Origin of the sequence: Kitasatospora sp. NPDC059462, assembly GCF_042749955.1 — a bacterium.
In the GTDB taxonomy this organism is placed as follows: domain Bacteria; phylum Actinomycetota; class Actinomycetes; order Streptomycetales; family Streptomycetaceae; genus Kitasatospora.
Window position 1 is genome coordinate 15697 of the sequence record NZ_JBHYUU010000026.1, and the last position, 50157, is coordinate 65853.

At 72.3% G+C, this 50157-nt stretch carries 40 protein-coding genes and 4 tRNA genes; 36 read left to right on the forward strand and 8 right to left on the reverse strand.

Going from position 1 to position 50157, the window contains the following annotated elements:
- The first annotated feature begins 144 nt into the window (after positions 1 to 144).
- Complete coding sequence (locus ACFXAM_RS10175; RefSeq protein WP_380289399.1) at positions 145 to 2772, forward strand: ATP-binding protein; 2628 nt, start codon at positions 145 to 147, stop codon at positions 2770 to 2772.
- A complete protein-coding gene (locus tag ACFXAM_RS10180) occupies positions 2769 to 3446 on the forward strand; it encodes a response regulator (protein ID WP_380289401.1) in 678 nt (225 codons plus the stop codon). The genes ACFXAM_RS10175 and ACFXAM_RS10180 overlap by 4 nt, the downstream gene beginning before the upstream one ends.
- Positions 3447 to 3654: 208 nt before the next feature.
- On the opposite strand, the gene ACFXAM_RS10185 is transcribed toward ACFXAM_RS10180, so the two are convergent.
- On the reverse strand, positions 3655 to 4950 hold the full coding sequence (locus tag ACFXAM_RS10185; protein ID WP_380289402.1) for a hydrolase: 1296 nt from the start codon (positions 4948 to 4950) through the stop codon (positions 3655 to 3657).
- A gap of 238 nt (positions 4951 to 5188) precedes the next feature.
- Between ACFXAM_RS10185 and ACFXAM_RS10190 the strand changes: the two genes are divergently transcribed.
- From ACFXAM_RS10190 to ACFXAM_RS10215, 6 genes are all read left to right on the forward strand, one after another.
- A tRNA-Thr gene (locus ACFXAM_RS10190) sits at positions 5189 to 5261 on the forward strand.
- Positions 5262 to 5304: 43 nt separating this feature from the next.
- Positions 5305 to 5377, forward strand: a tRNA-Met gene (locus tag ACFXAM_RS10195).
- 84 nt (positions 5378 to 5461) lie between these two features.
- Positions 5462 to 5626, forward strand: a complete 165-nt coding sequence (gene rpmG, locus ACFXAM_RS10200) for a 50S ribosomal protein L33 (protein WP_006604855.1) — start codon at positions 5462 to 5464, stop codon at positions 5624 to 5626.
- 120 nt (positions 5627 to 5746) lie between these two features.
- Complete coding sequence (locus ACFXAM_RS10205; RefSeq protein ID WP_380289403.1) at positions 5747 to 6208, forward strand: MaoC family dehydratase N-terminal domain-containing protein; 462 nt, start codon at positions 5747 to 5749, stop codon at positions 6206 to 6208.
- 5 nt (positions 6209 to 6213) lie between these two features.
- Positions 6214 to 6636, forward strand: a complete 423-nt coding sequence (locus ACFXAM_RS10210) for a MaoC family dehydratase (protein ID WP_380289455.1) — start codon at positions 6214 to 6216, stop codon at positions 6634 to 6636.
- Positions 6637 to 6689: 53 nt separating this feature from the next.
- Complete coding sequence (locus ACFXAM_RS10215) at positions 6690 to 7736, forward strand: UDP-N-acetylmuramate dehydrogenase (RefSeq protein WP_380289404.1); 1047 nt, start codon at positions 6690 to 6692, stop codon at positions 7734 to 7736.
- Between the two features lie 39 nt (positions 7737 to 7775).
- Here the strand turns inward: ACFXAM_RS10215 and ACFXAM_RS10220 are convergent, their stop codons facing one another.
- Complete coding sequence (locus tag ACFXAM_RS10220) at positions 7776 to 8804, reverse strand: adenosine deaminase (RefSeq protein WP_380289405.1); 1029 nt, start codon at positions 8802 to 8804, stop codon at positions 7776 to 7778.
- Positions 8805 to 8906: 102 nt separating this feature from the next.
- Positions 8907 to 10154, reverse strand: a complete 1248-nt coding sequence (locus ACFXAM_RS10225; RefSeq protein WP_380289406.1) for a pyridoxal phosphate-dependent aminotransferase — start codon at positions 10152 to 10154, stop codon at positions 8907 to 8909.
- Between the two features lie 258 nt (positions 10155 to 10412).
- Between ACFXAM_RS10225 and ACFXAM_RS10230 the strand changes: the two genes are divergently transcribed.
- From ACFXAM_RS10230 to ACFXAM_RS10320, 19 genes are all read left to right on the forward strand, one after another.
- Positions 10413 to 10485 (forward strand) — tRNA-Trp (locus ACFXAM_RS10230).
- Between the two features lie 148 nt (positions 10486 to 10633).
- Positions 10634 to 10966: a preprotein translocase subunit SecE gene (gene secE, locus ACFXAM_RS10235; RefSeq protein ID WP_380289407.1), complete on the forward strand. Its 333-nt coding sequence runs from the start codon at positions 10634 to 10636 to the stop codon at positions 10964 to 10966.
- Positions 10967 to 11176: 210 nt separating this feature from the next.
- Positions 11177 to 12073 (forward strand): transcription termination/antitermination protein NusG, encoded by an 897-nt coding sequence (gene nusG, locus ACFXAM_RS10240; RefSeq protein WP_380289408.1) that lies wholly within the window; start codon positions 11177 to 11179, stop codon positions 12071 to 12073.
- Positions 12074 to 12238: 165 nt separating this feature from the next.
- The gene (rplK, locus tag ACFXAM_RS10245; protein WP_224278191.1) at positions 12239 to 12673 is read left to right on the forward strand and encodes a 50S ribosomal protein L11; all 435 of its coding nucleotides are present in this window, start codon (positions 12239 to 12241) and stop codon (positions 12671 to 12673) included.
- 79 nt (positions 12674 to 12752) lie between these two features.
- Positions 12753 to 13475, forward strand: coding sequence for a 50S ribosomal protein L1 (rplA, locus tag ACFXAM_RS10250; protein ID WP_350542338.1), 723 nt, complete (start codon positions 12753 to 12755; stop codon positions 13473 to 13475).
- A 183-nt stretch (positions 13476 to 13658) separates the two neighbouring features.
- Positions 13659 to 14504 carry a hypothetical protein gene (locus tag ACFXAM_RS10255; protein WP_380289410.1) on the forward strand — a complete coding sequence of 282 codons (846 nt, stop codon included), beginning with the start codon at positions 13659 to 13661 and terminating at the stop codon, positions 14502 to 14504.
- A 134-nt stretch (positions 14505 to 14638) separates the two neighbouring features.
- Positions 14639 to 15508: a hypothetical protein gene (locus ACFXAM_RS10260; RefSeq protein ID WP_380289412.1), complete on the forward strand. Its 870-nt coding sequence runs from the start codon at positions 14639 to 14641 to the stop codon at positions 15506 to 15508.
- 377 nt (positions 15509 to 15885) lie between these two features.
- Positions 15886 to 16449, forward strand: a complete 564-nt coding sequence (rplJ, locus tag ACFXAM_RS10265) for a 50S ribosomal protein L10 (protein WP_380289414.1) — start codon at positions 15886 to 15888, stop codon at positions 16447 to 16449.
- 90 nt (positions 16450 to 16539) lie between these two features.
- On the forward strand, positions 16540 to 16926 hold the full coding sequence (gene rplL, locus ACFXAM_RS10270; RefSeq protein WP_380289416.1) for a 50S ribosomal protein L7/L12: 387 nt from the start codon (positions 16540 to 16542) through the stop codon (positions 16924 to 16926).
- Between the two features lie 727 nt (positions 16927 to 17653).
- The gene (rpoB, locus tag ACFXAM_RS10275) at positions 17654 to 21130 is read left to right on the forward strand and encodes a DNA-directed RNA polymerase subunit beta (RefSeq protein WP_380289418.1); all 3477 of its coding nucleotides are present in this window, start codon (positions 17654 to 17656) and stop codon (positions 21128 to 21130) included.
- A 101-nt stretch (positions 21131 to 21231) separates the two neighbouring features.
- Complete coding sequence (locus ACFXAM_RS10280; RefSeq protein ID WP_380289420.1) at positions 21232 to 25125, forward strand: DNA-directed RNA polymerase subunit beta'; 3894 nt, start codon at positions 21232 to 21234, stop codon at positions 25123 to 25125.
- A 125-nt stretch (positions 25126 to 25250) separates the two neighbouring features.
- Positions 25251 to 25324 (forward strand) — tRNA-Met (locus ACFXAM_RS10285).
- A gap of 139 nt (positions 25325 to 25463) precedes the next feature.
- Positions 25464 to 26204, forward strand: a complete 741-nt coding sequence (locus ACFXAM_RS10290) for an NAD-dependent deacetylase (protein ID WP_380289422.1) — start codon at positions 25464 to 25466, stop codon at positions 26202 to 26204.
- Positions 26205 to 26475: 271 nt separating this feature from the next.
- Positions 26476 to 27900: a methyl-accepting chemotaxis protein gene (locus tag ACFXAM_RS10295; RefSeq protein WP_380289424.1), complete on the forward strand. Its 1425-nt coding sequence runs from the start codon at positions 26476 to 26478 to the stop codon at positions 27898 to 27900.
- Positions 27897 to 28424, forward strand: a complete 528-nt coding sequence (locus tag ACFXAM_RS10300) for a hypothetical protein (protein WP_380289426.1) — start codon at positions 27897 to 27899, stop codon at positions 28422 to 28424. Before ACFXAM_RS10295 ends, ACFXAM_RS10300 begins: the two co-directional genes overlap by 4 nt.
- A 34-nt stretch (positions 28425 to 28458) precedes the next feature.
- Positions 28459 to 29118, forward strand: coding sequence for a VWA domain-containing protein (locus ACFXAM_RS10305; RefSeq protein WP_380289428.1), 660 nt, complete (start codon positions 28459 to 28461; stop codon positions 29116 to 29118).
- Between the two features lie 14 nt (positions 29119 to 29132).
- Positions 29133 to 30410, forward strand: a complete 1278-nt coding sequence (locus ACFXAM_RS10310) for a protein phosphatase 2C domain-containing protein (RefSeq protein WP_380289430.1) — start codon at positions 29133 to 29135, stop codon at positions 30408 to 30410.
- On the forward strand, positions 30407 to 31399 hold the full coding sequence (locus ACFXAM_RS10315) for a hypothetical protein (RefSeq protein WP_380289432.1): 993 nt from the start codon (positions 30407 to 30409) through the stop codon (positions 31397 to 31399). The genes ACFXAM_RS10310 and ACFXAM_RS10315 overlap by 4 nt, the downstream gene beginning before the upstream one ends.
- A 149-nt stretch (positions 31400 to 31548) precedes the next feature.
- Positions 31549 to 32763 (forward strand): cytochrome P450, encoded by a 1215-nt coding sequence (locus ACFXAM_RS10320; protein WP_380289434.1) that lies wholly within the window; start codon positions 31549 to 31551, stop codon positions 32761 to 32763.
- A 30-nt stretch (positions 32764 to 32793) separates the two neighbouring features.
- Here ACFXAM_RS10320 and ACFXAM_RS10325 read toward each other — a convergent pair whose 3' ends face one another.
- Positions 32794 to 33438, reverse strand: a complete 645-nt coding sequence (locus ACFXAM_RS10325; RefSeq protein ID WP_380289436.1) for a hypothetical protein — start codon at positions 33436 to 33438, stop codon at positions 32794 to 32796.
- 162 nt (positions 33439 to 33600) lie between these two features.
- Here ACFXAM_RS10325 and ACFXAM_RS10330 point away from each other — a divergent pair, with 162 nt between their 5' ends.
- A complete protein-coding gene (locus ACFXAM_RS10330; RefSeq protein WP_380289438.1) occupies positions 33601 to 34914 on the forward strand; it encodes a serpin family protein in 1314 nt (437 codons plus the stop codon).
- Positions 34915 to 34923: 9 nt separating this feature from the next.
- On the opposite strand, the gene ACFXAM_RS10335 is transcribed toward ACFXAM_RS10330, so the two are convergent.
- From ACFXAM_RS10335 to ACFXAM_RS10350, 4 genes are all read right to left on the reverse strand, one after another.
- Entirely contained in the window at positions 34924 to 36030 is a 1107-nt protein-coding gene (locus ACFXAM_RS10335) for an ADP-ribosylglycohydrolase family protein (RefSeq protein WP_380289440.1), read from the reverse strand.
- 87 nt (positions 36031 to 36117) lie between these two features.
- Entirely contained in the window at positions 36118 to 37419 is a 1302-nt protein-coding gene (locus ACFXAM_RS10340; RefSeq protein ID WP_380289442.1) for a DUF2786 domain-containing protein, read from the reverse strand.
- 211 nt (positions 37420 to 37630) lie between these two features.
- Positions 37631 to 39286: a transporter gene (locus tag ACFXAM_RS10345; RefSeq protein WP_380289444.1), complete on the reverse strand. Its 1656-nt coding sequence runs from the start codon at positions 39284 to 39286 to the stop codon at positions 37631 to 37633.
- On the reverse strand, positions 39283 to 40047 hold the full coding sequence (locus ACFXAM_RS10350) for an ABC transporter ATP-binding protein (protein WP_380289457.1): 765 nt from the start codon (positions 40045 to 40047) through the stop codon (positions 39283 to 39285). The genes ACFXAM_RS10345 and ACFXAM_RS10350 overlap by 4 nt, the downstream gene beginning before the upstream one ends.
- A 360-nt stretch (positions 40048 to 40407) precedes the next feature.
- On the opposite strand from ACFXAM_RS10350, the gene ACFXAM_RS10355 reads away from it, so the two are divergent.
- The 8 genes from ACFXAM_RS10355 (at position 40408) to ACFXAM_RS10390 (ending at position 50038) form a co-directional block, all read left to right on the forward strand.
- Positions 40408 to 41016 (forward strand): DUF1707 and DUF4190 domain-containing protein, encoded by a 609-nt coding sequence (locus tag ACFXAM_RS10355; protein WP_380289446.1) that lies wholly within the window; start codon positions 40408 to 40410, stop codon positions 41014 to 41016.
- Between the two features lie 422 nt (positions 41017 to 41438).
- Positions 41439 to 41810 (forward strand): 30S ribosomal protein S12, encoded by a 372-nt coding sequence (rpsL, locus tag ACFXAM_RS10360; RefSeq protein WP_014144289.1) that lies wholly within the window; start codon positions 41439 to 41441, stop codon positions 41808 to 41810.
- A gap of 2 nt (positions 41811 to 41812) precedes the next feature.
- Entirely contained in the window at positions 41813 to 42283 is a 471-nt protein-coding gene (gene rpsG / locus ACFXAM_RS10365) for a 30S ribosomal protein S7 (RefSeq protein WP_030055803.1), read from the forward strand.
- A gap of 39 nt (positions 42284 to 42322) precedes the next feature.
- Positions 42323 to 44428: an elongation factor G gene (gene fusA, locus ACFXAM_RS10370; RefSeq protein WP_350542313.1), complete on the forward strand. Its 2106-nt coding sequence runs from the start codon at positions 42323 to 42325 to the stop codon at positions 44426 to 44428.
- 199 nt (positions 44429 to 44627) lie between these two features.
- On the forward strand, positions 44628 to 45821 hold the full coding sequence (gene tuf, locus ACFXAM_RS10375; RefSeq protein WP_030280743.1) for an elongation factor Tu: 1194 nt from the start codon (positions 44628 to 44630) through the stop codon (positions 45819 to 45821).
- Between the two features lie 291 nt (positions 45822 to 46112).
- Positions 46113 to 47126: a glycosyltransferase gene (locus tag ACFXAM_RS10380; protein WP_380289449.1), complete on the forward strand. Its 1014-nt coding sequence runs from the start codon at positions 46113 to 46115 to the stop codon at positions 47124 to 47126.
- A gap of 47 nt (positions 47127 to 47173) precedes the next feature.
- Positions 47174 to 49582, forward strand: a complete 2409-nt coding sequence (locus tag ACFXAM_RS10385; protein ID WP_380289451.1) for a hypothetical protein — start codon at positions 47174 to 47176, stop codon at positions 49580 to 49582.
- 45 nt (positions 49583 to 49627) lie between these two features.
- Positions 49628 to 50038: a GtrA family protein gene (locus tag ACFXAM_RS10390; protein WP_380289453.1), complete on the forward strand. Its 411-nt coding sequence runs from the start codon at positions 49628 to 49630 to the stop codon at positions 50036 to 50038.
- The last annotated feature ends 119 nt before the right edge of the window (positions 50039 to 50157 follow it).

Sequence of the window (50157 nt, forward strand, 5' to 3'; positions counted from 1 at the left end):
CATTCTGGTCGTGGGGCTGTTTATTTCTCACTACGCGCCCCCCGCCGAGGCGGCGCCGCCGGCCGCCGGGGGGGCCCCCCCCCCCGCCCGGCCCGCCCCCCCGTCCGTGTCCCCCTACCGACGCAGAACGAAAGAGCAGCGCCCATGGCCCGCGACCTCACCCCCGGCACCGGCCACCGACGCGGCCGGCTGAGGGTGTACCTCGGCTCCGCCCCCGGTGTCGGCAAGACCTACCGGATGCTGGACGAGGCCCGGCGCAGACGGGACCGCGGCGCGGACCTCGTCGTCGGCTGGATCGAGTGCCACGGCCGCCGGCACACCGAGGCCATGCTCGACGGCCTGGAGGTCCTGCCGCGCGCCCACCGCTCCTACCGGGACACCGACTTCGAGGAGATGGACCTCGACGCCGTGCTGGCCCGCCGGCCCGCCGTCGTCCTGGTCGACGAACTCGCCCACACCAACATCCCCGGCGGCCGCAACGCCAAGCGCTGGCAGGACGTCGAGGAACTGCTGGACGCCGGGATCGACGTCATCACCACCGTCAACGTCCAGCACCTGGAATCCCTGAACGACGTGGTCCGCAAGATCACCGGCATCCCGCAGCGCGAGACCGTCCCGGACGAGGTGGTCCGCCGGGCCGACCAGATCGAACTCGTCGACATGGCCCCCCAGGCGCTGCGCCGCCGGATGGCCCACGGCAACGTCTACCGGGCGGAGAAGGTGGACGCCGCGCTCTCCCACTACTTCCGGGTCGGCAACCTCGCCGCCCTGCGCGAACTCGCCCTGCTCTGGGTCGCCGGGCGGGTCGACGAGGGCCTGCGCGACTACCGGGCCAGCCACGACATCGACCGGGTCTGGGAGACCCGCGAGCGCGTCGTGGTCGCCCTCACCGGCGGCCCCGAGGGCGAGACGCTGATCCGCCGCGCCGCCCGCATCTCGGACCGCACCGCGGGCGGCGACCTGCTCGCCGTCCACGTCACCCGCAGCGACGGCCTGGCCGGCGCCTCCTCCGGCACGCTCGCCCAGCAGCGGCAGCTGGTGGAGACCCTCGGCGGCAGCTACCACGTGGTCGTCGGCGACGACATCCCCACCGCGCTGCTCGCCTTCGCCCGCGCCCACGACGCCACCCAGCTCGTCCTCGGCACCAGCCGGCGCGGCCGCACCGCCCGCTTCCTCACCGGCCCGGGCATCGGCGAGACCACCGTGGACGCCTCCGAGGACATCGACGTCCACATGGTCACCCACGCCTTCACCGGCCGCGGCCGGCTGCCCGCCCTCGGCCGCCGCCACTCCCGGCGGCGCACCGTCGCCGGCTTCCTCGCCGGCCTGGTGGTGCCCTGGCTGCTGACCGCGCTGCTCTCGCAGGCCCACGGGAGCGTCAACCTCACCACCGACGCGCTGATCTTCCAGCTCGGCGTGGTCGCCGTCGCCCTGCTCGGCGGCGCCACCTCCGCGCTGGTGGCCTCGCTGGTCGCCTCGGTGCTGCTCAACTACTTCTTCATCCCGCCCGTCCACGACTTCACCATCGGCGAGACCAACAACATCATCGCCCTGGTGGTCTTCGCCGCCGTCGCGCTGACCGTCTCCACCGTGGTCGACCACGCCGCCCGGCTCACCGCCAGGGCCGCCCGGGCCACCGCCGAGGCCGAGACCCTCTCCACCCTGGCCGGCAGCGTGCTGCGCGGCGCCGACGCGCTGCCCGCCCTGCTGGAGAAGTCCCGCACCGCCTTCGGCATGCGGACCGTCGCCCTGCTGGAGCGCACCGGCGGTGACGTGCTGGCCTCCTGCGCCTCCCCCGACGGCGACGGGGACGGCGACGGCGGCGGTGACGACGGCCGCGACGCCGGCGCGGGCGGCGGGGGAGGCGGGGACGGCCACGGGACCGGACCCGGACAGGCCCTGGCCACCACCGAGGTCCCGGTCGGCGCCGACGCCGTCCTCGTCCTCACCGGCCGCCGGCTGCCCGCCGCCGACCAGCGCGTCCTCACCGCCTTCGCCGCGCACGTCGCCGCCGCCCTGGAACGCGACCGGCTCGCCGTGGTCGCCGCCGAGGTCGAACCGATCAAGGCCGCCGACCGGATGCGCACCGCCCTGCTCGCCGCCGTCAGCCACGACCTGCGCACCCCGCTCGCCGCCGCCCTCGCCTCGGTCGGCTCGCTGCGCAGCCCCGACGTCGAGTTCTCCCCCGAGGACCGCGCCGAACTCCTCGCCACCGCCGACGAATCCCTCGTCAGACTCACCCGGCTGGTGGACAACCTGCTCGACATGAGCCGCCTCCAGGCCGGCGCCCTCACCCTGCACCTCGCCGAGACCCACCTCGACGAGATCCTGCCGCGCGCCCTCGACTCGCTCGCCGACCCCTACGCGCCCGTCCAGCCGCTCGACCTGGAGAGCGCCCCGCCCGTCCTCGCCGACCCGCCGCTGCTGGAGCGGGTGCTCGCCAACGTGATCACCAACGCGCTGCGGCACAACGCCCCCGGCGCGCCCGTGCTGGTCGCCGCCAGCCACCACGCCCAGCGGGTCGAACTGCGGGTGATCGACCGCGGCCCCGGCATCGCCCCCGAGGACCGCGACCGGGTCTTCCTGCCGTTCCAGCGCCTCGGCGACACCGACAACACCCAGGGCGTCGGCCTCGGCCTCGCCCTCTCCCGCGGCCTGGCCGAGGCGATGGGCGGCAGCCTGGAGGTCGAGGACACCCCCGGCGGCGGCACCACCATGCTGCTCACCCTGCCCGCCGCGAAACCGCTGTCCGAGGGGGAGGCCCCCGCATGAGCGAGATCCTGGTCGTCGACGACGAGCCCGCGCTGCTGCGCACCCTGCGGATCAACCTGGGCGCCCGGCAGTACGCCGTGCGCACCGCCGCCACCGGCGGCGAGGCCCTGGACCGCGCCGCGCGCAGCAGCCCCGACGCCGTCCTGCTCGACCTCGGCCTGCCCGACCTGGACGGCATGGAGGTCCTGCGCGGCCTGCGCCGCCGCAGCGCGGTGCCGATCATCGTGCTGTCCGGCCGCTGCGGCGCCGCCGACAAGGTCGACGCGCTGGACGCGGGGGCCGACGACTACCTCACCAAGCCCTTCCTGATGGAGGAACTGCTGGCCCGGCTGAGGGCCGTGCTGCGCCGCCCGCCGTTCGCCGGCCCGGCGGCGCCCGCGCCGGTGATCGGCGACCACACGGTGGACCTCGCCGCCACCACCGTGACCGGTCCCGGCGGGCCGGTGCGGCTCACCCCGACCGAGTGGCGGATCCTCGCCCTGCTGCTGGCCAACCCGGGCCGGCTGGTGCCCGGGCGGCAGATCCTGCGCGAGGTCTGGGGGCCGGCCCAGGAGCGGCGCGGCAACTACCTGCGGGTCTACCTGGCCGGACTGCGCCGCAAGCTGGAGCGCGATCCGGCCCGGCCGCGCCACCTGATCACCGAGCCGGGGATCGGCTACCGCTACGAGCCCTGAGGGTCCCGGGCGTCAACGAGCCGTCAGGAGCGGCCGCCCCGGCGGCAACGGGGCGTCAAGGGCCGCCGGAAGCGCCCGTTCGCGGGCGTAGCGTCAGCGGTGAGGAAGCGGCGTCCCGCTCCGTGTGGGGGATGCCGGGGCGCCGCTCCGCCGCTGCGGCGGCCGAGGGTGGGGGAGGGGCGCGCGGTACCGATGCCGCGCGCCCCGATCACTCGTTCGGCCCGCGTCCGTCCGTGCCGTCCGACTGCCGGGGGAGCGCCAGCGCCACCGTGTCGGCGAACTCGCGCACCGCGCTGGTCCGGCTGACCACCCGTCCGCTGTGCACCACCAGCCGGCTGTGCCCGCCCGCCAGCGCCCCGGCCAGGCTGTCCCCGCGCACCGCCAGCAACTCGGCCGGGAAACCGGCGTCCACCCGCACCGGCGGCAGCCCGAGTGCCAGCCGCGCCTGGTTGGACACCGCGTCGTACGCGCCCTCGACGTCCAGCACGCCGCCCGCCGCCAGCAGGTACGCGGCCTCCAGCGGGTCGGCCCGCCCGACCGGGTTGGCGCCGTCCCGCAGCGATCCGCTGCCGGCCACCAGCGGCACCCGGGCCTTCACCAGCTCGCGCAGCAGTGCCGCCCGCGGCCCGGGGGCCGGGTCGGGCCCCAGCCCCTCCAGCCCCGCGCAGCCGCCGTTCTGCGGCAGGCAGACCACCCGGACCCCGGCATTGGCCAGCACCGTCGAGGCGCCCGGCGCGAGCGAGCCGCAGGGCCCGAGCACCACCCGGGGCCGCAGCGGCGCGAGCGCGCCGGCCAGCCGGGCCAGCCGGCCCGGGTCGGCGGCGGTGGTGTGCAGGTCCACCGGGCAGTCCGCCTCCCGGGCGGCCTCCAGCAGCAGCTGGACGTAGCCCGCCGGGTCCGGGTCCAGTTCGGGGCAGCCGCCGGCCGCGGTGGCGCCGAGCTTGAGCGCCTCCCGCAGCTGGGCCCGGCCGTCCGCCCCGGCCCGGCCGGTGAGCAGCCGGGGCATCGCCACCGCCTGCAGCTCGGCGAGGCCGCGCAGCGCCTGCTGGGCGGTGAGCACCGCCTCCAGCCGGCGCAGTCCGTGCACGTCGCCGATCCGGACGTGGGTGCGCTGGGCGGTCGCGCCGTAGCCGAGCGAGGTCAGCGCGGCCTCGGTGACCCGCCGGGTGAGGTCGGTGGACGTCTCCGGCGGCGGTGCGGGCAGCGCGGCGGAGAAGGCGACGTCGTAGTGCGCGTGGGCCTCGGCCGGGGCCGGCAGCAGCAGGTAGCCGCGCAGGTCGATCCGGGCCCCGGTGGTGACGGTGGGGGCGCCGGGCAGGGCGGGCAGCGGGCCGAGTCCGCCGGCGGTGCCGACCGCCTGGATCCGGTCCCCGCTGATCCGCACGTCCACCACCCGGCCGTCCGCCAGCCTGGCTCCGGTGAGCAGCAGGACGGGTCCGTGCCCGAGCGGGTTGGCGGCCGGTCCGGATCCGGGCTGCGGTCCGTCGGCGGCTGCGCTGTCCATCGCCCGGCTCCTTCTCGCGTCCGGCTCCTGCTGGCGTCAATGAGCGCCGAGCCTACGGGGGGAGGCCCCGGGGTGCCGGGAGGCGGGCAATAGTCGTATCGGGTCGGGCCGCGGCCGCGGGGGCCGGTCGAACGCCCGGCCTTCGATCGACCGGCCGTGCGCGCCGCGGACCTGCGGACTTCGCCGCCGGATACGGATTTCACCTCTGGGCGCGGAACGTGTAATCTCTTCCTCGTTCGCCCCTATAGCTCAGTCGGTAGAGCGTCTCCATGGTAAGGAGAAGGTCTGCGGTTCGATTCCGCATGGGGGCTCTGGTGAGAAGGAGTCGGCTTCGGCCGTGCTCCGGATCACTGTGGCGGTGTAGCTCAGTTGGTAGAGCAAGCGGCTCATAATCGCTGTGTCACCGGTTCAAGTCCGGTCACCGCTACCCCGCGTAGTCGGTCGGGAGATCGCACTCCCGGTCGGCTACTCTTGTCTGTGTTCTCATTCATTGTCCAAGGAAGGCACTCCCGTGGCTGCCACCGACGTCCGCCCGAAGATCACGCTGGCCTGCGTGGAGTGCAAGGAGCGGAACTACATCACCAAGAAGAACCGGCGTAACGACCCGGACCGTCTTGAGATGAAGAAGCACTGCCCCCGCTGCAACTCGCACACCGCGCACCGCGAGACCCGCTGACCCTGTCGCAGGGCGCCGGGCCTGTGTGAATTCAGGTCTACGACTCCGGGCCGCATCCCTCACTGGGTTGCGGCCCGGAGTTTTTTCGTTTGTCCACCGCGTTTCCGAGGAGCTCCGCCGATGGCACTCGACCCCTCCTTCATCGGGCGGACGTATCCGCCCACCGAACCGTACGAGGTCGGCCGCGAGAAGATCCGTGAGTTCGCCGTCGCCGTGGGGGACGCCAACCCCGCGTACACCGACCCCGAGGCGGCCAAGGCGTTCGGTCACCCGGACGTGATCGCCCCGCCGACCTTCCCGATCGTGCTCAGCATGCGGGCCTCCGCCCAGGTCGTCCAGGACCCGGAGCTCGGCCTCGACTACAGCCGGGTGGTGCACGGCGACCAGAAGTTCGCCTACACCCGCCCGGTGCGGGCCGGTGACCGGCTGACCGTCACCGTCACCGTGGACAACATCAAGTCGCTGGCCGGCAACGACGTGCTCACCGTGCGCGGCGAGATCGCGGACGAGTCCGGCGAGCACGTGGTGACGTCCGTCATGACCCTGGTGGCCCGGGCCGCCGACGAGAAGACGGGGGAGTGAGCCCGATGACGGTCCGCTACGACGAGGTGGAGGCCGGCACCGAGCTGCCGGCGCAGTCCTTCCCGGTGACCCGCGCCACCCTGGTGCAGTACGCGGGGGCCTCCGGCGACTTCAACCCGATCCACTGGAACGAGAAGTTCGCCCTGGAGGTCGGCCTGCCCGACGTCATCGCGCACGGCATGTTCACCATGGCCGAGGCGGTCCGGGTGGTGACCGACTGGGTCGGCGACCCGGCCGCGGTGGTCGAGTACGGCGTCCGGTTCACCCGTCCGGTGCCGGTGCCCAACGACGGCGTCGGCTCGGTGATCGAGGTCACCGGCAAGGTCGCCAAGCTGCTCGACGACAACCGGGTCCAGGTGGACCTGGTCGCGACCTACGCGGGCCAGAAGGTGCTCGGCATGTCCCGGGCGGTCGTCCGGCTGGCCTGAGCGCGCCCCGGCCCGGGCGGGGCCGCGGACCCGGCCCCCGTACGCTGGGGGGCGTGCTGGAAGAACTCGACGCCCCCCTCGCCCCGCTGACCACCCTGCGGCTCGGCGGCCCGGCCCGCCGCCTGGTGACCGCGCACACCGACGACGAGGTGATCGCCGCCGTCCGCGCAGCGGACGCGGCGGGGGAGCCGCTGCTGGTGATCGGCGGCGGCTCCAACCTGGTGATCGGCGACGCCGGCTTCCCCGGCACCGTGCTGCGGATCGCCACCACCGGTTTCGACCTGGACGGCACCGCGCTGGAGCTGGCGGCCGGTGAGGTGTGGGCCGACGCGGTGGCCCGCACCGTCGACGCGGGCCTGGCCGGCATCGAGTTCCTGGCCGGCATCCCCGGCTCGGCCGGTGCCACCCCGGTGCAGAACGTCGGCGCGTACGGCCAGGAGGTCGCCCGGACGGTCACCGAGGTGGTCGCCTACGACCGCCGCTCCGGCACGACCGTCACCCTTGGCAACGAGGCCTGCGCCTTCTCCTACCGGCACAGCCGCTTCAAGGCGGAGCCGGACCGCTACGTGGTGCTGCGGGTCCGCTTCGCGCTGGAGGACGCCGGCGGTCTTTCCACCCCGGTCCGCTACGCCGAGGTCGCCAAGCACTTCGGGGTGGCCCAGGACGAACGGGTCGGCCTGCGCGAGGCGCACGACGCGGTGCTCGGCCTGCGGGCCGGCAAGGGCATGGTGCTGGACGCCGCGGACCACGACACCTGGTCGGCCGGCTCCTTCTTCACCAACCCGGTGCTGAGCGCCGAGCAGTACGCCGCCTTCCTGGCGGTGGCCGCCGGCCGCGAGCTGACCGCCCCCGCCTACCCGGCGCCGGACGGGTGCACCAAGACCTCGGCCGCCTGGCTGATCGACAAGGCCGGGTTCGGCAAGGGCTACGGCAGCGGCCCGGCGACCCTCTCCACGAAGCACACCCTGGCGCTCACCAACCGCGGCGCCGCCACCACCGAGGACCTGCTCGCGCTGGCCCGGGAGATCCGGGACGGCGTGCGGGCGGCCTTCGGGGTGGAGCTGGTCAACGAGCCGGTGCTGGTGGGCGTCCGCCTCTAGGCGCGCCGCGGGGCGCGTCCCGGCCCCGTGGCCGGCGGCTCAGGCGGTCAGCCAGGCGTCGATGTCGGCCAGCAGTTCCTTCCGCACGCTCTCGGGCGCGCACGAGCCGCGCACCGACTGGCGGGCCAGCTCGGCCAGCTCCTGGTCGGAGAAGCCCAGCACGTCACGGGTCAGGTCGTACTGGGCGGCGAGCCGGGTGCCGAACAGCAGCGGGTCGTCGGCGCCGAGCGCGAGCGGCACCCCGGCGTCGAACAGCCGTCGCAGCGGGACCTGCTCGGCGTGCTCGTAGACGCCGAGCGAGACGTTGGAGGACGGGCAGACCTCGCAGGTGATCTGACGGTCGGCCAGCCGCTGCATCAGCCGTTCGTCCTCGGCCGCCCGCACGCCGTGGCCGATCCGGCCGGCGCCGAGGTCGTCCAGGCAGTCCCGGACGGACTCCGGGCCGGCCAGCTCGCCGCCGTGCGGGGCGGCCAGCAGCCCGCCCTTGCGGGCGATGTCGAAGGCCCGGTCGAAGTCGCGGGCCAGGCCGCGCCGCTCGTCGTTGGAGAGGCCGAAGCCGACCACGCCCCGGTCGGCGTACCGGACGGCGAGCCGGGCCAGGGTCCGGGCGTCCATCGGGGACTTCATCCGGTTGGCGGCGACCAGGACCCGGATGCCGACCCCGGTGGCCGCGGCGGCGTCGTCCACCGCGTCCAGGATCAGTTCCAGGGCGGGGATCAGACCGCCCAGCCGGGGCGCGTAGGAGGTCGGGTCGACCTGGATCTCCAGCCAGCGGGAACCGTCCCGCCGCTCGTCCTCGGCGGTCTCGCGGACCAGCCGGCGGATGTCGCTCTCGTCGCGCAGGCAGGAGCGCGCGGTGTCGTAGAGGCGCTGGAAGCGGAACCAGCCGCGTTCGTCGGTGGCCCGCAGCTCGGGCGGCTCGCCGGAGCTGAGCGCCTCCGGCAGCCGGACCCCGTGCTTGTCGGCCAGTTCGAGCAGGGTGGCCGGGCGCATCGAGCCGGTGAAGTGCAGGTGCAGGTGGGCCTTCGGGAGGTCCCTGACGTCTCGCGGGTTCAGCAGGCGTTCCATTCACGAATCCTGCCGTATCGGGGGGTGCTACGGGAACCGCCCTCCTCCCGTCCCCCGAAGGGGTGGAAAGAGGGCGGTCCGGTCAACCGTGGCTTGACGACCTCAGTCGCGGGCCTCCGCCAGCAGCTTCTGGATGCGGCCGACGCCCTCGGCGAGGTCGGCGTCGCCCAGCGCGTAGGAGAGCCGCAGGTAGCCGGGGGTGCCGAAGGCCTCGCCGGGGACGACCGCGACCTCGGCCTCGTCCAGGATCAGCGAGGCCAGCTCGGCGGAGGTCTGCGGGCGCTTGCCGCGGATCTCCTTGCCGAGCAGGGCCTTGACGGACGGGTAGACGTAGAACGCGCCCTCGGGCTCGGGGCAGACCACGCCGTCGATCTCGTTGAGCATCTTCACGATGGTGCGGCGGCGCCGGTCGAAGGCGGTGCGCATCTCGTGGACGGCGGAGAGGTCGCCGGAGACGGCGGCCAGGGCGGCGCGCTGGGCGACGTTGGAGACGTTGGAGGTGGCGTGCGACTGCAGGTTGGTCGCGGCCTTGATCACGTCCTTGGGGCCGATCACCCAGCCCACCCGCCAGCCGGTCATCGCGTAGGTCTTGGCGACGCCGTTGACCACGACGGTCTTGTCGGCCAGCTCGGGCAGCAGGGCCGGCAGCGAGGTGAACTCCGCGTCGCCGTAGACCAGGTGCTCGTAGATCTCGTCGGTGAGCACCCACAGGCCGTGCTCCAGCGCCCAGCGGCCGATCGCCTCGGCCTCGGCCCGGGTGTAGACCGCGCCGGTCGGGTTGGACGGCGAGACGAAGAGGACCACCTTGGTGTTCTCGGTGCGGGCGGCCTCCAGCTGCTCGACCGAGACCTTGTAGCCGGTGGTCTCGTCGGTCACGACCTCCACCGGCACGCCGCCGGCCAGCTGGATCGACTCCGGGTAGGTGGTCCAGTACGGCGCCGGGACGATGACCTCGTCGCCCGGGTCGAGGATCGCCGCGAACGCCTCGTAGATCGCCTGCTTGCCGCCGTTGGTCACCAGGACCTGCGAGGCGTCCACCGCGTAGCCGGAGTCGCGCAGCGTCTTGGCCGCGATCGCCTCCTTCAGCTCCGGCAGGCCGCCGGCCGGGGTGTAGCGGTGGTTCTTCGGGTCGCGGCAGGCGTCGACGGCCGTCTCGACGATGTAGTCCGGGGTGGGGAAGTCCGGCTCGCCGGCGCCGAAGCCGATGACCGGACGGCCGGCCGCCTTGAGGGCCTTGGCCTTGGCGTCCACGGCGAGGGTGGCGGACTCGGCGATCGCGCCGATCCGGGCCGAGACGCGGCGGTCGGCGGGGCGGACGGAACTGTCGGGCTGCGGGGTGGAAGCGCTCATGCCTGCATGGTCGCAGACCGCACACGGGCCGGGCATGGCGGTTTCACCATATGTACGGGGCCGTCCACATGGCGGCCCGGCGCGGCCCGGGCCACGACCGGAAAAGAAGAGGTTCGACCAAACGCCCTCCGACCACGTACACTCACTGCTCGACGGCCACCGAACGAACCGGAGCCTCCGCCGCCGTACAGAACCTGTACGGAGATCGACGGAAGATGCGGTAGGTTGGTGGTCGCTACTGGGGCCGCGAGGTTCCGTAGGGCAATAGCTCAATTGGTAGAGCACCGGTCTCCAAAACCGGCGGTTGGGGGTTCAAGTCCCTCTTGCCCTGCTGCTTGATCCGTATTCAGCCCGTTCGCTCCACAGAGCGAGCGGGCTTGATGCGGAGAGGGCGCCGATCAGCACCGTTAGCCGGCCGCTCGTGCCTTTTCGGGGTACGCAGTCGACGCTCGGCAGGACCCGGATTCAGGTGAGGACGAGTGACGGAGACCACGGGCTCCACCGCAACGCCTGAGAGCGGCAACCCCGAGGGGACCGACGGCGCTGCCGAGACCACGCCCGCGGAGGGCGAGTCGCGTCGCAAGCGCTCTGGCGACAAGAAGTCCGGCAAGCGGGCCAAGAAGGGCGCGTTCGCCCGCCTCGCCCTCTTCTACCGGCAGATCATCGCCGAACTGCGCAAGGTCGTCTGGCCGACCCGCAACCAGCTGGTGAGCTACACCACCGTGGTGGTCGTGTTCGTCGTGATCGTGATGGCCTTCGTGTCCGGTCTCGACTACGGCTTCTCCAAGGCAGCCCTCTGGATCTTCGGCTGACGCAGCCGTTCACCTTCGAAACAGCTTCCCCGACCCGGGCCGTTCCTCGGCCCGGGTCGAGCTGTCTGCGTCGGCGGGACGAGGCCGCTACCGTTGACTCGGTACTGTTGAAGTCTCCGAGGCGAACTTCCGGCGACCGCGTGAGCGGAGCGTCGCCGGTCCGTCGCGGAGCGCGCCACCTTCACCATCTCCAGGAAAGAAGCAGCCACCGTGTCTGAGTCCCCCCTGTACGACGCCGACGAGACCGTCCGCGAGGCGGATGTCGCCGCCGAGGACGCGGCCGAGCTGGCTGACGACGTCGAGACCGACGAGCAGCAGATCGTGGACGCCGTCGACGCCGACGAGGACGAGGCCGAGGCGGCCGACGAGGCCGCGGCCGGGGAGTCGGCCGAGGAGGCCGCGCTGCACGTGGAGTCCGACGAGGACGAGACCGAGGGCGAGACCGAGGAGGCGGCCGAGGCCGTCGCCGAGGAGGAGGCCGCCGCCGAGCCGGCCGAGGAGGTCGACCCGGTCGCCAAGTTCCGCGAGGACCTGCGGTTCATGCCGGGCGAGTGGTACGTGATCCACACCTACGCCGGCTACGAGAACCGGGTGAAGCAGAACCTGGAGCAGCGCGCCGTCTCCCTCAACGTCGAGGAGTACATCTTCCAGGCCGAGGTGCCGCAGGAGGAGGTCGTCCAGATCAAGAACGGCGACCGCAAGACCATCCGCCAGAACAAGCTCCCCGGCTACGTCCTGGTGCGCATGGACCTCACCCCCGAGTCCTGGGGCGTCGTGCGCAACACCCCCGGTGTCACCGGCTTCGTCGGCAACGCCTACGACCCGTACCCGCTGACCCTGGACGAGGTCGTCAAGATGCTCGCCCCCGACGTGGAGCGCCAGGCCGCGAAGGAGGCGGGCAAGGCCTCCCCGGTCCGCCCGGTCGAGGTCCAGGTGCTCGACTTCGAGGTCGGCGACTCGGTCACCGTCACCGACGGTCCGTTCGCGACCCTGCAGGCGACCATCAACGAGATCAACCCCGACTCGAAGAAGGTCAAGGGCCTGGTCGAGATCTTCGGCCGGGAGACCCCGGTCGAGCTCTCCTTCGACCAGATCCAGAAGAACTAGTCCCACGGTCTTCGGATTCGGGGCGGGGCCGTGGGCCCCGCCCCGAATCCGTTTTGGTCCAGCGACGCCGAGGCGTTAGCCTGGTCCGATGTGTGTGCTGGCGACCGGGTGTCGCCCCGGTTCGGCGCACACCAGCAATCACCTCTCGGAAGGACCCGGAGAGACATGCCTCCCAAGAAGAAGAAGGTCACGGGGCTTATCAAGCTCCAGATCAACGCCGGTGCGGCCAACCCGGCTCCGCCGGTCGGCCCCGCGCTGGGTCAGCACGGCGTCAACATCATGGAGTTCTGCAAGGCCTACAACGCCGCGACCGAGTCGCAGCGCGGCATGATCGTGCCGGTGGAGATCACGGTCTACGAGGACCGTTCCTTCACCTTCATCACGAAGACGCCGCCGGCCGCGCGCCTCATCCTGAAGGCCGCCGGTATCGAGAAGGGCTCCAGCGAGCCGCACAAGACCAAGGTCGCGAAGCTCACCAGCGCCCAGGTCCGCGAGATCGCCACCACCAAGATGCCCGACCTGAACGCCAACGACCTGGACGCCGCGGAGAAGATCATCGCCGGCACCGCCCGGTCGATGGGCATCACCGTCGAGGGCTGATCACCCCTTCTCGTCCCCCGTGGTAGGGCCTGCGCTGGCCCGTGAATACCACAACTCCCATCACCATTCAGGAGCAGCTATGAAGCGCAGCAAGGCCCTGAAGGCCGCGGACGCCCAGGTCGACCGCGAGCGCCTTTACGCCCCCCTTGAGGCCGTCCGCCTCGCCAAGGCGACCAGCACCAGCAAGTTCGACGGCACCGTCGAGGTCGCCATGCGTCTGGGTGTCGACCCGCGCAAGGCCGACCAGATGGTCCGCAGCACCGTGATCCTCCCGCACGGCACCGGTAAGACCGCTCGGGTCCTGGTCTTCGCGACCGGCGAGCGTGCCGAGGCCGCGCGTGCTGCGGGTGCCGACATCGTCGGTGCCGACGAGCTCATCGACGAGGTCGCCAAGGGCAAGCTGGACTTCGACGCCGTCGTCGCCACCCCGGACCTCATGGGCAAGGTCGGCCGCCTCGGCCGCGTGCTCGGTCCCCGTGGCCTGATGCCGAACCCGAAGACCGGCACCGTCACCCCCGATGTCGCCAAGGCTGTCAACGACATCAAGGGCGGCAAGATCGAGTTCCGCGTCGACAAGCACTCGAACCTCCACTTCATCATCGGTAAGGCCTCCTTCACCGACGAGCAGCTGGTCGAGAACTACGCCGCCGCGCTGGACGAGGTGCTCCGCGCCAAGCCGTCCGCCGCCAAGGGCCGCTACATCAAGAAGACCGCGTTCTCGACCACCATGGGCCCCGGCATCCAGGTGGACCCGAACCGCACCCGCAACCTCCTCGTCGAGGAGGACCCGGCCGCGGTCTGATCGCAGTCGTCGTCCGTACGGCGGGCCCGTACCCCCTTCGCCGGGGGTGCGGGCCCGCCGTCGTTTCCCGATCGATACCCCCGGCGCGGCGAACGGCCGCCCGGTCCGTCGTACGCTCGCCCGGTCCGCCCGCGTGCCCCCGCCCAGGGGGCCGCCGCCGTCCGAACCGCCGGAGAGTGTGCCGTGCCCGCCGTCCGCCCCGCCGCCAAGGGAGCGGCCCTGCTGCTGCTCGCCGCCGGCCTGACCGCGTGCAGTGTGCTCGCCGTGTCCGGCGACCGCACCCCGATCAGCGACCGGCCCACCGTGCGCCCGCCCCGGCAGGTGCTGCTGTCCGCCTCCCAGCGGCTGGACGACGCGGGCGGGGCCCGGGTCCGGGTGGTCCGGGAGGGGCCGGCCGGGCGGCGCGGCGCCGACGGGACGCTCTCCTGGGGCGCCAGCGACTCGGCCGAGCTGACCGTCACCGACGAGCTGGGCACCGGGCGGCTGCACAGTCAGGACGGCGCGCTGGAGCTCGGCTACCCCGGAGCGGCGCCCAGGACGGCGGACCGGTCCAGGGCGGAGTCGCTGGACCCGGCGGCGGCCGGGGCGGCCGGCTGGGCCGGTGGCTGGATCACCGACCTGCTGTCCAACCCGGGCGGGCCGGCGCACACGATGGCGCTGGCCGGCCGGCTCACCCCGCTCGGCGGCGAGGAGCTGAACGGCGGGACGGTCGCGCACTACCGGGGCACCGCGTCGGTGGCGGACTACTTCGGCGCCGACGAGGGGCTGAGCCCGGCGCGGCTGACCGAGGTGCTGGGCTACTACGAGCGGAACGGGGTGGAGACGCTCGACTACGAGTTCTGGGTGGCGCCCGGGGACCGGCTGCTGCGGGTGCGGTCCACCGTCCGCGGCACGACCGGCGCGGTGGTGACCACCACGGACATCACCGAGGGCGCCGAGCCCGCGGCCGAGCCGTCCGCGGAGCCGCCCCCCGCCGCCGAGCCGTCCGGCGCGCCCTCGGCGGTCCCCTCCGCCGCCCGCACGCCGTAGGGGCGGCCGTGCGGCCGAGTGGCGGGGGGTGCCATCGGGCCGGAGGAGGCCGGGTGGCAAGGTGGGCAGGAGCGGACGCCGCGGCTCGTGCGGGCGTCCGGCCGGATCAGTGGCACTTCTTCGGGGAGGCGTGGATGGCGGTGCGGCAGCGGCTGGCGGCGGTGGTCGCCGTCGCGGTGCTGGCGGGCGGGTGCAGCTCGGCCGGCGCCCCGGAGCCGTCCTCCTCGACGAGCGCGCCCGGCTCCCCGACGCCGACGCCCAGCAGCGCCTCGCCGACCTGGCCGGCCAAGCCGACCGACCGCTCCCCGCACGGGGTGCTGCTCTCCGCCCAGCTGGCCATGCAGACCGCCCGCCGGGCCAAGGTGAGCTACCGGCTGGGCGCGGACGCCGGCTCCGGGCCGCTGTTCTGGCAGCCGAAGACCGCGCTCCAGGTCAAACGTTCCACCCCGGCCGCCGCCGAGCAGCTGATCGTGGTGGACACCGTGGCCTACGAGGGCGGCGACGCGGCCACCGCGGCCCGGCTGGGCGGCAAGCACTGGGAGCGGTTCGCCGGGCCGCCGGGGCCGGACGGCCACCGGGAGACCCCGTACGCGGGGCTGATCGACCTGCTCAACCCGGTGGTGGCGCTGGCCGCCGCGACCGCCGACGGGATCACCGTCCAGTACGTCGGCGAGGAGAAGCTGGAGGACTCGGCCGTCGAGCACTACCGGGTGGCCACCGACGCGGCCCGCTACGCGGCGGCGCAGACCCAGCTCACCCCGGCCCGCCGGGAGGGCCTGCGGACCGCGCTGGCGCCCGGCGGCTCGGCCTCGCTCACCCTGGACCTCTGGCTGAACGACAAGGACCAGCTGGTCCGGATGGACCGGACCGGGACGGGGGACAGCGGCCGGCTGGACGACTCGGTGCTCTACACCGAGCCCGGCGGCCCGCTCTCGGCGCAGGCCCCGGCGGAGGCGGACACCGTGGACACCGGCACCCGCAGCGTCTCCCCGCTGGCCCGCTGAGCGCCCCCACACCGCCGCGGGGGCGTCCGGGGGGGGGGAGTGTCCGGGGCGAGCGATTTGCCCCGGGCGGCGGCCTCCGGTTACTGTTGCCGAAGCCAAAGACCGCTGGTTGTCGCCGTGCGCCCGATGGGGAGTGCGCGACCGAAGGACCTGTGCTTCATGCGCAGGCAGCCCGCGCAGGACTGTTTGGAGCTTTGACCTCCGGGTCGCGTGCCCCGCACGTGGATCCGTCGAGTTCACACCGAGCCCCGTGCGCCTGCGCACCGGGGCTCATCTGCTTTTCCGCAGGGGCTTTCCTCCGTCCGGTGGTCCGAGGCGCGAATGGTCGACTCTCGCGGTCGGCCTGACTTCGACATCACGGAAGGAGGCGTAAGCCTATGGCTAGGCCCGACAAGGCTGCTGCCGTCGCCGAGATCACGGAGCTTTTCCGTGGCTCGAACGCGGCCGTGCTGACCGAGTACCGCGGTCTGACGGTGAAGCAGGTCAAGACCCTGCGTCGCTCGCTGGGTGACAACGCCCAGTACGCCGTGGTGAAGAACACGCTGACCAAGATCGCGGCCAATGAGGTCGGGATCACGGAGCTCGACGACCTGTTCGCCGGTCCGACGGCTGTCGCCTTCGTCACCGGTGACCCGGTGGAGTCGGCGAAGGCTCTGCGTGACTTCGCCAAGGAGAACCCCGCTCTCGTCATCAAGGGCGGTGTCCTTGACGGCAAGGCGCTGTCCGCCGACGAGATCAAGAAGCTCGCGGACCTTGAGTCCCGCGAGGTGCTGCTCGCCAAGCTGGCGGGTGCCATGAAGGCCAAGCAGTCCCAGACTGCCGCGCTCTTCCAGGCCCTGCCCTCGAAGCTCGTCCGCACGGTCGAGGCGCTTCGGGAGAAGGTCGAGCAGGGCGGTGCCGGTACGCCGGCTCCCGCCGCCGAGGAGACCGCGGCCGAGTGATCGGCCGAGGCCCTGCCTCGCTGCGGGCCCGTACGCCCGCCAATCCGTACATCCGGCACCACCTGCCGATTTAGTGGAAGGACGCCAATCATGGCGAAGCTGTCCCAGGACGAGCTGCTCGCGCAGTTCGAGGAGCTCACCCTCATCGAGCTGGCCGCGTTCGTGAAGGCCTTCGAGGAGAAGTTCGACGTCACCGCCGCCGCCCCGGCCGCCGCCGTCGTCGTTGCCGGCGGTGCCGGTGGCGCCGAGGCCGCTGCCGAGGAGCAGGACGAGTTCGACGTCATCCTCGAGTCGGCCGGCGACAAGAAGATCCAGGTCATCAAGGAGGTGCGCACCCTGACCTCCCTCGGCCTGAAGGAGGCCAAGGACCTCGTTGACACCGCTGGTGCCAAGGTCCTGGAGAAGGTTGCCAAGGACGTTGCCGAGAAGGCCAAGGCCGCCCTTGAGGGCGCCGGCGCCAAGGTCACCGTCAAGTGACTTCGCCCCGGCCCTAGTGGCCGGGAGGCACTTCTGAGCCCCCTCCGAGGGGGCCCGGGCCGGGCCGATCACCCCTGTGGTGGTCGGCCCGGCCTTTTGCGTTCCCCGGCCCCGCGGGCCGCCCCGTGCGTGGACACACCGGTGTGGCCGAACGCTCACTCGGCACTGTCGGTGCGGGCGGGTATGGTGATCGCTGTCATCGGGTGTGGCTCCGACCACGGCTTCTGTAACGCCGGGGCGGTCCGGCGCGATGAACGGGTCGAGGCCCGCGCCGGAGGCGGGCCCTTGACGAACCCGGCACGGCGCGCGATTCTCAAGGCGCGAGTCGGCCCGGTTGGTCCGCCGCCGGATGCATAACCGGCGGCTCCGGAGGGAAGTGACTCCACGTGAGTCGTGGGCCCGGCGAGTCCGGGCCGGTGCAGTACCCGGCGGGCGTCCGCGCCCGACGGCTACCGGGAGGAGTCTCCGATTCGGTCTCCGAATCAGAGCTGGACAGCAGTGTCGCCTTTGGCTACACTGTCCCTTTGCGCTGCCTGTTAGCTTCTCCGTGACTCGTCGCCCGGAGTTTGCGTTGCCCCGAAGGGGTCTGGCACCACCTCCGCAAAGCGGCTCTGACCTGGGGTTTCGATCCCGGCAGAGGCCAGTGGCGAGGGAGGCGGGACCAAGCCCGTGAAGGCCCGGCTGGTACGCGCGTAGTGAGCTCCGAGCCCTCGGAAGGACCCCCCTCTTGGCCGCGCCGCGCAACGCCTCGAACAATTCCGCCGCATCCACCGCCCCGCTCCGCGTCTCCTTCGCGAAGATCAAGGAGCCCCTCGAGGTCCCGAACCTCCTGGCCCTGCAGACCGAGAGCTTTGACTGGCTGCTCGGCAACGCGGCCTGGAAGACCCGGGTCGAGGAGGCGCTGGAGAACGGTCTGGACGTCCCCACCAAGTCCGGTCTGGAGGAGATCTTCGAGGAGATCTCGCCGATCGAGGACTTCAGTGGGTCGATGTCGCTGACCTTCCGCGACCACCGTTTCGAGCCGCCGAAGAACTCCATTGACGAGTGCAAGGACCGCGACTTCACGTTCGCCGCCCCGCTCTTCGTCACGGCCGAGTTCACCAACAACGAGACCGGTGAGATCAAGTCTCAGACGGTCTTCATGGGCGACTTCCCGCTCATGACCCACAAGGGCACGTTCGTGATCAACGGCACCGAGCGTGTCGTCGTGTCGCAGCTCGTCCGCTCCCCGGGCGTGTACTTCGACTCCACCCTGGACAAGGTCTCCGACAAGGAGATCTACTCCTGCAAGGTCATCCCCTCGCGTGGTGCCTGGCTGGAGATGGAGATCGACAAGCGCGACATGGTCGGCGTGCGCATCGACCGCAAGCGCAAGCAGTCGGTCACCGTGCTGCTCAAGGCCCTCGGCTGGACCAACGAGATGATTCTCGAAGAGTTCGGCGAGTACGAGTCGATGCGCGCCACCCTGGAGAAGGACCACACCCAGGGCCAGGACGACGCGCTGCTGGACATCTACCGCAAGCTGCGTCCGGGCGAGCCGCCGACGCGCGAGGCCGCGCAGACGCTGCTGGAGAACCTGTACTTCAACCCGAAGCGCTACGACCTCGCCAAGGTCGGCCGCTACAAGGTGAACCGCAAGCTCGGCAACGCCGAGTCGCTGGACTCCGGTGTGCTCACCGAGCCCGACATCATCAACGCGATCAAGTACCTGGTCAAGCTGCACGCCGGCGAGGTCGACTGGCGTGACGAGACCGGCCGCGACATCGTGGTCGAGGTCGACGACATCGACCACTTCGGCAACCGCCGCCTGCGCAACGTGGGCGAGCTCATCCAGAACCAGGTCCGTACGGGTCTCGCCCGTATGGAGCGCGTCGTGCGCGAGCGCATGACCACCCAGGACGTCGAGGCGATCACGCCGCAGACCCTGATCAACATCCGGCCGGTCGTCGCCTCCATCAAGGAGTTCTTCGGCACCAGCCAGCTGTCGCAGTTCATGGACCAGACGAACCCGCTGTCGGGCCTGACCCACAAGCGCCGTCTGTCCGCCCTCGGCCCCGGCGGTCTCTCCCGTGAGCGCGCCGGCTTCGAGGTCCGTGACGTGCACCCCTCGCACTACGGCCGCATGTGTCCGATCGAGACCCCCGAAGGCCCGAACATCGGTCTGATCGGCTCGCTGGCCTCGTACGGCCGGGTCAACGCGTTCGGCTTCATCGAGACCCCGTACCGCAAGGTCGTCGACGGCGTGGTCACCGAGCAGGTCGACTACCTGACCGCCGACGAGGAGGACCGCTACGTCATCGCCCAGGCGAACGCCCCGCTGACCGCGGACCTGCACTTCGCCGAGCCCCGCGTCCTGGTCCGCCGCCGTGGTGGCGAGATCGACTACATCCCGGGCACCGAGATCGACTACATGGACGTCTCGCCGCGCCAGATGGTGTCGGTCGCGACCGCCATGATCCCGTTCCTGGAGCACGACGACGCCAACCGCGCGCTCATGGGCTCGAACATGATGCGCCAGGCGGTGCCGCTGCTGAAGAGCGAGGCCCCGCTGGTCGGCACCGGCATGGAGTACCGCTGCGCCGTCGACGCCGCCGACGTCATCACCGCCGAGAAGGCGGGTGTCGTCCAGGAGGTCTCGGCCGACTACGTCACCGTGGCCAACGACGACGGCACGTACACCACGTACCGCGCCGCCAAGTTCACCCGCTCCAACCAGGGCACCGCCTTCAACCAGAAGGTGCTCGTGGACGAGGGCGCCCGGGTCGAGGTCAACCAGGTGCTGGCCGACGGCCCGTGCACCGACGAGGGCGAGATGGCCCTCGGCAAGAACCTGCTCGTGGCGTTCATGTCGTGGGAGGGTCACAACTACGAGGACGCGATCATCCTGTCGCAGCGCCTCGTGCAGGACGACGTCCTCTCCTCGATCCACATCGAGGAGCACGAGGTCGACGCCCGTGACACCAAGCTCGGCCCCGAGGAGATCACCCGGGACATCCCGAACGTCTCCGAGGAGGTCCTCGCCGACCTCGACGAGCGCGGCATCATCCGCATCGGCGCCGACGTCGTCACCGGCGACATCCTGGTCGGCAAGGTCACCCCGAAGGGCGAGACCGAGCTGACCCCGGAGGAGCGCCTGCTCCGCGCGATCTTCGGCGAGAAGGCCCGCGAGGTCCGCGACACCTCGCTGAAGGTCCCGCACGGTGAGTCCGGCAAGGTCATCGGCGTGCGCGTCTTCGACCGCGAAGAGGGCGACGAGCTGCCCCCGGGCGTGAACCAGCTGGTCCGCGTCTACGTGGCCCAGAAGCGCAAGATCACCAACGGTGACAAGCTCGCCGGCCGCCACGGCAACAAGGGCGTCATCTCCAAGATCCTGCCGGTCGAGGACATGCCGTTCCTGGAGGACGGCACCCCGGTCGACATCATCCTCAACCCGCTGGGTGTCCCGTCCCGAATGAACCCGGGACAGGTCCTGGAGATCCACCTCGGGTGGCTCGCCAAGCAGGGCTGGGACGTCTCCGGCCTCGCCGACGAGTGGGCCCAGCGCCTGCAGGCGATCGGCGCCGACACGGTCGAGGGCGGCACCAACCTGGCCACCCCGGTCTTCGACGGCGCCCGCGAGGACGAGATCACCGGCCTGCTGGACAACACCACGCTCACCCGTGACGGTGCGCGCCTGGTGAACTCCACCGGCAAGGCCCGGCTGTTCGACGGCCGCTCCGGCGAGCCGTTCCCGATGCCGGTCTCGGTCGGCTACATGTACATCCTCAAGCTGCACCACCTGGTCGACGACAAGCTGCACGCCCGCTCGACCGGCCCGTACTCGATGATCACCCAGCAGCCGCTCGGTGGTAAGGCGCAGTTCGGTGGTCAGCGCTTCGGTGAGATGGAGGTGTGGGCCCTTGAGGCGTACGGCGCGGCCTACGCGCTGCAGGAGCTGCTCACCATCAAGTCCGACGACGTTCTCGGCCGCGTGAAGGTCTACGAGGCCATCGTCAAGGGCGAGAACATCCCCGAGCCCGGCATTCCCGAGTCCTTCAAGGTCCTCATCAAGGAAATGCAGTCGCTCTGCCTCAACGTGGAGGTGCTGTCCTCGGACGGCCAGTCCATCGAGATGCGGGACTCCGACGAGGACGTGTTCCGCGCCGCCGAGGAGCTCGGCATCGACCTGTCCCGGCGCGAGCCGAGCAGCGTCGAAGAGGTCTGACGGAGGTGGGGCCGGCTGCCCGCTGAGCAGCCGGCCCGCCCCCAGGCCCCCCTCAGACCACACGAACGACTCTCGACTTACGAAAGAGGGCTTGACGACCAGTGCTTGACGTCAACTTCTTCGACGAGCTCCGCATCGGCCTGGCCACCGCCGACGACATCCGCCAGTGGTCGCACGGCGAGGTCAAGAAGCCGGAGACCATCAACTACCGCACCCTGAAGCCCGAAAAGGACGGCCTCTTCTGCGAGAAGATCTTCGGCCCCACCCGGGACTGGGAGTGCTACTGCGGTAAGTACAAGCGCGTCCGCTTCAAGGGCATCATCTGCGAGCGCTGCGGCGTCGAGGTGACCCGCGCCAAGGTGCGTCGTGAGCGGATGGGCCACATCGAGCTGGCCGCCCCGGTCACCCACATCTGGTACTTCAAGGGCGTGCCGTCCCGCCTCGGCTACCTGCTGGACCTGGCGCCGAAGGACCTCGAAAAGGTCATCTACTTCGCCGCCTACATGATCACCTGGGTCGACGACGAGCGCCGCCAGCGCGACCTGCCGTCCCTGGAGGCGCACGTCTCGGTCGAGCGCCAGCAGATCGAGAACCGCCGCGACTCCGACCTCGAAGCCCGCGCCAAGAAGGCCGAGACCGACCTGGCCGAGCTGGAGGCCGAGGGCGCCAAGGCCGACGTGCGCCGCAAGGTGCGCGAGGGCGCCGAGCGCGAGATGAAGCAGCTGCGCGACCGCGCGCAGCGCGAGCTCGACCGCCTCGACGAGGTGTGGGCCCGCTTCAAGAACCTCAAGGTCCAGGACCTTGAGGGCGACGAGCTGCTCTACCGCGAGCTGCGCGACCGCTTCGGCACCTACTTCTCCGGCTCGATGGGCGCGGCGGCCCTCAAGGACCGCCTTGAGACCTTCGACCTGGCGGAGGAGTCCGAGCGCCTGCGCGAGATCATCCGCACCGGCAAGGGCCAGAAGAAGACCCGTGCGCTGAAGCGCCTCAAGGTCGTCTCGGCGTTCCTGCAGACCACCAACAAGCCCAACGGCATGGTGCTGGACTGCGTCCCGGTCATCCCGCCGGACCTGCGTCCGATGGTGCAGCTGGACGGTGGCCGCTTCGCGACCTCCGACCTGAACGACCTGTACCGCCGCGTCATCAACCGCAACAACCGCCTGAAGCGGCTTCTCGACCTCGGCGCGCCCGAGATCATCGTGAACAACGAGAAGCGCATGCTCCAGGAGGCCGTCGACGCGCTGTTCGACAACGGCCGCCGCGGCCGTCCGGTCACCGGCCCGGGCAACCGCCCGCTGAAGTCCCTCAGCGACATGCTGAAGGGCAAGCAGGGTCGTTTCCGCCAGAACCTGCTCGGCAAGCGCGTCGACTACTCGGCCCGTTCGGTCATCGTCGTCGGCCCGCAGCTCAAGCTGCACCAGTGCGGTCTGCCCAAGGCCATGGCGCTGGAGCTCTTCAAGCCGTTCGTGATGAAGCGCCTGGTCGACCTGAACCACGCGCAGAACATCAAGTCGGCCAAGCGCATGGTCGAGCGCGCCCGTCCGGTCGTGTGGGACGTCCTCGAAGAGGTCATCGCCGAGCACCCGGTCCTGCTGAACCGTGCGCCCACCCTGCACCGCCTCGGCATCCAGGCCTTCGAGCCGCAGCTGGTCGAGGGCAAGGCCATCCAGATCCACCCGCTCGTCTGCACCGCGTTCAACGCGGACTTCGACGGTGACCAGATGGCCGTCCACCTGCCGCTCTCCGCGGAGGCGCAGGCCGAGGCCCGCATCCTGATGCTGTCCTCGAACAACATCCTGAAGCCGGCCGACGGCCGCCCCGTCACCATGCCGACCCAGGACATGGTGCTCGGCCTGTTCTTCCTGACCTCGGACCGCGAGAACGTGAAGGGCGCCGGCCGCACCTTCTCGTCGACCGCCGAGGCGATCATGGCCTTCGACGCCCGCGAGCTGGACGTCCAGGCCCCGATCGAGCTGCGCCTGCCCATCGGCACCGTCCCGCCCCGTGGCTGGACCCCGCCGCTGGACGAGGACGGCCAGTCGTCCTGGTTCGAGGGCGAGTCCTTCCGCCTGAAGACCACCCTGGGCCGCGCGCTCTTCAACGAGCTGCTGCCCGAGGACTACCCGTTCGTCGACTACGAGGTGGGCAAGAAGCAGCTCTCCGCGATCGTCAACGACCTGGCCGAGCGCTACCCCAAGGTCACCGTCGCGGCGACCCTGGACAACCTGAAGGCGGCCGGCTTCCACTGGTCGACCCGTTCGGGTGTCACCGTCTCCATCTCGGACGTCATCGTCCCGCCGAGCAAGCCCCAGATCCTTGAGGGCTACGAGGCGAAGGCGGAGAAGGTCCAGAAGCAGTACGAGCGCGGTCTGATCACCAACGACGAGCGCAAGCAGGAGCTCGTCGGCATCTGGACCCAGGCGACCAACGAGGTCGCGGACGCCATGGCCGCGAACTTCCCGAAGACCAACCCGATCTTCATGATGGTCGACTCGGGCGCCCGTGGAAACATGATGCAGATGCGCCAGATCGCCGGTATGCGCGGTCTGGTGTCCAACGCCAAGAACGAGACCATCCCGCGACCCATCAAGGCGTCGTTCCGTGAGGGCCTCACCGTTCTGGAGTACTTCATCTCCACCCACGGTGCCCGTAAGGGTCTGGCGGACACCGCTCTGCGTACCGCCGACTCCGGCTACCTCACCCGTCGTCTGGTCGACGTCTCCCAGGACGTCATCATTCGCGAGGAGGACTGCGGCACCGAGCGCGGCCTGAAGCTGGCCATCGGCACCGTCGGCGCGGACGGCGTCCTGCGCAAGACGGACGACGTCGAGACCAGCGTCTACGCCCGCATGCTCGCCGAGGACATCACCGTCGACGGCAAGCTGCTGGCCACGGCCAACACCGACCTCGGTGACGTCCTGATCGACGAGCTGATCCGCCACGGCATCGCCGAGGTCAAGACCCGCTCGATCCTGACCTGTGAGTCGGCCGTCGGCACCTGCGCCATGTGCTACGGGCGCTCGCTGGCCACCGGCAAGCTGGTCGACATCGGTGAGGCGGTCGGCATCATCGCCGCCCAGTCCATCGGTGAGCCCGGTACCCAGCTGACCATGCGTACCTTCCACACCGGTGGTGTGGCCGGTGACGACATCACCCAGGGTCTGCCGCGTGTCGTCGAGCTCTTCGAGGCCCGTACCCCCAAGGGTGTGGCCCCGATCTCGGAGGCCCAGGGCCGGGTCCGCATCGAGGACACCGAGAAGACCCGCAAGATCGTCGTCACCCCGGACGACGGCACCGACGAGATCGCCTACCCGGTCTCCAAGCGTGTCAAGCTCCTGGTGAGCGAGGGCGAGGCGGTCGAGGTCGGCCAGAAGCTGACCATGGGTGCCACCAACCCGCACGACGTCCTGCGCATCATGGGCCAGCGTGCCGTCCAGGTCCACCTGGTCGCCGAGGTCCAGAAGGTCTACAACTCGCAGGGTGTGTCGATCCACGACAAGCACATCGAGATCATCATCCGGCAGATGCTCCGCCGCGTGACGATCATCGAGTCGGGCGACGCCGAGCTGCTCCCGGGCGAGCTCGTCGAGCGCGGCCGCTTCGAGCAGGAGAACCGTCGCGTGGTCTCCGAGGGCGGTCACCCCGCCTCCGGCCGTCCGCAGCTGATGGGTATCACCAAGGCCTCGCTGGCCACCGAGTCCTGGCTGTCGGCCGCCTCCTTCCAGGAGACGACCCGGGTCCTCACCGACGCGGCGATCCACGCCAAGTCGGACCCGCTGCTGGGCCTCAAGGAGAACGTCATCCTCGGTAAGCTCATCCCGGCCGGTACGGGTCTGCCCCGCTACCGCAACATCCGGGTCGAGCCGACCGAGGAGGCCAAGGCCGCCATGTACTCGGCCGTCGGCTACGACGACTACGACCTGTCGCCCTTCGGCGCCGGCTCCGGCCAGGCGGTCCCGCTGGACGACTACGACTACGGCCCGTACACCGGCTGAGTCCACGGTCCCCGTCCGCAGGGCGGCCACCCCCTCCCGGGGTGGCCGCCCTGCGGCGTTCCCGGGGGGCGGAGGGAAACGGATTAGGGTTCTGGGGCGAAGTCGCGTAAGATCGTGTTCACCGACGCGGGGTGGAGCAGCTCGGTAGCTCGCTGGGCTCATAACCCAGAGGTCGCAGGTTCAAATCCTGTCCCCGCTACTGCATCGAAGGGCCCGGAGGCTTCAAGCCTCCGGGCCCTTCGGGTTTTCCGGGCTCCGGTGGGCGGGGGAGGGCGGGCGGGCGTGGTGGGGCGGATTTTCGGTGGCGGGTGGGCGGGGGGAGCCGTACCGTCCGGGGCATGAACGCGAAGCGGCCGCTGATCGCCGTCCTCACCGGCGCAGGGATCTCCACCGACTCGGGCATTCCCGACTACCGAGGCCCGAACGGGCTCTGGCAGCGCGATCCGGACGCGCAGCGCCTGGTCACCATCGGCCCGTACCTGGACGACCCGGAGGTCCGCCGGCAGGCCTGGCGGATGCGGGCCGGGACGGGGGCGCTCGCCGCCGAGCCGAACGCGGGGCACCGGGCGCTGGTCGGGCTGGAACGTTCCGGGCTGCCGGTGCGGATCCTGACCCAGAACGTCGACGGGCTGCACCAGCGGGCCGGGCAGACGCCCCGCAAGGTGCTCGAACTCCACGGCACCGCGCGGGAGGTGCAGTGCGTGGCGTGCCGGGTGACGGGCCCGATGGAGGAGGCGCTGGAACGGGTGGCGGCGGGCGAGGCGGACCCGGAGTGCCGGGACTGCGGCGGGATCCTGCGGCCGCGCACCGTGATGTTCGGCGAGCAGCTGGACCCGGAGGTGCTGCGGCAGGCGGACGCGATCAGCCGGGCCTGCGAGCTGTTCATCGTGGTCGGCACCAGTCTGCAGGTCTTCCCGGTCGCCGGGCTGCCGTACAACGCGGTGAAGACCGGCTCCCGGCTGATCATCGTGAACGGTGAGCCGACGCCGTTCGACGAGGCGGCGCAGGAGGTCGTCCGGGAGCCGATCTCCACCGCCCTGCCGGCGCTGGTCCGGCGGCTGGTCGCCCGGTACGCCTGACCGCCGTCCCGGGGCGTCCCGGGGCGTCCCGGGGCGTCCCGGGGCGTCCCGGGGTGTTCCGGGGTGTTCCGGGGCGGAGAATTCGGTGACGACCGGGTGACGACGTTCCGAACTGGCCGCTCCCGGTGGCCGGTTCTGCGCTACGCTGCCGCGCGGAGCGGCGTGGCCGGGTTCCGGCCACCCGGGGAGGCCGCCCGGGCGGGCGCGCCCGCGCGCCGCACCGGCCACGGGTGTCCCCTGCTCCGCGGCGGCGCGTACGAAGGAGCCCCTCATGACCTCAGGTCGACTGCTGGACCGCCACGCGATCGGGGGCGAGCTGCGGGCGCTGGCGGACCGGCCCGGGCTGGCGAGCCGTCAGGAGGAGCTCAGGGAGCTGGGGTTGGCGCTCTCCGGTGCCGGCGACCTCGACCGGTGGGCCGAACTCGACCTGGTGCACAGCTTCGTGCGGCCGGAGAGCGTGCGGGCCGCGGTGCGGCCGGGCACCGAGCCGAGGTTCTGGGCCTGGGCCGAAGTCGCCCTCGGCGCCCTGGTGTTCGTCCCGCTGCTGGTCACCTGGGCCGGGCTGATGCAGGCCACCAGCGCCTACCGGGCGCTGATCGGCGCGGACGCCGGGCAGGCCGCCCGGCCGTTCCTCCAGCTCTGGCAGACCGGCTTCGAGGGCCGGCTGTCGGGCTGGGCCACCTTCGGCGACGTCGCCCTGTCCGCGACCCTGTTCATCACGCTGCTGCTGGTGCTCTCCGTCGCGCACGGCGTGCGCCGGGCCGGCACCGTCCGCCGGGAGGCGGCGGCCGAGGCCGAGGCGGAGGACCTGCTGGCGGAGCTGGCGCCGGTGCTCACCCGCGCGCAGCTGGTGCTGAACGAGCGCCGCCGGGCCACCCCGCAGCGCTTCACCGCCGAACTGACCGGCGCCGCCGAGACCCTGGAGCGGCTCGGCCGGCAGGCCGCCGACACCCAGCGGGAGCTGAGCGAGGCGGCGCTGGCCGTCGAGCGCTCGGTCGCCGGGGCCGAGCGGCGGCTCACCGAGGCCGGCGAGGCGGTCGATCCGCTGCGCCGGGCCGTCGACGGCGTCGAGAAGGCGGTCGACGGGGTCGGCAAGGCCGTCGACGGGGTCGGTGTCGCGGTGCGGGACAGCGGCGAGCGGCTCGCCGAGACGGTCCGGGACGGCGCGGCGGCCACCGACGGTCTCGTCCACCGCGGCGGGAAGCAGGCCCTCGACGCGGCCGAGCTGGTCCGGCTGGCCACCGACCGGGTGGGCGCCGAACTCGCCGGGGCGGGGGAGCGGGTGGAGGAGGCGGTGCGCGACCTCGCGGTCGCGCAGCGCGGGTTCACCACCGGCGCGGAGACCGTGGCCGACGTCAACGGGCAGGTGCTGGAACGGCTGGACGGGCTGGCCCGGGAGGTCGCGGTCCTGGCCGACCGGGTCGCGGCGGCGGCCTCGGCGGCCACCGCGGCGGCCGAGCGCCTGGGGACGTCCGCGCCGGGCGGGCCGCCGGGCGCACCGCTGGGCGGACACCGCGACGGGGCGGGCATCGTCATGGTGAAGACGGCGTCCGGCCCCGGCCCGGACGCCGGCGCCGCCCGCTCCCGGGGCACCGGCGCGGCCGCCTCCGGCCCGGCCGTCGAGGACGGCGACCTGACGCTGCTGGAACTCGACGAGGTGCCGGTACCGGGGCAGGGGCAGGGGCCGGGCCGATGAGGGGCCGGTTCCGGACGGCACGGCGGCCGCGGGCCCGGGGCGTGCACCTGGCCGGCTGGCTGTTCGCCGACATGCTGCTCGTGCTCGCCCTGGTCGCGATGGGCGACCAGGGCGACCCGGTGGCCGCCCGGCGGGCCGTCGTCACGCCCACCGCCACCGCCACCGCGGAGACGAGCGCCACCACCGCCGCCACGCCCACCACCACGCCCACCCCGGCCGGGCCGCGCGGCGTCGAGCACGACCCGGTCACCGTCGACGTCTCCGGGGAGGCCTCGGACACGGCCGGGCTGACCGCCCAGATCCGCGCGGCCACCGAGCGGTACGCGGGCCGGCAGGCGGCCGTCGTCCTCACCTTCGGCAGCAACCGCGACCCGGGCGTCGGCCAGGCCTACGCCCACACCGTCAACGGCCTGCTCGCGCAGGCCCGTCCGGAGATGTTCCGGGGCACCACCACCCGGGACTTCATCTCGCTCGCGGACAACCCCCGGCACGCCTCGCTGGAGATCTACTTCTACACCGGCTGACCGACAACGCCCTGCCAATCGAAGGAGAAGAGCAGTGCAGATCCTCCCGTTCTACGCCGTGTGCGACGAATCGGGGTCGATGAGCGCCGACATCGACACCCTCAACAAGGCCCTGTTCGACCTCCACCAGGAGATCAGCACCAACCCGACCATCGCCGACAAGACCCGGTTCGGGCTGATCGGCTTCTCCACCGACGCCCACGAGCTCCAGCCGCTGGTCGACCTGAGCGACCTGGAGGAGCTGCCCGCCCTGGAGGCCTCCGGCCTGACCTCCTTCGGCAACGCCTTCACCCTGCTGCGCCAGGCGATCGAGCGGGACGTGCAGGCACTCAAGGCGGACGGTCACGACGTCTACCGCCCGGTGGTCTTCTTCCTCTCCGACGGCGTGCCGACCGACTCCGACTGGGACCAGCCCTACCAGGACCTGCTGGCCGCCGCCTTCCGGCCGCACATCATCGCCTTCGGCATCGGCCAGGCCGACCGGAGCGTGATCGCGCGGGTCGCCACCTTCAAGGCGTTCATGCAGGACGAGGGGACGGCCAACCCGGCCGTCGCGCTGCGGGAGTTCGCGGCCAGCCTGACCCGTTCGATCGTCCGCTCGGTGAGCGGGGCGACCGAGGCCGGCCAGGGCATGAGCCTCCAGGTCGACGACCAGGTGCCCGGCTTCACCTCCGTCTCGCTCGACAAGCTCTGAGGCCGGGCCGCCGGATGAACGCGTACGACAACCAGCTGCCGGCCGGCCACGCCCAGGAGCCCGGGCCGGAGCACGCGCCGAGCCGCAAGGAGGACCCGATCGACCTCGCGGCCTCCGTGTACGAGCACGGCTGGGGCCCGGAGACGACGGCCCCGGCCCGGGCCGACGCCCCGGCGCAGGCGTCGCGACCGGTGGTTCCCGGGCCGGTGGTCTCCGGGCCGGTGGTGCCGGAGGGGTTCCTGCCGCGCCCGATCGGCCCGGGGCCGTCGGCGGTCCGCGAGCCGCACGGTGCCGACGGCCCGGCCGTCGTGGCGCCCGCCGCCGGGACCGTCACCGCCCCGGTCCCGCCCGCCGGGGCCGCCACCGCCCCCGGCGGGGTCGTGCGGCCGCCCTCGTTCCGGGAGCCCGGCCCGCTGGACCACATCGGCCGCAAGGCCCCCGCCTACCCCGCCGAGCCGACCGACATCCCCGCCGTCCCGGGCGGCGACCTCTTCGGCGCCCTGCTGCCCGACACCGTGGTGGACGGCGGGCGGTTCGGCCCGGTCACCGTCCGCGCCGCCTCCGTGCGCGGCGACGGGCACCGCTACGCGGCCGAGTGCCGCCAGGACGCCGTCCTGGTCGTGCGGACCGGCGAGCTGCTGCTGGTCGCGGTGGCCGACGGCGTCGGCTCCCAGTCGCACTCCCACCACGGCTCGCACGGGATCCTCCGGATGCTCACCCGGCAGGTCGCGCAGAAGGCGGAGACCCTGCTGGCCTTCCTGCGCTCCGGCGCCGAGCTCGACTTCGCCAGCCTGACCAGCCGGCTCATCGCGGAGGCCGCCGACCAGCTCGCCGAGGAGGCCCGCAAGGAGGGCCGCCCGCCGAAGTCCTACTCCACGACCCTGCGGGCCCTGCTGGTGCCGGCCGACCCGGCCGTGCCGTTCCGGGGCTTCGTCTCGGTCGGCGACGGCGGACTGCTGCGCCTGCGCGGGGGCGGCTGGCAGAACCTCGAAGCGGCCGAGGCCGGCGAGGGCGGTGCCCTGATCAGCACCAGGACCGACTGCCTGCCCGAGGCCTACGAGCACGCCCGGGCCCGGCTGATCACCGACACCCGCCCCGGCGACCTGCTGGTGCTCTGCACCGACGGGCTCGCGCTCCCGCTGCTCAAGGAGCCCGAGCTGCAGGGCTGGCTCGGCGAGCGCTGGGGCAGCGCGGTGCCCGGGCTCGCGGAGTTCCTCTGGCAGACCCAGGTCCGGGTGCGCAGCTACGACGACGACCGCTCGGTCGTCTGCCTCTGGGAGGCCGCCCCGTGAGCGTGCCGGACATCGCCACCGCGCTGGCCACGGGCGGGGACGCGGACCTGGCGCTGCTGCCCCTCGGCGACGAGGCCGGCCGGGGCGGCCAGGGCCGGGTGCAGCGCCTCGTCGGCTACCCCGGCCTGCTGTTCAAGCGCTACCTGGAGGCCGGGCGGGTCAACGGCGGGGCGCTGACCGCGCTGGTCGCCCTGCGGCTCGGCCTGCCGCAGGCCGACCGGGAGCGGCTGGACGCCCAGGCGGCCTGGCCGCTCTGCCGGGTGACGGACGGCCCGCGCTGCGTCGGCTTCCTGATGCGGGAGGCCCCGCCGGCGATGACCTGGCAGACGGCGGCCGGCACCCGCAAGCTCACCGAGGCGCAGTACCTGCTCTACCCGGAGAAGTCCGCCACCCAGGGCATCGTCCGCCCGGACGCGGAGCAGCGGACGGCGCTGCTGCTGGAGCTGGTGGGTCTGATCGACCGGCTGCACCGCTGGGGCCTGGTGATCGGGGACCTCTCGCACGCCAATGTGCTCTGGACGGTGCGGCCCGAGCCGGCGGTGCACCTGCTGGACTGCGACGGCATCCGCCGGGTCGGCGCCGCCCCGGTGCTGGAGCAGGCGGACACGCCCAACTGGGCGGACCCGCGCTCCCCGCACGGCAGCGCGGCCTCGGTGGACAGCGACCGCTACAAGGCGGCGTTGCTGATCGGCCGGATCCTGGCGCAGGACCCGTACGTCGCGCCGGGCGCGAGGCTGGAGCCGCTGCCGGGGCTGCTGGTGGACCGGGCGCTGGCGATGGTCCGGCGGGTCTGGGAGCAGGCCGACGGCCCGTACGGGAGCCGGCCGGACCTGACCGCCTGGCTGCTGGCGCTCGGCGGCCGCGGCAGCATTCCGCTCGCGCCGGGTGTCCCCCCGCCGCCACCGCGCCCGGCGCGGCCGGAGGACGAGCGGCTGTTCGACGGCCGGGGACCGGCCCGGGGGAGCATCCGGCTGAAGCGGCCCGGCTGACGGGGGCCGGCCGACCGGGCCTGGCCGACGGGGACCGGCCGACCGGGGCCGGCCGACGGGGACCGGCCGACCGGGAGCGGGGGCCGGACGGAGCGCATGCGTACGATGATCCTTCCGGCTCCCCCCTCATGGCCTGGAGTGATCGACCGATGACGACGACGGCGAAGTTCGACCCCTGGTCGGCGGCGTTCGTGGCCCACCCCTACGACGCGTACGCCACCCTGCGCGAGCAGGCCCCCGTGACGTACTTCGAACCCACCGACCAGTGGCTGGTCTCGCGCTTCGAGGACGTCAGCGCGCTGCTCCGGGACCGCAGGCTCGGCCGCACCTACACCCACCGGTTCAGCCACCAGGAGTTCGGCCGCCCCGAGCCCGATCCGGCGCACGAGCCGTTCCACACCCTCAACGACAACGGCCTGCTCGACCTGGAGGCCCCGGACCACACCCGGATCCGCCGCCTGGTCTCCAAGGCCTTCACCCCGCGCATGGTCGAGGGTCTGCGCCCCACCGTCCGCCGGCTCGCCGGGGAGCTCGTCGACGGCCTGCTCGCGGACGGCGGCGGCGACCTCATCGCCGCCGTCGCCGAGCCGCTGCCGGTCGCGGTGATCGCCGAGATGCTCGGCGTCCCGGAGTCCGACCGGCACCTGCTGCGCCCGTGGTCCCGCGACATCACCGGGATGTTCGAACTCAACCCGACCGAGGACGCCGCCCGCCGGGCCGTCACCGCGAGCACCGAGTTCTCCGACTACCTGCGCGCCCTCATCCGCGAGCGCCGGGCCACCCCCGGCGAGGACCTGGTCAGCGCGCTCATCCAGGCCCAGGAGGGCTCGGACGCACTCAGCGAGCAGGAGATGATCTCCACCTGCGTGCTGCTGCTCAACGCCGGCCACGAGGCGACCGTCAACACCACCGGCAACGGCTGGTGGGCGCTCTTCCGCAACCCCGGGGAGCTGGCCCGGCTGCGCGCCGACACCGACGCCCTGCTGCCCACCGCCGTCGAGGAGCTGATGCGCTGGGACACCCCGCTGCAGATGTTCGAGCGCTGGGTGCTGGAGGACATCGAGGTCCACGGCGTCACCGTTCCGCGCGGCTCCGAGGTCGCCCTGCTCTTCGGCTCCGCCAACCGCGACCCCGAGCGCTTCGCCGACCCCGACCGCCTCGACCTCGGCCGCACCGACAACCCGCACATCACCTTCGGCGCCGGAATCCACTTCTGCCTGGGGGCCCCGCTCGCCAGGCTGGAACTCACCGAGTCCTACGGCACCCTGCTGCGGCGCGCCCCGGGCCTGCGGCTGGTCCGCGAGCCCGAGTGGCAGCCGGGCTACGTGATCCGCGGACTGAAGGACCTGCTGGTCGAGGTGTAGCGGACGCCCCGGGCCCGGGCCCGGGGCGCGCTAGACGCCGCGCAGGCGTCCGGCGACGAAGGCGACCAGGTCCGGGAAGCGGGGGACCGGCACCACGGCGGTGCTGCCGAGGTCCAGCCCCAGCGCGCCGTCCGGCAGGAACGCCACGTGGCACCGCCGGCAGAGGTAGCTCGACTGCCAGGCGGTGACCAGCGACGGGTGCACCGCCGCGTACGCCTCGAACTCCCGCCGGGCCCGGCGCCGGAAGCGGCCGCGCCCGATCAGCAGGCCCACCGCCGTCAGCAGGAACGGCGTCGCCAGCACGGCCAGCAGGATCACCGCGTCGCGGCCGCTGTTCTCCTGGCCGCTGGTGGAGATCGAGACGATCGTCGACAGGAAGAGGGCGCCGACGGCCAGCCCGAACATCGCGCTGATCGCGCAGCCGTTGCGGGGCGCGGCGAGCAGGGGCGCGGGCGGCGGGGCCAGCTGGTCGGCCAGCAGACTGCTGGAGGAGCCGGAGACGAAGGTCGTGGTGCTGCCGAAGGCCGGGACGATCCCGACCCCGCTGGCGTAGGCCACACCGGAGGAGTAGCCGGTGCTGCGCCCCGTGTAGGTGCTGGTCTGCGACTCGAAGACGCTCGGCACGCTCCGTACCTGGTCGATCGCACCGCATTGCGGGCAGGCGAGCCTGCTCATCGATCCCCCCGATCGTCGGTCCGGCCCCTTCACGGCCGCACGGCGAACGATCATGGCACAAGGAGCAGGCGGCCCGGGGAACCGGTCCCGGACCCGCCGCGTCCAACCGGCACCCAGGCGCGGGCACCGGCCCGCACCGTGACCCGAGAGGCGAGGCCGGCCATGCCCGCGACGTCCGTCCGCACCCGCCGCCCGGCGCTGCTCCTGCTCTGCTGCGCGGCCCTGCTCACCGCCTGCGGCTCCTCCGGCGGCAGCACGGCCGTGGTCCGGGCCGACCCGGTGACGCTGCCGCCCGCGGACCCGGCCCAGCGCGCCGCCACCGCCACGGCCACCGGCGCGTTCGGCCTCGACCTGCTGCGCGCCCTCGCCGCCGACCCCGCCGCGGGCGGCGGCAACCTGGTGCTCTCGCCGTCCGGCCTGGCCACCGCCCTCGCCATGGTGCTGCCCGGAGCCCGGGGCACCACCGCCGGGGAACTCGCCGCGGCGCTGCACACCGAACTGACCCCCGAGCAGTACGCGCTCGCCACCGGTGCCCTGAACCGCCCCGCGACGGCCACCGCCGAGGGCGGGCCCGTGCTGCGGCAGTCCGACGACCTCTGGGCCCAGCGCGACTACCCGATCGACCCGCACTACCTCGGCGTGCTGGCCGCCGCCTTCGACACCGGCGTGCACACCGCCGACTTCCGCAAGGACCCGGAGGGCGCCCGCAAGGCCGTCAACGGCGCCGTCGAGAAGGCCACCGAGGGCCGGATCAAGGACCTCTTCGGCGCGGGACAGCTCAACCCGGACACCCGGCTGGCGCTCACCGACGCGCTCTACCTCAAGGCCGACTGGGCCGAGCCGTTCAAGGCCGGGAGGACCAGCGCCCGGCCGTTCCACCGCCTCGACGGCACCGGGGCCGCCGTCCCCACCATGGCCAGGACCGGCACCCTGCGCTACGCCGACGGCTCCGGCGGCATCCTCGGCCAGCCCTGGCAGGCCGTCGAACTCCCGTACGCGGGCGGCACGCTGGCGATGGACCTGGTGGTGCCCGCCCAGGGCGGCTTCGAGGCCTTCCGCACGGGCCTGGACCAGCCGGAGCTGGACCGGATCCTCGGCGCGCTCGCGCCGCGGGCCGTCGACCTCACCCTGCCGAAGTTCCGGTTCGACACGGCGAATGAGCTCACCCCCGCCCTGCGGGGCCTCGGCGTGCGGGCCGCCTTCGGCCCGGGGGCCGACCTCTCCGGCATCCCCGGACCGGGCGCCGAGGGGGGTCTCACCATCGGCACGGTGGTGCAGAAGGCCACCGTGCAGGTCGACGAGCAGGGCACGGTCGCCGCGGCCGGCAGCGGCGTCGGGGTGGGGGTGATGGCCGCGCCGGTGCCGGTCGGCCCCGTCGAACTGCACATCGACCGGCCGTTCCTCTTCCTGATCCGGGACACCGCCACCGGGCGGCCGCTCTTCCTCGGCCAGGTCACCGACCCGGCGGCCCAGTAGCGGGGACCGTCACCCGGCCGGGTAGCGGTCCCCGAGCGCCGGGTGGCCCGGCTCGCGGCTGCCGAACAGCACCAGCAGGTCGTCCGCCGTGCGCAGCAGCGCCTCCCGGCCCTCCACCGCCTGCGTCCAGGCGGCCGGCAGCGCGCTCGCGCCGTACGCCGCGCCGACCAGGTTGCCGCAGACCGCGCCCGTCGAGTCGCTGTCCCCGGAGTGGTTCACCGACAGCAGCAGCGCCGAACGGGCCGGCTCCGGCCCGCCGGCCGTCGCGAGCAGGCAGTACACCGCGATCGCCAGGCACTCCTCGGCGATCCAGCCCAGTCCCACCCGCTCCACCGCCTCCGCCGACGGCTCGGACTCCTGGGCCACCCGCACCGCCCGGGCCAGCGCCTGCACCGTCTCCTTCGACGCCCGCCACTCCCGGGTCTGCTCCACCGTCTCGCCGACCGCCGCCCACGGCTCCGTCCCGGCCGCCAGCCGCTCCACCAACGCCGCGAACGCGCCCGCCGCCAGATAGCCGGTCGGATGCCCGTGGGTCACCTGCGCGCACTGCGCGGCCAGCCCGAACGACTGCTCCACCCCCAGCCGGGCCAGGCCGAACGGCGCCGAGCGCATCACGGTGCCGCAGCCCTTGGAGTGCGCGTTGATCGGCCCCGGCTGCCCGAGCGCCACCGGAGGCTCGAACACCGGGTGGTACTGCACCCCGGTCAGGCACGCGTTGCCCGGCGCCCGCTGCGCGTACAGGAACGGCTCGCGCAGCAGCCAGCCGTCGTACGGACGGGGCAGCGGCTCACGGTCCGGCGCGCCCTGCTGCTGGGTGAGCAGCCACCGCCGGTACGCGCCGTGCACCGCCTCCGGCACCGAACCGCCGCCGCCCGACCAGCCGCGGACGAAGCCCCGGATCAGGCCCTCGGCGGTGAACAGGGTCATCTGGGTGTCGTCGGTCACCTCGGCGACCAGGCCGCCGCCCGGCAGGCCCGTCACGCCGTCCGGGCCGAAGCGCTCGCGGATCTGCTCCAGCTGCAGGAACTCCACCGGCCAGCCCAGCGCGTCGCCGACCGCGCCGCCGAGCAGCGCCCCGCGCACCCGGTCCCGGTACCCCGTCCCCGTACTCGTCACTGCTCGCCCGCCCCTCGGTAGTTCCCGCCCCCACGACCTGTTCTACCAGGCGGCCGGGGCGGAACCCCGGATCCCGGCGCCCGGATCTCAGCGGTCGATCTCGCCGGATCCGCCGCGCAGGGACGCCCGGTCCGCCGCCGCGCGGCCCGCCGCCCAGCCCTCGCCGTCGCTCACCCGCACGCGCTGCGACACCAGCTTGGGGAACAACCGGTCCACCTCCTGGTCCACCGCCTCGGTGCGCGCCTTCAGGGCCGGCAGCAGCCGGGCGTCCGGGACCAGCTGCTCCGCCGTGCCGTCCTCGCGCAGGTGCCGGCCGGCCGCGGCGTCGCTGGTCGTCCGCTCGGTCGCCTCGGCGAGCCGCTCGCGGATCCGCGCGGCGTACGCCACCAGGAAGGACTGCCGGAACGCCTTGGTGCGGGAGGCGCCGTCCAGGTGCTGGCGGGCACCGGCCTGCTGCATCGCGTGCGTCGCCTGCACCAGCAGCGAGGTGTAGAGCAGCTCGACGCCGTCCAGGTCCGCGTCGAAGCCGATCACGGTGCAGAAGCCGAACTCCTTCGCCCACACGACGCGGCAGCGGTTGGCGGCCGCGACCGCGTCCAGCAGCATCGTCTTCGGGCCCTCGTACGGGTTGTCCACGCCGATCCGCAGCGCGCCCGGCGCGTGCGGGTCGGCGCCGTCGACGGCGAGCAGGGCCTCGTCGATGCTGTGCTGGGCCATCAGCTGCTGGGCCTTGGCGGTCAGCGCCTCGGCCTCCTCGGGGAAGTCGGTGGACTCCGCCTTCGCCAGCAGGGCGCGGATCCGCGGGAGCATCCGCGGCTCGCCGGTCACCGGGCGGCGCGGGCCGGGCTCCCGGTGCGGCGTCCGGCCCGGTGCGGGGCCCACGGGGGCGATCGGGGGCAGCCGGCCCCAGCTGCGCAGCAGCTCCAGCAGCGCGGTGGCGAGGGCGAAGCGGTCCAGGCGGTGGCGGTGGGCGAACGCGGGGAGGTACGCCTCGTCGGAGGTCCACCACACCTCCGCCTCCAGCTCGCGCAGCTGCTCCTGCCAGCGGCGGTCGGTGGCGGCGGCGGGGTAGCGGCGGGCCTCGGCGGCGATCAGGTCCACGGCGAGCGCCAGGTGCACCGGCTTCAGCTCGCGGCGCACCACCCGCACCAGGTCCGCCGGCCGCCACCCGGCCGACCAGCACCGGCCGACCGCCGTGTCCGCGTACCCCAGCACCGCCCGGCTCACCGCCGGCCACCGGCCGGCGGAGGCCGCGAGCGAGGAGGCCCCGGTGTCCAGCGAGAGGTCCAGCTCCTCCTCCGGAGCCGTCACCACCAGCAACACCGCCGACTCCAGCAGCGCCCCGGCGTCCTCACCGCTGCCGCCGCCGCCCTGCTTCCGCCTGCCCACGCCGCCTACCTCCGGGTCCCGTACCTCCCACCCATGATGCCGGACCGCGCCCGGTCACCCGCTGTGGTGCCGGGCTCCGGCCTCCCGCTCCGCGTCCTGGGCTCACCCCGGCCGCCCCTCGCTCGCTCCGAGCGCGGGGCGGCCACCCTCCTCCCCGGGCGGGCACGGGAGCGGGAAGTCGACGGGGCCGACTTCCCGCTCCCGCAGTCGCTCAGCGTTCCACGGCCTTGGCGAGGATCTCCGGGAGCCGCTCCAGCAGCCGGCCCGCGGCGAGGCGCAGGCCCAGGGTGGCGATGACGGCGCCGTAGAGCGGGCCGGCGAGGAGGAGGGGCCAGGTGGGGGCGTCGGCGGCGAGGGCCCAGGCGAGGTAGCCGATGGCGGGGGAGGCGACGACGACGCTGCCGAACATCGAGCCGAAGCTGTTGAGCATCACCAGGCCGCCCTGGCCGGGGGCGGCGTTGCGCATCGGGTTGTTGTCGGCGGGCATGGTGTACGGCGCGAGCACGCTGAGCACGGCGCCGATGGCGATGCCGCTGCCGAGCAGGGCGGAGGCGAGGCCGACGGCGGCGGGCAGGCCGGACCAGTCGCCGGAGGCGGCGGCGAGGACGACGGCGAGCACCAGGGTGACCGGGACGGCGTAGGAGAGCAGGGCGAACGCGCGGCCGCGCAGTTCGTCGCGGGCGTCGGCGGGGGTGAGCAGGGTGGCGGCGACCATCCAGAACGCGGAGCCGTCCATGCCGAACAGGTTGAGCATCTGCAGGCCGAGGAACATCCCGGTCATCGCCACCAGGTAGACCGTGGACCAGCCCTGGACGATCGACAGCACGCAGATCACCAGCGTCATGCCGATGCTGGTGAAGACGGCGGCCTTGGCCCGCGGCTCGCGCCAGGCGTACCGCAGGTGACGCTGCATCACGGCGCCGGCCCGGCCGTCCGGCAGGAAGCGCCAGCGGCGTCCCGGCTCCTGGACGCCGCGCACCACCTCCACCGTGGAGGCGTCGGCGGTGACCATCAGCTGCTGCAGGCTGCTCCGCCACCAGCGCAGCAGCAGGACGAGCAGCGCGGCGGTCGCGGCGAGCTGGAGCAGCGCGAGCGGGTACCGGCCCTCGCCGGCGGTGCGGACGGCGTCGACGGCGGAGACCGGCGGGATCCAGCGCAGCACCGAGGCGATCGGGGCGAGCGGTTCGAGGTCGAGGCCGTCGGTGCCGGGCTTGCCGAAGATGCTCTGCGAGCCGACGTTGGCGATCTGCACCAGCAGCGCGAAGAGCAGGCCGCCGAAGATCGCGAAGTCCTTGCCGCGCCGGCTGGAGAGCAGCCGGGCGTTGCCGGCGGCGACGGAGCGGGAGAGCACGACGACGGTGAGCACGGCGAGCGGCACCCCGACCACCCCGGCCGCCGCCGAGGCGCCGCCGGCGGCGCCGGACAGTGCGGCGCCGGTGAGCAGGACCAGGCTGACCAGCGGCCCGGGCCCGAGCAGGGCGGCGAGCACGGAGCCGCGCAGCAGCGGGCCGGGCCGCAGCGGCAGCATGGTGAGCCGGGTCGGGTCGGCGCTCTCGTCGCTGGAGAAGAGGAAGAGCGGTATCGCGGCCCAGCCGACGGTGAGCGCGCCGGTGAGGACGACGCCCGCGTCACCGGCGGAGCCGGAGTCGACGGCGTGCTCCAGCATGGCCAGGGCGAGCGCGATCCCGCCGGCGAACAGCAGGCCGAGGACGGTGCCGAGCGCGTAGAGGACGGCACGGCCGCGGCTGCGGCGCAGGCCGTTGCGGAGCAGCCGGAGTTTGAGGGAGACGAGGGTGCGGACCACCGTCCGGTCGTCGGGAGGGCCGTCCGGCAGGCCGGGGTGCGCGGGCGCGGTGGTGGTGCTCACCGGTCGCCCCCGCCGAGCCAGCCGAGTGCCTGGCCGTCGTCCTCGCGGACGCCGATCAGCTCCAGGAACGCCTCGTGCAGGCTGCGCCCGCCGCGGACGGTGTCGAGCGGGCCCTGGGCGACGACCCGGCCGGTGCTGACGACGGCGACCCAGTCGCAGAGCTGCTCGACCAGCTCCATGACATGGCTGGAGAAGACGACGGTGGAGCCGGCCGCCGCGTAGCGCTTGAGCACGCCGCGGATGGTCTGGGCGGAGACCGGGTCGACGCCCTCGAAGGGCTCGTCGAGGAACAGCACGTCCGGGTTGTGCAGCAGCGCGGCGGCGAGGCCGATCTTCTTGCGCATGCCGGTGGAGTAGTCGGCGACCAGCTTGTCGGCGTGGCCGGCGAGGTCGAGGACGGCGAGCAGTTCCTCGGCCCGGCGGTCGACCTCGGCGCCGGGCAGGCCGCGCAAACGTCCGTTGTACTGGAGCAGTTCACGGCCGCTGAGCCGCTCGAACATGCGCAGGCCCTCGGGGAGGATGCCGATCCGGGCCTTGGCGGCGACCGGGTCGGCCCAGACGTCGGCGCCGTGGATGAGCACGGTGCCCTGGTCGGGCCGGAGCAGTCCGGTGACCATCGACAGGGTGGTGGTCTTGCCGGCGCCGTTGGGGCCGACCAGTCCGATGAACGCGCCGGCCGGCAGCTCCAGGCTGAGCCCGGCGACGGCGGCCTGGGTGCCGAAGTGCTTCCACAGCCCCCGGATGGAGACGGCCGAGGGCATGGGGGCGGCGGGAACGGGGGACGGCGGCGGCGCTGACGCCTGCATGGCGGCTCTTTCCACTGGTGGTCGGACCGGTCGGGGGCGGTGCAGGTTCCATGATCGACACGGGCCCCGACGACAGCCTGCCACCGTCCGGCCGGGCCTGTCTCCTGTGGCGATGCCCCGGGTGTGTCTGCGCCAAACGGGTGAGCGGGGCGGCCGGAGGGGCCGGGCGGAGGCCGGGCCGTCGCGGGATTTCCCGCGAAAGGGCGACCGATCCGCGGATTCGGCAACTACTCAGGACGCCCGTTCGTCCTGCACTATGAGAGTCGAGTGGGCGGGGTGGGACCGTGGTCGCGCGGGGGTACCGGGAGGTGGCGGATGGCCGTTCAGCCATGGGGTGAGCAGGGCTACGGGACGGCGAAGCCGCCCGCGTCCGTGCCGCCCGTCCCGGGGATGCCGCCCGCGCCGCACCACGCGGCGCACCACGCCGCGATGCCGCAGTCGGCGATGCGCGCGGCGACCGCGGACCGCGAGCGGACGGTGGACGTGCTGAAGGCCGCGTTCGCCGAGGGCCGGCTGAGCGCCACCGAGTACGGCGAGCGGTTCGAGGCGGCGAGCGGCGCGCAGACCTACGGCCAGCTGGCCCGTCTGGTCGCCGACCTGCCGGCCGGGCCGATGGTGGCCCCGCAGATGGTGGCGCCGTCGATGGCCGGTCCGGTCGTCGCGCCCGTGCCGCCGACCTTCCTGGCCCCGCCGCCGCGCCGGACCAACGCCGTCGCGGTGACCTCGCTGGTGCTGGGCCTGCTCTGCGTGCCGACCGGCGGCCTGCTGGGGGTGCCGGCGGTGATCACCGGCCACATCGGGCGCCGGCAGGCCGCGGAGCGCAACGAGGACGGGGACGGCATGGCCGTCACCGGCATCGTCTTCGGCTGGCTGTCGATCGCCTTCTGGGTGCTGATCATGACCACGGTGGCCCTGTTCGGCTGACTCCCGGCGCGCCGTCGGGGGCCGTTGCGGTGGCGGCGGCCTCCCGGGTGTGGTAGAGCGGCAGGAGGACGACCTGACACCGGGCGGCCGCGCGCGGGACACCCGGGCGACACCCGGCCGACGGCCGTCACCTGCGGCGTTGCATTTGTTTTGACCGCGCCCGATGCGCTAGGTACGCTCTGACCTTGTGCCTGGGGTGTCCCCGGGTCCTTGTGCGTGCATGCACACCGGTCGCCGCGCCGAGCCGGAGCGCCTCCCAGCGCGCCGCGCGTAGAGCGCCGTCGCTGTACATCAGCCCACGGGATTCCGTGCCGGAAAAAACCCAACACACCCGACCGCGTGGGTCGACCACGGGGCCGTGTGCGAGGGAATCACCGCAGGTTAGTTCCACCAAGCCTTGGCACACAGAAAACGGAGAAACGGTGCCTACGATCCAGCAGCTGGTCCGAAAGGGCCGGCAGGACAAGGTCGAGAAGAACAAGACTCCCGCGCTGAAGGGTTCCCCGCAGCGCCGTGGGGTCTGCACGCGTGTGTACACGACCACCCCGAAGAAGCCGAACTCGGCTCTCCGCAAGGTCGCCCGTGTGCGCCTCACCAGCGGGATCGAGGTCACCGCTTACATCCCGGGCGAGGGCCACAACCTGCAGGAGCACTCCATCGTGCTGGTTCGCGGTGGTCGTGTGAAGGACCTTCCTGGTGTCCGCTACAAGATCATCCGCGGTTCGCTCGACACCCAGGGTGTCAAGAACCGCAAGCAGGCCCGCAGCCGCTACGGCGCCAAGAAGGAGAAGTAAGAATGCCTCGTAAGGGCCCCGCCCCGAAGCGCCCGGTCATCATCGACCCGGTCTACGGCTCCCCGGTCGTCACCCAGCTGGTCAACAAGATCCTGCTGCACGGCAAGCGCTCCACCGCCGAGCGGATCGTCTACGGCGCCCTTGAGGGCGTCCGTGAGAAGACCGGCTCGGACCCGGTCGTGACGCTGAAGCGCGCGCTGGAGAACGTCAAGCCGGCCCTCGAGGTCAAGTCCCGCCGTGTCGGTGGCGCGACCTACCAGGTTCCGGTCGAGGTCCGTCCGGGCCGCGCCAGCACCCTGGCGCTGCGCTGGATGGTCGGCTACTCGCGCGCCCGTCGCGAGAAGACCATGACCGAGCGCCTGATGAACGAGATCCTCGACGCCAGCAACGGCCTGGGCGCTTCCGTGAAGCGTCGCGAGGACACCCACAAGATGGCCGAGTCCAACAAGGCCTTCGCGCACTACCGCTGGTAGTCCGTACCCCGTCACTAGACAGAGAGAGAACGAGCCACCATGGCTGCAACCTCCCTTGACCTCGCCAAGGTCCGCAACATCGGGATCATGGCGCACATCGACGCGGGCAAGACCACCACCACCGAGCGGATCCTGTTCTACACCGGTGTGTCGTACAAGATCGGTGAGGTCCACGATGGCGCTGCCACCATGGACTGGATGGAGCAGGAGCAGGAGCGCGGCATCACGATCACGTCGGCCGCGACGACCTGTCACTGGACCGTCGACGATGCCGACCACACCATCAACATCATCGACACCCCGGGTCACGTCGACTTCACCGTCGAGGTGGAGCGTTCGCTGCGCGTCCTCGACGGTGCCGTGACGGTGTTCGACGGTGTCGCCGGTGTCGAGCCCCAGTCCGAGACCGTGTGGCGGCAGGCTGACCGCTACGGCGTCCCGCGCATCTGCTTCATCAACAAGCTGGACCGCACGGGCGCCAACTTCTTCTTCTGCGTCCAGACCATCGTGGACCGCCTCGGCGCGACCCCGCTGGTCATGCAGCTGCCGATCGGTGCCGAGTCGGACTTCCAGGGCGTTGTCGACCTGGTCCGCATGAAGGCGCTGGTCTGGTCGGCCGAGGCCGCCAAGGGCGAGATGTACGACATCGTCGACATCCCGGCCGAGCTGCAGGAGCAGGCGGACGAGTACCGCGAGGCGCTGATCGACACCGTGTCGAACGTCAGCGACGAGATCATGGAGCTCGCCCTGGAGGGCGAGGACATCCCGGTCGAGCTGCTGCAGACGGCGATCCGCAAGGGCACGCTGAACTCGGAGTTCACCCCGATCTTCTGCGGCACCGCGTTCAAGAACAAGGGCGTCCAGCCCCTGCTCGACGCCGTCGTCAAGTACCTGCCGTCCCCGCTGGACATCGAGTCCATCGAGGGCACCAAGCCGGGCGACGACACCGTCAAGATCTCCCGCAAGGCCTCGGACGACGAGCCGCTCGCCGCGCTCGCGTTCAAGATCATGTCGGACCCGCACCTCGGCAAGCTCACCTTCGTCCGGGTCTACTCGGGCCGCCTGGAGTCCGGCACCTCGGTGCTGAACGCCGTCAAGGGCAAGAAGGAGCGCATCGGCAAGATCTACCGCATGCACGCGAACAAGCGTGAGGAGATCGACTCGGTGGGCGCCGGCGACATCATCGCCGTCATGGGCCTGAAGCAGACCACCACCGGTGAGACGCTGTCCGACGAGAAGAACCCGGTCATCCTGGAGTCCATGGACTTCCCGGCCCCGGTCATCCGCGTCGCGATCGAGCCCAAGTCCAAGGGTGACCAGGAGAAGCTGGGTGTCGCCATCCAGCGTCTCGCCGAGGAGGACCCGTCCTTCCAGGTCAACACGGACGAGGAGACCGGCCAGACCATCATCGCGGGCATGGGCGAGCTGCACCTTGAGGTGCTGGTCGACCGCATGCGCCGTGAGTTCAAGGTCGAGGCCAACGTCGGCAAGCCGCAGGTCGCGTACCGCGAGACCATCCGCCAGGCGGTCGAGCGCATCGACTACACCCACAAGAAGCAGACCGGTGGTTCCGGTCAGTTCGCCAAGGTGCAGATCGCGATCGAGCCGCTCGAGCAGGCCGAGGGCTACGAGTTCGTCAACCTGGTCACCGGTGGCCGCGTCCCGCGCGAGTACATCCCGTCGGTCGACGCCGGTTGCCAGGAGGCCATGGAGTTCGGCATCCTCGCCGGCTACCCGCTCCAGGGTGTCCGCGTGAAGCTGCTCGACGGTGCCGCGCACGACGTCGACTCCTCCGAGCTCGCGTTCAAGATCGCCGGTTCGATGGCCTTCAAGGAAGGCGCCAAGAAGGCCAAGCCGGTCCTTCTTGAGCCGATGATGGCCGTCGAGGTCACCACGCCCGAGGACTACATGGGCGACGTGATCGGCGACATCAACTCTCGCCGTGGCCAGATCCGGTCCATGGACGAGCGTCACGGTGCCCGCGTCGTCACGGCGCTGGTGCCCCTCTCCGAGATGTTCGGCTACGTCGGTGACCTGCGCAGCAAGACCTCCGGTCGCGCGAGCTACTCGATGCAGTTCGACTCGTACGCCGAGGTTCCGCGGAACGTGGCGGACGACATCATCGCGAAGGCCAAGGGCGAGTGACGTCCCGACTTTCGGGACGATAACCAACCCTTAGGCTATTAGGAGGCAACCCGGGAGGATCCGGTCGGATCCTCCCGGGGCCTCCGGCCCCCCCACCAGCGGGACGGCACGGGGTGTCCTCCGGACAACCCGCACCAAAACCGATCAAAGACCAACTGGCGTCAGCACGGCGTACAGGAACTGTCCTCAGGAGGACTCAGTGGCGAAGGCGAAGTTCGAGCGGACGAAGCCCCACGTCAACATCGGCACCATCGGTCACATCGACCACGGTAAGACCACGCTGACCGCGGCCATCACCAAGGTGCTGCACGACGCGTACCCGGAGATCAACCCCTTCACGCCGTTCGACCAGATCGACAAGGCGCCGGAGGAGCGGCAGCGCGGTATCACCATCTCCATCGCGCACGTCGAGTACCAGACCGAGGCGCGCCACTACGCCCACGTCGACTGCCCGGGTCACGCGGACTACATCAAGAACATGATCACCGGTGCCGCCCAGATGGACGGCGCCATCCTGGTGGTCGCCGCCACCGACGGCCCGATGCCGCAGACCAAGGAGCACGTCCTCCTGGCCCGCCAGGTCGGCGTCCCCTACATCGTTGTCGCCCTGAACAAGGCCGACATGGTGGACGACGAGGAGATCCTGGAGCTCGTCGAGCTCGAGGTCCGCGAGCTGCTCTCCGAGTACGAGTTCCCGGGCGACGACCTGCCGGTCGTCCGCGTCTCCGCGCTGAAGGCGCTGGAGGGCGACAAGGAGTGGGGCGAGAAGCTCCTCGGCCTGATGCACGCGGTCGACGAGAACATCCCGACCCCGGCCCGCGCCGTGGACCAGCCGTTCCTGATGCCGATCGAGGACGTCTTCACGATCACCGGTCGTGGCACCGTCGTCACCGGTCGTATCGAGCGCGGCATCCTCAAGGTCAACGAGACCGTCGACATCATCGGCATCAAGACCGAGAAGACCACCACCACGGTCACCGGCATCGAGATGTTCCGCAAGCTGCTCGACGAGGGCCAGGCCGGTGAGAACGTCGGTCTGCTGCTCCGTGGCATCAAGCGCGAGGACGTCGAGCGCGGCCAGGTCATCATCAAGCCGGGTTCGGTCACCCCGCACACCGACTTCGAGGCCCAGGCCTACATCCTGTCGAAGGACGAGGGTGGCCGCCACACCCCGTTCTTCAACAACTACCGCCCGCAGTTCTACTTCCGTACCACGGACGTGACCGGCGTCGTGACCCTCCCCGAGGGCACCGAGATGGTCATGCCGGGCGACAACACCGCCATGACGGTCGCGCTGATCCAGCCGGTCGCCATGGAGGAGGGCCTGAAGTTCGCCATCCGTGAGGGTGGCCGCACCGTCGGCGCCGGCCAGGTCACCAAGATCGTCAAGTAATTGACCTTCTGACCTGCCTGTCCGACCGGGCGAGCCGAAGGGCCCCGCACACCTTTCTCAAGGTGTGCGGGGCCCTTCGGCGTGTCGGCGTGACGAACGCGCCGCCGACCCTCCGGTCGTTGAGAATGGCTTCATGCCTGCCTGCTATTCTGGCCGCTCATTGGGGCTCCCCCCATTGCTGTCCGCGGATCCTTCGGACACGGTGGGTGAAGGGTGTCCGGCTGGTGGGGGCGTCCCGGTCGGTCCGTGCCGCCATATCGTTCTTGGAAACATGGGGACAGGCGAGAAACGATGTTCAACGCAGCAGGGCACGACCTCAAGGCGGCCGGCACCCCGGCACCGTTGCTGTCGGTCGTCATGCCGATCTACAACGAGCAGGAAGCGCTGCCCCTGACCGTTCAGCGTCTGCGGCCGATCCTGGACCGGCTGGGGATCGACTACGAGGTCGTCGGGATCGACGACGGCAGCACCGACGCCACCCCGGCGATCATGCAGAAGGTCCACCAGGACTGGCCGGAGTTCCGGATCGTGCGGTTCGCGCGCAACTCCGGGCACCAGGCGGCGCTGACCGCGGGCATCCACCGCGCCTTCGGGGACTACGTCGTCTCCATCGACGCCGACCTGCAGGACCCGCCGGAGAAGATCCCGGAGATGCTCCAGCTCGCCCAGGAGCAGGGCCTCGACATCGTCTACGGCGTGCGCGGCGACCGCGGCACCGACACCGTCTTCAAGCGCCGCACGGCCGGGGCGTACTACTGGCTGATGCGCCGCCTGGTCGGCAAGAAGATGCCCAACCAGGCCGGTGACTTCCGCCTGCTGAGCCGGGCCGCCGTCGACGCGCTCAAGGCGATGCCCGAGCACCAGCCGGTCTACCGGCTGCTGGTGCCGTGGCTGGGCTTCCCCAGCGGCGAGGTCGTCTACGTGCGGGAGGAGCGGGTCGCCGGCTCGACGCACTACCCGCTCTCCAAGATGCTCCGGCTGGCCATCGACAGCATCACCAACTTCTCGGCGGCGCCGCTGCGGCTCGCCACCTGGCTGGGCCTGGTGAGCCTGGTGCTCTGCTTCGTGCTGGGCGTCTACACCGCGGTCGAGTACGCGCTGGGCGAGACCGTGCCCGGCTGGTCCTCGCTCTTCGTGGGCATGCTGTTCCTCGGCGCCGTCCAGCTCGTCTGCATCGGTCTGCTCGGCGAGTACGTCGGCCGGATCTACTCCGCCGCGCAGGCCCGCCCGGCCTACTTCGTCGGGTACGACTCGGCCGCGGACGACGTCCGGACCCGGCCCGAGCCCTCCGCGTCGGCCCGCTAGCGCACAGTCCAGGCACCGCTGGTCGGGCCGGTAGAGAGACGAGAACCTTGGACAGCACCGACACGACCGTGGCCGCCTCCCGGCCCGCCCGCCGACCGGGCGGGCCGACCGACGGCCCGGCGCCGGCCACCCCCGGCCGGACCGCGGTGCGGTTCCTCCCGGCCGTCGCGGCCTACCTCGTGCTGGTGGCGGCGCTGCTCGCCTCCGACACGTCGGTGAACGACATCGCCCGGTACACCTTCTACGCGCTGTGGGGCGTGCTGCTGCCGGGCACCCTGGTCTTCCGGGGCCTGCGCCGCCGCCCCTACACGCTGCTGGAGGACCTCGCGTTCGGCGCGGTCACCGGCCTCGTGCTGGAGCTGGTGGCCTGGGCCGTACTGGTCGGCCTGGGCCTCCAGTCGGTGGCGACGTTCTGGCCGCTGGCGGTGGTGCTCCCGTTCGCGCTGGTGCCCCGGCTGCGGCGGCACTGGCGGCCGCGGGGCTACCTGCCCTTCTCGGCCGGACGCTCCTGGGCCCTGGCGGGCACGGTCGCGCTGACCGTCGTCTACTACTACGAGGCCAACCTGGCCCGTTTCCCGGTGCTGCCGACGGACGACTCGACGAGGATCTTCGGCGACCTGCCGTACATGCTCTCGCTCGCCGGCAGCGCCACCCACGACATGCCGCCGACCTTCCCGCAGGCGGCGGGCGAGCCGCTGCACTACCACTGGTTCACCTTCGCGCACATGGCGATGACCGACCTCGTCGGCCACATCGACCTGCCGGTGGTGGCGATGCGGCTGATGGTCCCGGCGCTCAGCGCGCTGACCGTGCTGATCATCGCGGTGGTGGCGCAGCGCCTCAGCGGCAGGGCGTGGGCCGGCCCGGCGGCGGCGCTCCTGTTCTTCGCGGTCGGCGAGTTCACCGCGGCCTACCCGAACAACGTGAGCTCCTGGACCTTCGGCTTCCCGCCGATCCGGCTGATGTCCTGGGGGAGCCTGTCCCTGACCTACAGCCAGCCGCTGCTGGTGGCGCTGGTCGGTGTGGTCGGTGCGCTGATCGGCCGCAAGGGCGGCCCGGACGCCGCGGGGGAGGAGCCGGCGGACGGAAGCCGGGTGCCGGCCTTCGGGCGCGGAGCGTTCGTCCTGGTGGCGGGGTTCGCGCTGGCCTCCAGCGCCGCCAAGGCCAGTTCGCTGCCGGTGACCCTGGCCGGCCTGGCGCTGGCCGGACTGGTGATGCTGGTCACCGGCCGCCGGATCCCCTGGACGGTGGTCGGGCTCGGCGCGATCATCGCCGGCGCCCAGCTCTTCGCCACCGCCGTCATCTTCGACTTCGAGAGCTACGGCCTGGAGGTCGTGGCCTTCGGGAACGTCCAGCAGTACTGGGCCAACGCGCCCCAGATGCGCGGCACCGTGGCGCAGGCGGCCGTGGTGGTCGCCACCCTGGCGGCCTTCGTGATCACCCATCAGGTCCGGCTGGCCGGCGCGCTCCCGCTGTTCCGCCACCGCCGGCTGAACCTGGAGCCGGCGCAGTGGTTCCTGCTGGGCGGCGCCGTGGCCGGCCCGGCCGCCTACCTGGTGGTCAACGGCTTCAACTCCAGCTACTTCACCATCGCCTCGGCGCCCTTCGGCGCCCTGCTCGCGGCCTGGGGCTACTGCGAGGCCGCGGAACGGGCGGCGCTGTCCGTGCGGGCCAGGGTCCTGCTGGCCGCCGGCGTGCTCGTCCTGGTGGCCGGGCTCACCTGGGGCATGTACCGCCACACCCGGGACTGGGCCGAGCTGGTGGCCAAGGCGGCCGGCGCCTACGACACCTGGCAGCCGTACGCCCCGCTGCTGCCGGTGCTCGGCGGGACGGTCGTCCTGGCGGGGATCGCGGCGGTCGGCGCCCTGCTGTGGTGGGGGTCGGGCCGGGTCTGGCCGCGGCTGCGCGGCCGGGGCGGGATCGTCCTGCTCACGGCGACGCTCGCGGTCGGCGTCCCGGGGACGGCACTGGACCTCCTGCAGTCCCGGCAGTACGTGTGGGACGGCACCTGGATCCTGCCGCAGAGCCAGATCGACGCGGCCCGCTGGGTGCGGGCCCACAGCGACCCGGCGGACGTCATCGCGACCAACAGCCACTGCTGGGAGCCGGAGAACTACACCACCACCGACCGCTGCACCAACTACCGCTCCCAGTGGCTCAGCGCGTACTCCGAGCGCTCGGTGCTCATCGAGGGGTGGGCCTACGCGCCGCGCATGATCGCGCAGAGCGGCGGCGGTGTCGCCTCCGGGCGGCCGTTCTGGGACCAGGAGCTGTTCCAGCGCAACGAGAACGCGATCTACCAGCCGACCGCGGAGCTGCTCGACGGCCTGCGCCGGGAGCACCGGGTGCGGTACCTGGTGGTCGACCGCAAGGCAGGCGCCGAGTCACCGCAGCTCGGCACTCTCACCAGCAAGGTCTACGACAACGGCCGGACCGTCGTGTACGAGCTGGCCTGACCGGATGAACGGGTAACCCGCATGCTTTCCACGGACGATCCTGGGGTGGCCCCGCAGACGGCGCCGCCCGTCAAGCGGCAGCTGCCGTCCTTCCTGGTGATCGGTGTCCTGAGCACCCTCTTCTACCTGGGGCTGTTCGTCGCCGCCCGCGCGTTCACCGACCCGCAGGTGGCGAACCTGATCGCGCTGGCGGTCAGCGCGGTGGCCAACACGGCCGCCAACCGCCGCTTCACCTTCGGCATCACCGGCTCGGAGGGCGCGCTGCGGCACCAGCTGCAGGGCGCGGTGGCCTTCCTGATCGGCCTGGGGCTGAGCGCGGGCGTCCTGGCCCTGCTCGACCTGGCCGTCCCGGACGCCTCCCGGGTGGTCGAGGTGGGCGGGCTGGTCGTCGCGAACGGCCTCGCCACGGTGGTGCGCTTCCTGCTGATGAAGGTCTGGGTGTTCAAGAACCGCTGAGCCGCCCGGAACGACGAAGTGCCTGGCCCGCCGTCCCCCGTGAGGGGGGGGGGGGCCCGGCCATACCCCGACCGGCGGGCCCCCACCGGGGCCCCCCGGCCCGGGGCGCCCCAACAAAA

Bases quoted from the DNA above. Each gene is read 5' to 3' on its own strand.
- ACFXAM_RS10175 (WP_380289399.1), top strand. From the start codon at position 145: ATGGCCCGCGACCTCACCCCCGGCACCGGCCACCGACGCGGCCGGCTG.
- ACFXAM_RS10180 (WP_380289401.1), top strand. From the start codon at position 2,769: ATGAGCGAGATCCTGGTCGTCGACGACGAGCCCGCGCTGCTGCGCACC.
- ACFXAM_RS10185 (WP_380289402.1), bottom strand. From the start codon at position 4,950: ATGGACAGCGCAGCCGCCGACGGACCGCAGCCCGGATCCGGACCGGCC.
- ACFXAM_RS10205 (WP_380289403.1), top strand. From the start codon at position 5,747: ATGGCACTCGACCCCTCCTTCATCGGGCGGACGTATCCGCCCACCGAA.
- ACFXAM_RS10210 (WP_380289455.1), top strand. From the start codon at position 6,214: ATGACGGTCCGCTACGACGAGGTGGAGGCCGGCACCGAGCTGCCGGCG.
- ACFXAM_RS10220 (WP_380289405.1), bottom strand. From the start codon at position 8,804: ATGGAACGCCTGCTGAACCCGCGAGACGTCAGGGACCTCCCGAAGGCC.
- ACFXAM_RS10225 (WP_380289406.1), bottom strand. From the start codon at position 10,154: ATGAGCGCTTCCACCCCGCAGCCCGACAGTTCCGTCCGCCCCGCCGAC.
- rplK (WP_224278191.1), top strand. From the start codon at position 12,239: ATGCCTCCCAAGAAGAAGAAGGTCACGGGGCTTATCAAGCTCCAGATC.
- rplA (WP_350542338.1), top strand. From the start codon at position 12,753: ATGAAGCGCAGCAAGGCCCTGAAGGCCGCGGACGCCCAGGTCGACCGC.
- ACFXAM_RS10260 (WP_380289412.1), top strand. From the start codon at position 14,639: ATGGCGGTGCGGCAGCGGCTGGCGGCGGTGGTCGCCGTCGCGGTGCTG.
- rplJ (WP_380289414.1), top strand. From the start codon at position 15,886: ATGGCTAGGCCCGACAAGGCTGCTGCCGTCGCCGAGATCACGGAGCTT.
- rplL (WP_380289416.1), top strand. From the start codon at position 16,540: ATGGCGAAGCTGTCCCAGGACGAGCTGCTCGCGCAGTTCGAGGAGCTC.
- ACFXAM_RS10290 (WP_380289422.1), top strand. From the start codon at position 25,464: ATGAACGCGAAGCGGCCGCTGATCGCCGTCCTCACCGGCGCAGGGATC.
- ACFXAM_RS10295 (WP_380289424.1), top strand. From the start codon at position 26,476: ATGACCTCAGGTCGACTGCTGGACCGCCACGCGATCGGGGGCGAGCTG.
- ACFXAM_RS10300 (WP_380289426.1), top strand. From the start codon at position 27,897: ATGAGGGGCCGGTTCCGGACGGCACGGCGGCCGCGGGCCCGGGGCGTG.
- ACFXAM_RS10310 (WP_380289430.1), top strand. From the start codon at position 29,133: ATGAACGCGTACGACAACCAGCTGCCGGCCGGCCACGCCCAGGAGCCC.
- ACFXAM_RS10320 (WP_380289434.1), top strand. From the start codon at position 31,549: ATGACGACGACGGCGAAGTTCGACCCCTGGTCGGCGGCGTTCGTGGCC.
- ACFXAM_RS10325 (WP_380289436.1), bottom strand. From the start codon at position 33,438: ATGAGCAGGCTCGCCTGCCCGCAATGCGGTGCGATCGACCAGGTACGG.
- ACFXAM_RS10330 (WP_380289438.1), top strand. From the start codon at position 33,601: ATGCCCGCGACGTCCGTCCGCACCCGCCGCCCGGCGCTGCTCCTGCTC.
- ACFXAM_RS10350 (WP_380289457.1), bottom strand. From the start codon at position 40,047: ATGCCCTCGGCCGTCTCCATCCGGGGGCTGTGGAAGCACTTCGGCACC.
- ACFXAM_RS10355 (WP_380289446.1), top strand. From the start codon at position 40,408: ATGGCCGTTCAGCCATGGGGTGAGCAGGGCTACGGGACGGCGAAGCCG.
- rpsG (WP_030055803.1), top strand. From the start codon at position 41,813: ATGCCTCGTAAGGGCCCCGCCCCGAAGCGCCCGGTCATCATCGACCCG.
- fusA (WP_350542313.1), top strand. From the start codon at position 42,323: ATGGCTGCAACCTCCCTTGACCTCGCCAAGGTCCGCAACATCGGGATC.
- ACFXAM_RS10380 (WP_380289449.1), top strand. From the start codon at position 46,113: ATGTTCAACGCAGCAGGGCACGACCTCAAGGCGGCCGGCACCCCGGCA.